Annotated in this window: 48 protein-coding genes and 1 pseudogene; 27 read left to right on the forward strand and 22 right to left on the reverse strand. The window is 73.0% G+C overall.

Annotated elements, in window-relative coordinates:
* Positions 1–20: 20 nt before the first annotated feature.
* From ABTY15_RS32780 to ABTY15_RS32790, 3 genes are all read left to right on the forward strand, one after another.
* Positions 21–833, forward strand: a complete 813-nt coding sequence (locus tag ABTY15_RS32780; RefSeq protein ID WP_350603754.1) for a Rossmann-fold NAD(P)-binding domain-containing protein — start codon at positions 21–23, stop codon at positions 831–833.
* A 200-nt stretch (positions 834–1,033) separates the two neighbouring features.
* Positions 1,034–1,627: an anthrone oxygenase family protein gene (locus ABTY15_RS32785; RefSeq protein WP_350603610.1), complete on the forward strand. Its 594-nt coding sequence runs from the start codon at positions 1,034–1,036 to the stop codon at positions 1,625–1,627.
* 257 nt (positions 1,628–1,884) lie between these two features.
* A complete protein-coding gene (locus ABTY15_RS32790) occupies positions 1,885–2,520 on the forward strand; it encodes a polysaccharide deacetylase family protein (protein WP_350603613.1) in 636 nt (211 codons plus the stop codon).
* Positions 2,521–2,595: 75 nt separating this feature from the next.
* Here ABTY15_RS32790 and ABTY15_RS32795 read toward each other — a convergent pair whose 3' ends face one another.
* Together ABTY15_RS32795 and ABTY15_RS32800 are read right to left on the reverse strand one after the other, a co-directional pair.
* Entirely contained in the window at positions 2,596–3,060 is a 465-nt protein-coding gene (locus ABTY15_RS32795; RefSeq protein ID WP_350603617.1) for a pyridoxamine 5'-phosphate oxidase family protein, read from the reverse strand.
* Positions 3,061–3,112: 52 nt separating this feature from the next.
* A complete protein-coding gene (locus tag ABTY15_RS32800) occupies positions 3,113–3,844 on the reverse strand; it encodes a sigma 54 modulation/S30EA ribosomal C-terminal domain-containing protein (protein ID WP_350603621.1) in 732 nt (243 codons plus the stop codon).
* Positions 3,845–4,153: 309 nt separating this feature from the next.
* Between ABTY15_RS32800 and ABTY15_RS32805 the strand changes: the two genes are divergently transcribed.
* A complete protein-coding gene (locus ABTY15_RS32805; RefSeq protein ID WP_350603625.1) occupies positions 4,154–5,140 on the forward strand; it encodes an Acg family FMN-binding oxidoreductase in 987 nt (328 codons plus the stop codon).
* Positions 5,141–5,271: 131 nt separating this feature from the next.
* On the opposite strand, the gene ABTY15_RS32810 is transcribed toward ABTY15_RS32805, so the two are convergent.
* The 3 genes from ABTY15_RS32810 to ABTY15_RS32820 all read right to left on the reverse strand — a co-directional run bounded on the left by ABTY15_RS32810 (position 5,272) and on the right by ABTY15_RS32820 (position 8,226).
* Complete coding sequence (locus ABTY15_RS32810; protein ID WP_350603630.1) at positions 5,272–6,549, reverse strand: NAD(P)/FAD-dependent oxidoreductase; 1,278 nt, start codon at positions 6,547–6,549, stop codon at positions 5,272–5,274.
* An 82-nt stretch (positions 6,550–6,631) separates the two neighbouring features.
* A complete protein-coding gene (locus ABTY15_RS32815) occupies positions 6,632–7,348 on the reverse strand; it encodes a helix-turn-helix domain-containing protein (RefSeq protein WP_350603632.1) in 717 nt (238 codons plus the stop codon).
* 14 nt (positions 7,349–7,362) lie between these two features.
* On the reverse strand, positions 7,363–8,226 hold the full coding sequence (locus ABTY15_RS32820; RefSeq protein ID WP_350603635.1) for a universal stress protein: 864 nt from the start codon (positions 8,224–8,226) through the stop codon (positions 7,363–7,365).
* Between the two features lie 380 nt (positions 8,227–8,606).
* On the opposite strand from ABTY15_RS32820, the gene ABTY15_RS32825 reads away from it, so the two are divergent.
* Positions 8,607–9,062, forward strand: coding sequence for a hypothetical protein (locus tag ABTY15_RS32825; RefSeq protein WP_350603637.1), 456 nt, complete (start codon positions 8,607–8,609; stop codon positions 9,060–9,062).
* Positions 9,059–10,156: pseudogene (locus ABTY15_RS32830) on the forward strand (cytochrome b N-terminal domain-containing protein). Before ABTY15_RS32825 ends, ABTY15_RS32830 begins: the two are co-directional and overlap by 4 nt.
* Before the next feature lie 43 nt (positions 10,157–10,199).
* Here the strand turns inward: ABTY15_RS32830 and ABTY15_RS32835 are convergent.
* Both ABTY15_RS32835 and ABTY15_RS32840 read right to left on the reverse strand, forming a co-directional pair.
* Positions 10,200–10,733 (reverse strand): flavodoxin family protein, encoded by a 534-nt coding sequence (locus ABTY15_RS32835; RefSeq protein ID WP_350603640.1) that lies wholly within the window; start codon positions 10,731–10,733, stop codon positions 10,200–10,202.
* Positions 10,734–10,857: 124 nt separating this feature from the next.
* A complete protein-coding gene (locus ABTY15_RS32840) occupies positions 10,858–11,703 on the reverse strand; it encodes a universal stress protein (RefSeq protein WP_350603641.1) in 846 nt (281 codons plus the stop codon).
* Between the two features lie 205 nt (positions 11,704–11,908).
* Between ABTY15_RS32840 and ABTY15_RS32845 the strand changes: the two genes are divergently transcribed.
* Positions 11,909–12,526, forward strand: a complete 618-nt coding sequence (locus ABTY15_RS32845) for an Rv1733c family protein (RefSeq protein WP_350603644.1) — start codon at positions 11,909–11,911, stop codon at positions 12,524–12,526.
* Between the two features lie 70 nt (positions 12,527–12,596).
* On the opposite strand, the gene ABTY15_RS32850 is transcribed toward ABTY15_RS32845, so the two are convergent.
* On the reverse strand, positions 12,597–13,493 hold the full coding sequence (locus tag ABTY15_RS32850) for a universal stress protein (RefSeq protein ID WP_350603648.1): 897 nt from the start codon (positions 13,491–13,493) through the stop codon (positions 12,597–12,599).
* Positions 13,494–13,752: 259 nt separating this feature from the next.
* Here ABTY15_RS32850 and ABTY15_RS32855 point away from each other — a divergent pair, with 259 nt between their 5' ends.
* Positions 13,753–15,438, forward strand: coding sequence for a GAF domain-containing sensor histidine kinase (locus ABTY15_RS32855; RefSeq protein ID WP_350603757.1), 1,686 nt, complete (start codon positions 13,753–13,755; stop codon positions 15,436–15,438).
* Positions 15,439–15,463: 25 nt separating this feature from the next.
* Here ABTY15_RS32855 and ABTY15_RS32860 read toward each other — a convergent pair whose 3' ends face one another.
* The 3 genes from ABTY15_RS32860 to ABTY15_RS32870 form a co-directional block, all read right to left on the reverse strand.
* A complete protein-coding gene (locus ABTY15_RS32860) occupies positions 15,464–15,880 on the reverse strand; it encodes a pyridoxamine 5'-phosphate oxidase family protein (protein WP_350603650.1) in 417 nt (138 codons plus the stop codon).
* A 148-nt stretch (positions 15,881–16,028) separates the two neighbouring features.
* Entirely contained in the window at positions 16,029–17,045 is a 1,017-nt protein-coding gene (locus tag ABTY15_RS32865; protein ID WP_350603652.1) for an Acg family FMN-binding oxidoreductase, read from the reverse strand.
* A gap of 95 nt (positions 17,046–17,140) precedes the next feature.
* The gene (locus tag ABTY15_RS32870; RefSeq protein ID WP_350603654.1) at positions 17,141–17,767 is read right to left on the reverse strand and encodes an Rv1733c family protein; all 627 of its coding nucleotides are present in this window, start codon (positions 17,765–17,767) and stop codon (positions 17,141–17,143) included.
* A gap of 476 nt (positions 17,768–18,243) precedes the next feature.
* Here ABTY15_RS32870 and ABTY15_RS32875 point away from each other — a divergent pair, with 476 nt between their 5' ends.
* The 3 genes from ABTY15_RS32875 (at position 18,244) to ABTY15_RS32885 (ending at position 22,675) form a co-directional block, all read left to right on the forward strand.
* On the forward strand, positions 18,244–19,059 hold the full coding sequence (locus tag ABTY15_RS32875) for a universal stress protein (RefSeq protein ID WP_350603657.1): 816 nt from the start codon (positions 18,244–18,246) through the stop codon (positions 19,057–19,059).
* 146 nt (positions 19,060–19,205) lie between these two features.
* The gene (locus tag ABTY15_RS32880) at positions 19,206–21,929 is read left to right on the forward strand and encodes a bifunctional acetate--CoA ligase family protein/GNAT family N-acetyltransferase (RefSeq protein ID WP_350603659.1); all 2,724 of its coding nucleotides are present in this window, start codon (positions 19,206–19,208) and stop codon (positions 21,927–21,929) included.
* Complete coding sequence (locus ABTY15_RS32885) at positions 21,926–22,675, forward strand: CBS domain-containing protein (protein ID WP_350603663.1); 750 nt, start codon at positions 21,926–21,928, stop codon at positions 22,673–22,675. Before ABTY15_RS32880 ends, ABTY15_RS32885 begins: the two co-directional genes overlap by 4 nt.
* Positions 22,676–22,691: 16 nt before the next feature.
* Here the strand turns inward: ABTY15_RS32885 and ABTY15_RS32890 are convergent, their stop codons facing one another.
* Positions 22,692–23,516 carry a universal stress protein gene (locus ABTY15_RS32890; protein WP_350603667.1) on the reverse strand — a complete coding sequence of 275 codons (825 nt, stop codon included), beginning with the start codon at positions 23,514–23,516 and terminating at the stop codon, positions 22,692–22,694.
* 238 nt (positions 23,517–23,754) lie between these two features.
* On the opposite strand from ABTY15_RS32890, the gene ABTY15_RS32895 reads away from it, so the two are divergent.
* The 5 genes from ABTY15_RS32895 to ABTY15_RS32915 all read left to right on the forward strand — a co-directional run bounded on the left by ABTY15_RS32895 (position 23,755) and on the right by ABTY15_RS32915 (position 27,391).
* Positions 23,755–24,450 (forward strand): CBS domain-containing protein, encoded by a 696-nt coding sequence (locus tag ABTY15_RS32895; RefSeq protein WP_350603671.1) that lies wholly within the window; start codon positions 23,755–23,757, stop codon positions 24,448–24,450.
* 9 nt (positions 24,451–24,459) lie between these two features.
* A complete protein-coding gene (locus ABTY15_RS32900; protein WP_350603673.1) occupies positions 24,460–25,062 on the forward strand; it encodes a CBS domain-containing protein in 603 nt (200 codons plus the stop codon).
* A 183-nt stretch (positions 25,063–25,245) separates the two neighbouring features.
* Positions 25,246–25,929, forward strand: a complete 684-nt coding sequence (locus tag ABTY15_RS32905; RefSeq protein WP_350603676.1) for a response regulator — start codon at positions 25,246–25,248, stop codon at positions 25,927–25,929.
* A 159-nt stretch (positions 25,930–26,088) separates the two neighbouring features.
* On the forward strand, positions 26,089–26,382 hold the full coding sequence (locus ABTY15_RS32910) for an SHOCT domain-containing protein (RefSeq protein WP_350603678.1): 294 nt from the start codon (positions 26,089–26,091) through the stop codon (positions 26,380–26,382).
* Positions 26,383–26,404: 22 nt separating this feature from the next.
* A complete protein-coding gene (locus ABTY15_RS32915) occupies positions 26,405–27,391 on the forward strand; it encodes an Acg family FMN-binding oxidoreductase (RefSeq protein WP_350603683.1) in 987 nt (328 codons plus the stop codon).
* Positions 27,392–27,450: 59 nt separating this feature from the next.
* On the opposite strand, the gene ABTY15_RS32920 is transcribed toward ABTY15_RS32915, so the two are convergent.
* Both ABTY15_RS32920 and ABTY15_RS32925 read right to left on the reverse strand, forming a co-directional pair.
* A complete protein-coding gene (locus ABTY15_RS32920) occupies positions 27,451–29,181 on the reverse strand; it encodes a GAF domain-containing sensor histidine kinase (protein ID WP_350603687.1) in 1,731 nt (576 codons plus the stop codon).
* A gap of 208 nt (positions 29,182–29,389) precedes the next feature.
* Positions 29,390–29,884 carry an anthrone oxygenase family protein gene (locus tag ABTY15_RS32925; protein WP_350603693.1) on the reverse strand — a complete coding sequence of 165 codons (495 nt, stop codon included), beginning with the start codon at positions 29,882–29,884 and terminating at the stop codon, positions 29,390–29,392.
* A gap of 248 nt (positions 29,885–30,132) precedes the next feature.
* Between ABTY15_RS32925 and ABTY15_RS32930 the strand changes: the two genes are divergently transcribed.
* Positions 30,133–31,140, forward strand: a complete 1,008-nt coding sequence (locus ABTY15_RS32930) for an AraC family transcriptional regulator (protein ID WP_350603696.1) — start codon at positions 30,133–30,135, stop codon at positions 31,138–31,140.
* 81 nt (positions 31,141–31,221) lie between these two features.
* On the opposite strand, the gene ABTY15_RS32935 is transcribed toward ABTY15_RS32930, so the two are convergent.
* Positions 31,222–31,812: a dihydrofolate reductase family protein gene (locus ABTY15_RS32935; RefSeq protein WP_350603698.1), complete on the reverse strand. Its 591-nt coding sequence runs from the start codon at positions 31,810–31,812 to the stop codon at positions 31,222–31,224.
* 169 nt (positions 31,813–31,981) lie between these two features.
* On the opposite strand from ABTY15_RS32935, the gene ABTY15_RS32940 reads away from it, so the two are divergent.
* From ABTY15_RS32940 to ABTY15_RS32950, 3 genes are all read left to right on the forward strand, one after another.
* Positions 31,982–32,647: a hypothetical protein gene (locus ABTY15_RS32940; RefSeq protein ID WP_350603701.1), complete on the forward strand. Its 666-nt coding sequence runs from the start codon at positions 31,982–31,984 to the stop codon at positions 32,645–32,647.
* A gap of 60 nt (positions 32,648–32,707) precedes the next feature.
* A complete protein-coding gene (locus ABTY15_RS32945) occupies positions 32,708–33,142 on the forward strand; it encodes a DUF6228 family protein (RefSeq protein ID WP_350603706.1) in 435 nt (144 codons plus the stop codon).
* A gap of 375 nt (positions 33,143–33,517) precedes the next feature.
* Positions 33,518–33,673: a hypothetical protein gene (locus tag ABTY15_RS32950; protein WP_350603710.1), complete on the forward strand. Its 156-nt coding sequence runs from the start codon at positions 33,518–33,520 to the stop codon at positions 33,671–33,673.
* A gap of 228 nt (positions 33,674–33,901) precedes the next feature.
* Here ABTY15_RS32950 and ABTY15_RS32960 read toward each other — a convergent pair whose 3' ends face one another.
* Complete coding sequence (locus ABTY15_RS32960) at positions 33,902–34,666, reverse strand: DUF1062 domain-containing protein (RefSeq protein WP_350603714.1); 765 nt, start codon at positions 34,664–34,666, stop codon at positions 33,902–33,904.
* Positions 34,667–35,497: 831 nt separating this feature from the next.
* Between ABTY15_RS32960 and ABTY15_RS32965 the strand changes: the two genes are divergently transcribed.
* The gene (locus tag ABTY15_RS32965; protein WP_350603717.1) at positions 35,498–37,432 is read left to right on the forward strand and encodes a hypothetical protein; all 1,935 of its coding nucleotides are present in this window, start codon (positions 35,498–35,500) and stop codon (positions 37,430–37,432) included.
* 80 nt (positions 37,433–37,512) lie between these two features.
* On the opposite strand, the gene ABTY15_RS32970 is transcribed toward ABTY15_RS32965, so the two are convergent.
* Both ABTY15_RS32970 and ABTY15_RS32975 read right to left on the reverse strand, forming a co-directional pair.
* Entirely contained in the window at positions 37,513–37,755 is a 243-nt protein-coding gene (locus tag ABTY15_RS32970; RefSeq protein WP_350603720.1) for a hypothetical protein, read from the reverse strand.
* Between the two features lie 274 nt (positions 37,756–38,029).
* Complete coding sequence (locus tag ABTY15_RS32975; RefSeq protein WP_350603722.1) at positions 38,030–39,139, reverse strand: FAD-dependent oxidoreductase; 1,110 nt, start codon at positions 39,137–39,139, stop codon at positions 38,030–38,032.
* 124 nt (positions 39,140–39,263) lie between these two features.
* Here ABTY15_RS32975 and ABTY15_RS32980 point away from each other — a divergent pair, with 124 nt between their 5' ends.
* The gene (locus tag ABTY15_RS32980; RefSeq protein ID WP_350603725.1) at positions 39,264–39,857 is read left to right on the forward strand and encodes a TetR/AcrR family transcriptional regulator; all 594 of its coding nucleotides are present in this window, start codon (positions 39,264–39,266) and stop codon (positions 39,855–39,857) included.
* 397 nt (positions 39,858–40,254) lie between these two features.
* Here the strand turns inward: ABTY15_RS32980 and ABTY15_RS32985 are convergent, their stop codons facing one another.
* Both ABTY15_RS32985 and ABTY15_RS32990 read right to left on the reverse strand, forming a co-directional pair.
* Entirely contained in the window at positions 40,255–41,958 is a 1,704-nt protein-coding gene (locus tag ABTY15_RS32985) for a flavin-containing monooxygenase (RefSeq protein ID WP_350603728.1), read from the reverse strand.
* Between the two features lie 17 nt (positions 41,959–41,975).
* Positions 41,976–42,863, reverse strand: a complete 888-nt coding sequence (locus tag ABTY15_RS32990) for a class I SAM-dependent methyltransferase (protein WP_350603730.1) — start codon at positions 42,861–42,863, stop codon at positions 41,976–41,978.
* Positions 42,864–43,729: 866 nt separating this feature from the next.
* Between ABTY15_RS32990 and ABTY15_RS32995 the strand changes: the two genes are divergently transcribed.
* Genes ABTY15_RS32995 through ABTY15_RS33005 form a run of 3 tightly spaced genes read left to right on the forward strand, consistent with a single transcriptional unit; the run spans position 43,730 to position 45,748 of the window.
* The gene (locus ABTY15_RS32995; RefSeq protein ID WP_350603736.1) at positions 43,730–43,996 is read left to right on the forward strand and encodes a hypothetical protein; all 267 of its coding nucleotides are present in this window, start codon (positions 43,730–43,732) and stop codon (positions 43,994–43,996) included.
* A 16-nt stretch (positions 43,997–44,012) separates the two neighbouring features.
* A complete protein-coding gene (locus ABTY15_RS33000; protein WP_350603738.1) occupies positions 44,013–44,996 on the forward strand; it encodes a 3-oxoacyl-ACP synthase III family protein in 984 nt (327 codons plus the stop codon).
* Entirely contained in the window at positions 44,993–45,748 is a 756-nt protein-coding gene (locus ABTY15_RS33005) for an SDR family NAD(P)-dependent oxidoreductase (protein ID WP_350603740.1), read from the forward strand. Before ABTY15_RS33000 ends, ABTY15_RS33005 begins: the two co-directional genes overlap by 4 nt.
* A gap of 669 nt (positions 45,749–46,417) precedes the next feature.
* Here the strand turns inward: ABTY15_RS33005 and ABTY15_RS33010 are convergent.
* Positions 46,418–46,582: a hypothetical protein gene (locus tag ABTY15_RS33010; RefSeq protein WP_350603743.1), complete on the reverse strand. Its 165-nt coding sequence runs from the start codon at positions 46,580–46,582 to the stop codon at positions 46,418–46,420.
* 267 nt (positions 46,583–46,849) lie between these two features.
* Here ABTY15_RS33010 and ABTY15_RS33015 point away from each other — a divergent pair, with 267 nt between their 5' ends.
* Complete coding sequence (locus tag ABTY15_RS33015) at positions 46,850–47,182, forward strand: hypothetical protein (RefSeq protein ID WP_350603746.1); 333 nt, start codon at positions 46,850–46,852, stop codon at positions 47,180–47,182.
* Between the two features lie 274 nt (positions 47,183–47,456).
* Entirely contained in the window at positions 47,457–47,855 is a 399-nt protein-coding gene (locus tag ABTY15_RS33020) for a hypothetical protein (RefSeq protein WP_350603748.1), read from the forward strand.
* Positions 47,856–48,183: 328 nt separating this feature from the next.
* Here the strand turns inward: ABTY15_RS33020 and tpx are convergent, their stop codons facing one another.
* A complete protein-coding gene (gene tpx, locus ABTY15_RS33025; protein ID WP_350603751.1) occupies positions 48,184–48,684 on the reverse strand; it encodes a thiol peroxidase in 501 nt (166 codons plus the stop codon).
* Positions 48,685–48,949 lie beyond the last annotated feature (265 nt).

Raw genomic sequence — 48,949 nt, forward strand, 5'->3', positions numbered from 1 at the left:
CGGGTGCTGGGGTTCTGCCGGTGGATGCGGGTGTGGTGCTGGTGGTCGGGGGGACGGGGAAGACGGGGCGGCGGGTGGCGGAGCGGTTGTCGGCGTTGGGGTACGGGGTGCGGGTGGGGTCGCGGTCGGGTGCGGTGGGGTTCGACTGGCAGGACGAGGGGACGTGGGAGGGGGCGTTGGAGGGGGTGAGTGCGGCGTATCTGACGTATTACCCGGATCTGGCGTTTCCGGGGGCGGTGGAGGCGGTGGGGGCGTTCGCGCGGTTGGCGGTGGAGCGTGGGGTGCGACGGTTGGTGTTGTTGTCGGGGCGTGGTGAGGAGGCTGCGGAGGCGGGGGAGAAGGCGGTGATGGAGGCGGGGGCCGCGTGGACGGTGGTGCGGTGTGCGTGGTTCAACCAGAACTTCAGTGAGAGTTTCTTCCTGGATCCGGTGCGGGCAGGGGTGTTGGCGTTGCCGGTGGGGGGTGCGGTGGAGCCGTTCGTGGATGCGGATGACATCGCGGATGTGGCGGTGGCGGCGTTGATCGGTCCGGGGCATGCGGGTCGGGTGTACGAGTTGACGGGGCCGCGGTTGTTGTCGTTCGCGGAGGTGGCGGTGGAGTTGTCGCGGGCGACGGGTCGTGAGGTGCGGTTCGAGGCGGTGTCGGCGGGGGAGTACCGGCGGGTGTTGGACGAGGCGGGGTTGCCGGGGGAGTTTGCGGAGTTGTTCTCGGTGATCCTGGACGGTCGTAACGCGTCGTTGGGGGACGGGGTGTGGCAGGCGTTGGGTCGTGCGCCGAAGGACTTCGCGGAGTACGCCCGCGAGGCCGCGGCCACCGGCGTCTGGCAGGTGTGAACCGCGGCGGCCGGGCCGACCGGCCCCCCTCCCGCCCCTCCGTCCGTCCACTGGTCCACACCACTGATCGTCGGCACCGGGCGTCGCCCGCTTCCTGAACTCCCGCCCGGGCCGGCTCCGGGAGGGGGCGGGAGGCGGCATCCGGTGCCGTGAGGGTCCCCGCGCAGGGCGGGGACCGGGGAGAAACCGAAGGAATGCCGATGAGCTCGCACCAGACCCCGACTCCAGCCTCCTACACCACCCCGCCGGCCTACGGCGCCCTCGGCGGCCCGGCACCGGCCGCCCCCGCCACCCGGAGCAAGGCCGCCGGGCCCGTCCTGGTGGGCGCCACCATCGCCATGGGCCTGATGGCCGGCCTGTTCTTCGCCTTCGACGTCTCGGTGATGCCGGGCCTGGCCGCCGGTGACGACCGGACCTACGTGACGGCCATGCAGAACATCAACAAGTCGATCGAGAACGGGCTGTTCGGGCTGGTCTTCGTCGGTGCCTTCGTCGCCACCGGCGTGGCGGCCTGGCTCCAGCACAAGGCCGGCCGGCGGCAGGCCGCGCTGTGGGCGGCCGCGGCGACCGTGCTCTACGTGGCCGCGCTGATGGTCACCATGGGCGTCAACATCCCGCTCAACAACGAGCTGGCGCAGGCCGGTGACCCGTCCCAGATCCACGACTTCGCCGCCGTGCGCACCAAGTTCGAGGGCACCTGGGTGGCCACCAACATGCTGCGCACGCTGCTCTGCACGGCCGGTCTGGTGTCACTCACCCGGGCGCTGGTCCTGCACGGCCGCGGCTCGCGCTGAACACCCCGGCCCCGCACCGGGGTCACCGCCCCCGGCGAACCCCGCCGGGGGCGCTCGGCGTCAACCCCCCGAGAGGCTGGCCGAATTCACCTCCGGCGGGTCGCGACCCCGCCCCGGGTCGGCGCAGACTGTCCGGTACCGGGGAGCTCCGAGACCAGGGGGTGGCCATGTCCGCACGAACCGGCAGGCGCACGGGAGTTGGACGGACGGGAGTTGGACGGACGGGAGTTGGACGGACGGGACGGTTCAGGACCGCGATGGGTGCGCTGGCCGTCGCCCTGACGGCCGCGGCGGCGGTCGCGATCCCGGCCGCACCCGCCGAGGCGGCCTCCGGCAAGGTCGTCTACCTCACCTTCGACGACGGGCCCAGCCCCACCTACACGCCCAGGATCCTCGGGATCCTCTCCCGGTACGGGGTGCGGGCGACCTTCTTCGAGATCGGGGAGAACGTCGCCGCGCACCCGGCGATCACCGCCCAGGTCGCCCGGCAGGGCCACAGCGTGCAGAACCACTCCTGGTCGCACCCCGACCTGCGCCGGCTCTCCGGCTCCGCCGTCTCCTCCCAGATCGCCGGCACCGACCGGGTGATCCGCGCCCAGACCGGGCGGACCCCCACCTGCCTGCGGCCGCCGTACGGGGCGGTGAACTCCACCGTCCGCTCCCGGGCGGCCGCGCTCGGCAAGCAGGTCGTGCTCTGGTCGGTGGACCCGACCGACTGGTCGCGGCCGGGTACGGCGGCCATCCAGTCGCGGGTGCTGAACAACGTCCGACCGGGCTCCGTCATCCTGCTGCACGACGGCGGCGGCGACCGCAGCCAGACCGCCGCCGCGCTGCCGACGATCCTGTCCACCCTGAAGGCCCGCGGCTACACCTTCGCCACCCTCTGCGGCTGAACCGGCCGGACCGGCTGGACCCGCTGAACCGGCCGGACCGGCCGGACCAGTCGGACCGGGCGAACCGGCCGGACCCTAGTCGCGGGGGACGAGCCGGAAACCGGTGACCATCTCCGGGCTGATCCGCACGATGTGGTCCATGGCCCCCTCCACCCACGGGCTCAGCAGCGCCCGGTGCCGGGCCACGGCCACGGGGTCGGTCACCATGCGGGCGTAGCCGGTGACCACCACGCTCCACCCCAGACGGGTGTGCGGGTCGATCGCGTCCACCTGGTAGGCGGTGACCGCCCCGGGCGCGTCGGTGACCGTCGACGCGATCGCCGCGCCCTCCGGCGTGCAGAAGACCACGCAGCCGTCCAGGACGGCATGGTTGACCGGGCGGACGGCCGGCAGGGCGTGATGGGTGAAGACCACGCGCCCGAACGGCACGCTGCCGACCAGTCGCAGCGCCTCCTCCTCCGCCAGCGGGACCATCCGTCTCGGCACCTGTTCCCGGTGGCCGCGGGTCATCACCTGGCGGCGCACCGACTCGTCACTCATGTCCTCACCTCGCTGGTCCCGGCGGTCGCTTCGCGAAGCGCGTACCGCCTGCTCACGCCTTCCCTGCAATCAGGCCCAGGTGGCCGTCGAAGCGCCGGTACAGCACCCTTCCGCGCCCGCTGACCGGGTGCGCGAAGAACAGGAACGGCAGTTCGGCGTCCACCAGGCGTCCGACGGCCTGGGCCTCACTCAGACGCGGCGCGGCACACGGGCTGAGCGTGAGCGGCACGGAGCCGCGCCGGGGCGGGGCCGCCGCAGTGGTGCGGGCCAGCCGGTAGCCGGTCGGCCCCACCCGGTAGACCACGGCGTCGGTCTCCGTCGCCGGGTCGGTGAACAGGTGGATGTCGTAGTCCATCGCGTCCATCGTCCGGGTCGCGGCCTCCGGGGAGCACCACACCAGTGACGGCTCCTTGACCCGTACCACCTTCGGGCCGCCGCCCGCAGGGACGGCGACGACGGCCGCACCGCGACGCGGGGCGAGCGGCCACGGGCGCGGCGCCCAGCTCCCCGTGACGGCCCCGATCCGCTCGCGCAGCGCCTCCGTCACCCGGTCCAGTGCCTCGCCGAACCCGGCCGCCTCCTGGATGCGGATGCGGCGGCCGTCGACCTCGGCGTTCACCTGCGCCAACACCCCGCCGGCGACGCCCTCCAGCCGGATGCGCAACGCCTCCACGAGAGTGCTCACGCCGGCGGCGGCGGCCACGGCCGCGATGCGGGCACGAGCCTCGGCCAGGATCTCGTGCGGAAGGCCCTCGAACGCCTTCACCGTGATCGCCTCGCCCATGGGTCCAGGCCTTTCTGCTGACTGCCGGCCGATCTGTCTGCGTCCGTGCGGCCACAAGGATCACCCCAGGCCAGCCCGGTCACAAGGGCCCAACGACCCCGATGGTCCCGGGACCTCCTGGCCCTGGCACCTCCTCGCCCCGGCGCCTGCTCGCCCCGGCACCGCCTCGCGCACCGGGGACCACCGGCACGCGGCATTCGGTGCCGCTCGGCCGTGGGCGAAGGGCCGTTGGACCCTCGCCCGGCACCACCGGCCCGGCGGATGCTCGTATCACCGGCGCTCCCCGCCGGGAGCTGGGAGTGAATGACCATGACCACCGAAACCGCCCTCACCGCCACGGACCTGCGCCTGCTGGCCGAGGCCGGTGGCGCGGCGCCGTCGCTGCACAACAGCCAGCCCTGGCGCTTCCGCCCCACCCCGGACCTGCTCGGCCTGGAGGTCCATGCGGACCCGCGCCGGGCCGTCCCGGTCGCCGACCCGGACGGCCGGGCGCTGCACATCTCGATCGGCGCCGCCCTGTTCAACCTGCGCGTGGCCGCCGCCCACCTCGGCCGCGAGGCCGGCGTCCGGCTGCTGCCGGCCGGCGCGGGCGTGCAGCCGTGCGCCGTCGTCGACCTCTCCGCGCCGGCCCGCGCACCGGAGCCGTTCGGCAAGGACCTCTACCGGGCGATCGCCGCGCGGCACTCCAGCCGACAGCCGTTCACCAACCGGGACGTCCCCGAGGCGCTGGTCGCCGACCTCATCTCGGCCGCCCAGGCGGAGGGCGTCACGCTCACCATGCTGGAGGAACACGGCGTACGGCGGGTCCTCGCGCTCACCTCCGAGGCCGAGGGGCGGATCGCCGCCGACCTCACCCGCGAGAGCGAGACCCGCCGCTGGCTGCGCCTGGAGCCGTCCTACGACGGCATCCCGCTCGCCGCCCTCGGCTCGCACGACCACGACGCCCGCGTCCCGATGCGCAGCTTCACCGGCCACCCGCCGCACCACACCACCCCGGCGGGACGCTTCGAGGCACTGCCGCAACTCGCGATCCTCACCACCCACTTCGACCACCCGGCCGACTGGCTGCGCACCGGTCAGGCGATGGAGCGGGTCTGGCTGCTGGCCACCGTCCACGGTCTGCGCGCCTCCGTGCTGCACCAGGCCGTCGAGATCCCCGACACCCGCTGGCGTCTGCGCGACCCCGCCGACGGCCCCGCCCACGCCCAGCTGGTCCTGCGCCTCGGCTATGGCCCGCCCGGCGCCGCCAGCCCGCGCCGCCCGGTCGAGGACATCCTCGACACCCCACAGGCGTAGCGGGACCGACTGAACTCCGTGCCGGGAGCTCCAGGCCCCCGGCACGGAGTTCAGTCGTAGCTCCGGCGAGTTCAGTCGTAGCCACTGACCGGTCGGTCAGTGGCTACGTCAGTCGGGCCCGGTGGCGCCGGTCAGTCGGGCCCGGTGGCGAGGGTGCGTGCCATGCCGTCCAGCGCGAGCTCCATCGCCTGCCAGGGGCGTCCGCTGTGGAACGGCCGGCCGGCGCGGAACTGGACGGGAAGGTACAGGCCGAGGGTCTTCTTGCCGAGGCGCCAGAGCGGGGAGGTGCCGACCCGGTAGCGGTCTCCGGCGTCGGCCGCGACGCGCACCGGGTGGGCGGGATCGCCGGTCTCCTCCAGCGGCACCTGGGCGAAGGTGGCCCGGTCGAACATCTCCATCACGCACATGCTGATCGGTTCGAACGGCCGCGGCCGGGCGAGCAGTGCGGGATCGACCATCGTGGTGATGTGCTCGGCCACGGCGTGGGCCTGGAGGAAGGCCAGGAAGGCCTGCTTCACGGGGAAGTCGCCGGCGTCGCCCGGGGCGTAGATCTGCGGGTGACCGTGGACCTGGCGGGTGACGGAGAGGGTGGTCAGGAAGCCGCGGTCGTCGCCGGGCAGGCCGGGGTGGTCCACGGCGGCGACGTAGGGCGGGAAGGCGACGAGCAGGTCGTACGGACGGGTGGTCCCGTCGGTGTAGCGGACCTCGTCGGGGCCGACCTTGTCGACCACGGCCGAGGTGTGGCCCTCGATGCCCCGGACCGCGAACTCGTGCTCCACCACCCGGTGCAGGCGTGGCCCGAAGGCCTGGATGTAGCCGGACTCGTAGGTGGTCCAGGTGAGGTGGACGTGCGAGCGGAGCTCGGCCCGGCGCAGCCAGGTGTCCAGCATCAGCGCGATCTCGTACAGCGGCCCGGCGCACTTGTTGTTCGGCGGTACGAGGAAGAGCACCTGCCGGTGCTGCCCGGCCTGCGCCGCGTCCTTGAGCTCCTGGAACCGTCGGCCCAGCGAGCGCATCTGCCGGGGCGTCCAGACGGACTGGGCGTGCTCGGCGAGGCCCGGCACCTCCTGCGGGTGCATCGCGGCACCGGTGGCGAGGACGAGGAAGTCGCCGCGCAGCCGGGTGCCGTCGGTGAGCTCCACGGCCAGGGCGTCGGGGTCCACTCCGGACACCGAGCCCTGGTGGAAGGCGATGTGGCGGCGGAACAACGGGTCGGGGAGGCGGATGTGCAGCGGGGCCTCGTCGGCGCCGAACGGGAGGTAGATGGTGTTGGGCTTGAAGAGGAAGTCCTCCCGGTCGGCGGCGAGCGAGATGCGGACGCGGTCGCCGAGCAGGTGGCGGAGGCCGAAGGCCGTCTCCAGGCCGGCGAAACCCCCGCCCACCACGAGAACACGTGGCTTCGCGGTCATCGTCGAAGCTCCTTCCGGTCGCGAACGGACGTTGGCACACAAGGGACGTTGGAACACCAAGGGACGGTGGGAACGCGAGCCGCTAGTCGAACGTCGTGTATCCGGAGTCGACGACGGGCGGGCCGTCGGGGCGGATGCTCCGGCCCGTGATGCCCGTGGGCCGGATGCGCATCCAGGTGTCCCGGATGCCGCCCGCCCAGGGGTGGGGGTTGGCGTGCTTCCTGAACCAGCGCACGGCCTCCTCGTCGGAGACGATCGAGACGGTGCCGTTCAGGAGCACGCTCCAGCCGGTGGCGAACACCTCGTCCAACTGGTCGGCCTCGAAGGCGACGTCCTGGTCGGCGGCCCTGGCGAGCTCGCCGTCCGCCCTGGTGCGGTAGACGACGGTGGCGTCGACCACGCGGTAGTTGACGGGCAGCGCCGCCAGGCCGTGCGGTGTCGACAGCACCACCCGGCCGACGCCGCCGGGGGCGAGCCTGGCCCAGCAGGCCGCCGGGTCCAGGTCCTCCAGCCGCACGCGGGCGTTGCCGCGGGACCGTCCGGACGGGGCGTCGACGCCGCTGCCGAGCAGACAGCCGACCGTCGTGTCCAGCGCGTCGGCCAGCCGGATCAGCGTGTCGACGCCGACCGGGACGGGGTTGGTCTCCAGGTACTCCAGGAACCCCGGGTCCAGGCCGCTGCGCGCCGCCACCAGCTCACGGCTCAGCCCGAGTTGGGTGCGGCGGTGGGAGACCCGGCGCCCGAGGTCGCCGGGATCGGCCGGGCGGGAGTGCGCCCGGTCCTGGTTCGTGGTCTTCATGGCAACCTCCCTGTTCAGGCCGGGGCGCCGTTCGGGACGATCACCAGCGGGACGGTGCACCGGTGCACCAGGGCGCGGCCGGTGGAACCGAACAGCAGGCCGCGGAAGCCACCGAGACCCCGGCTGCCGATCACCAGGCAGCGGGCCCGGGTCGCGACGGCCGCCAGCATCGGGGCCGGGGAGCCGGTGAGCACCTCGTGCCGCACCCGGATGTCCGGGTACTTCTCCTGCCAGCCGGCCAGGGATTCGGACAGGTCCACCAGGCTCTCCTCGACCAGGTCCGGCTGGACGGCCTCGGCGGTGCGCCGGACCACCACGGCCTGGACGTCGGCCCCGGCGAGCGAGGCCTCCTCGAAGGCGAAGCCGATCGCCGCCCGGGACGCCTCGGAGCCGTCCACCCCGACCACGACGGGACCGGGGCCGGACACGTCCTCCGGCGGTTCGGGGACGAGGGCGATCGGGCAGGGCAGGTGGCCGACCAGGGACGCTCCCTTGGAGCCGATCGGCAGCGCGGAGTGCGCCTCGGTCAGCCGGCGGACGCCGAGGACGAGCTGCGCGGCCTCCTCGGCCGCCTCGCGCAGCACCCGCACCGGCCTGCCCTCGACCAGCCTGGGCGTGATCTCCAGCCCGGGGTGCCGTTCGGCGGCCAGTAGCCGGGCGGTGTCCAGCAGCGTGTCGCCGGCGGCCCGGAGGCCGATCGCCCAGTGGTGGCCGGCCTCTCCCTCGGGTCGGCCGGTGGGCCATTCCTGGGCGTGCAGCAGGTGCAGCGGCAGACCGCGCCCGGCGGCCTCGTCCGCGGCCCAGCGCACGGCCCAGCGGCTCGCCTCGGAGCGGTCGACGCCCACGATCACCGGGCGGCGGGTTTCGAAGCCGTTCATCGTGGTCTCCTTTCGGCCCCGGCCGGCGCCGTCACCGGCTCTGTGCGAAGCCTTGACCACCCTCATCGTGGGCCGCCGCGACGCGGGGACGGGAGGGCCGGTCGGGCCCGGGCAAGGGGCCAGTGGTCCCCGACGTCCCACGAGGCGGTCCCCGGGCCGCCGACTCCACCGACCGGACGGGTGACGCGAAGGCGCGTCGGTCCCGCTCGGTGCCGGGCGGTGGGGAAGGCTGCGCGGCAGGGACGGTTGTGACGTGTCGGAGGTGGGACGTGGGGCAGGGTGGCTCGGGTGCGCTGGTGCGGCGGGTTCTGACGGCTGCGGCAATCCTGTTGCTGACGGTGGTGCCGATCGGACCGGCCAGGGCACACGAGGGGGAGAGCATGCAGGCGGCGGTGCTGGTCGAGCAGGCGCTCGCGCTGATCGCGAACGACGCCCCCGTCGACCACGTCGCCGAGCGGATCCACGACGCCACGGAGGCACCGGACCAGACGGGTGTGGACGGGGCCAAGGTCCGGGACGCGTTGGAGCTCGTGGAGCGTCCCGACGCGGGGGAGCAGGAGATCGCGCAGGCACGCGGGCTGCTGCTCGCGGCGGTCGGCGGCCGGCTGGCCAGTGCACCGACCGCCGGGCCGGCCGTCGGCACCGAGACCGGCACGAGCGTGGTTCTGGACGAGTTCCGGCCCGCACGGGGGATCAGGAACGGTGGCGACATCGCCCTGCTCGTCCTGGGCGTTGCCGCGATGGGCAGCGGACTGTTCCTGGCACGGCGGTGGAGGCCGCCACACACCATCCGCGAGCTGGAGCACCGGGCCGTCGGGAAGGGGGACCCGCGATGACCGCCGGACCCGGGGCCGGGAACGCCGCCGCTCCCCAGCCCCCGCGGGCCTCGCAACCCGCGAGGCCCGGGTGGTGGCGGCGCGCCGTCGACGCGGTCGACGAGCGGTTGGGGATCAAGGCGCTCGCCTACCCCGTTCCCGAGCACGCCAACAACCTCACCTGGAGCCTGGGCGGCCTCACCGCGGTCGCGTTCCTGACACTGCTGGTCACCGGCGTCTACATCACGCAGTTCTACACACCCGTCCCGGAGACGGCCAACCAGTCGGTGCGGGACCTGGCGGTCGACGTGTGGATCGGCTCCTTCGTGCGGGCGCTGCACTTCTGGGCCGCGCAGGCGATGTTCGTCCTGGCCCTGCTGCACCTGCTGAGGGTGTTCCTGCACGCCTAGTACAAGAGGCCCCGCGAGGGCAACTGGGTCGTCGGCGCCCTGATGTTCCTGCTGGCCTACCTGGCCGTGTTCACCGGCAGCGTCCTGAAGTGGGACCAGGAGGGCTACGAGGCGCTCACCCACAACATCGACGTGGCCAAGCTCCTCGGCGGGCTGGGAATCTGGTTCACACCGAAGCTGACCAGCCGGGTGCCGATCCTCCTGCGGCTCTTCTCCGGCCACGTGGTGATCATCCCCGGGCTGATCCTCATGCTGGTCGTCCTGCACGCGCTGCTGGTCAAGCGGCTCCGGATCTCCTCCCACCCGGACATCCCCGCGCCCGAGCTGGAGGTCTCGGAACCGTTCACCGCGCACCTCAAGAGGGTTGCGGCATTCGGGCTGGTCCTGGTCGGCGGGCTCTCGGTGCTGGCGGTCCTGGTGCCGCCGGTGGTCGGGCCGACGCCGGTGGACGGTATCGAGATCACCAGGCCGCTCTGGATGTTCTGGTGGTTCTTCCCGTTCGAGCAGTGGTGGGGGATCGGCTCGGTCGGCGTCGCGATCGCGGTCCTGTTCGTGCTGATCCTCCTGGTGCCCTTCCTCGACCGCGGCCCTCGCCGTCGTTGGCGGGAGCGGAAGGTCACCGTGGCGATCGCGCTGCTGGTCCTGCTCTTCCTGGTCGCGATCACCGTCGAGGTGTGGATCAACAACCCGAAGGGCCACGCCTGACCGCCCCCGGCACGCGCCGGGGGCGGCACGGCTCCGGCGGTGGTCAGACCAGGCCCGCCCCCCAGGCACGGGCGCGGTCGAGTTCGCCGGCGCGCAGCGGGCCGTCGCTGTCCTCGACGATGAAGCCCTCGGGCTCGACGACCAGGTCGTACGAGTGACCGGACAGGCGGTTCGCGATGCCCTTGGCGGCGCCTCCGGCGTGGGGCGAGGCGACCCGGGTGTCGAAGGCGGCGGCGTAGGTGCCGGGCTCGGTCTTCGGGAGGTCCTGGAACCAGTGCCGAAGGCCCGGGCCCTCGGCGGTCTCCCGGGCTTCGGCGGCGGCCTCCTCGTGGCCTGCCTTGTGCCCCTCGGCGGAGGCGGCCATCCGGCGGCTGAGCCCGGAGGACATGCCGCGCATGTGGGTCGGGCCGCCGACCACCAGCAGGTCCGCCGTGCGGGTCACGTCGTTGCCGGCCTCGGTCAGCGGGAGGCAGTCGACGGCGGCGCCGGGATCGGCCTGGTGGACGCCTTCGGCGATGGCCTCGGCGATCTCGCGTGTGTTGCCGTACATGCTTTCGTACACGATCACGGTGTGCATGGCTTCCACCTTTCACTCATCACCACCAGGCTCGCGCGCTGGTTGCTCTCCGGTCGTGGGCCGTTCGGCCCGGTCGGCCCGCCGGGCGGTCCCCGCAGGGCGGGGGCTTCACGAAGCGGGGCCTTCAGCTGTGGGGGACGACCGCGACCGGGCAGCGGACGTGGTGGATCGCGGCGTGCGCCACCGGCCCGAGGTGGGCGCCGAGCGGTTTCCGCCGGAGGCGGCGGCCGAGGACGACCAGCCGGGCCGTCGACGCGGCCTCCACGAGGACGACGGCGGCCTTGCCCCGGACGAGATCGGCCGCCACCTCCACCCGCGGGTAGCGGGACCGCCAGGGCTCCAGGACCTCGGACAGGCGGCTCCGTTCGACGGAGGACAGCTCGCCCTCCCAGCCGCCGACCGCGTCGGACGCCAGGTACTCGCTGCCGGCCGGCGGGGACCAGACGTGGACGATCCGCAGCGGCGCAGAGCGGCGGGCGGCGGCCTCGAAGGCGAAGGCGAGCACCTTGTCCGCGGGGCGCGCCAGATCGAGTCCCACGAGCACCGGGCCGTCCGGCCCGCCCTCGCCGGCCCGGACGAGTACCACCGGGCAGGCCGCCCGGCCGAGCACCTCCTGGCTCACCGAGCCGATCAGGAAGCCGTGCACAGGCCCCAGGCCGCGGGAGCCGAGTGCCAGCAGGGTGGCGCTCTCCGCAGCGTGCCCCAGGGCCTCCGCGGGCTCGCCCCTCAAGTGCGCGGACGTGACCGGCAGGCCGGGCCGCGCAGCGCGCAACTCCGCTTCACGGGCGGCCAGTTGTTCACGACTGTGGCGGTACACCTCGTCACTGCCGACGACGTCCCGGGTCGGCCAGGGCCAGGCCTGGAGGAGTTCGAGGGGAAGCCCACGGCGCCCGGCCTCGCGGGTGGCCCACTCGGTGGCGGCGAGGCTCTCGGGCGAGCCGTCGAAGCCGACGACGATCGGTCCGTTCACGATGTCCTCCGAAGCGGTCGGGCCGCAGCGAGTCGAGGGCGGCGCCCGGCCCTCCATACCCCCATGGCACCACCGCAGGCCGGGTGCGGCAGGGGGCCGGACGGTCCCCGACGGCGGGGCCGACCGGCCCTCGGGCGGCGGGCGCGGGCTCGGCAGACTGGGACGACGGGACCACCCGCCGTCCCCGGCACGGAGGAGGCGCGTCATGTCCGCCGCAGCCACCACACCCGGGCAACCGGCCTCGCGCACCTCGCTGCGCCGGCACGTCCGCCGGGCCGTCGGCCGGGACGACAATCCGCTCTGCCGCCCGCTCGACCGGGCGTACAGCCGCCTGGTGACGGCATTCGCCCTGACCGTGCTCGCCACGTTCGCCCTGGCGGTGGTCGCGGCGCTGCTGCTGTACCGGGTGGAGGCGCGGACCGCGCAGGGGATCGCGGGGCACCGGCACCTGGTCACCGCGGTGACCACGGGCCCGGCGCCGGCGGACGATCTGCGGGCGGGCGGCTCACGGGCCTACGCCCCGGCCCGCTGGACGTACCCGGCCGGGCCCGGCGCCGGGAGCATCCCGGTCCAGAGCGGCACGCCCACCGGGACGGCCGTCCGGATCGGGGTCGACGACGCCGGGAACCCGATCGGCGCGCCCAAGGCGACCGAGCGGATCCTGTCGGACGCCGTCCTGGCGGGCCTGGGCACCGTCTCCGTGCTCGGGCTGGGCGCGGAGGGCGCCTTCGCGCTGCGCCGCCGTGCGCTGGACCGGCGGGCCGAGGCGGACTGGGAGTCCGCCTGGCAGCAGGTGGAGCCGGGCTGGTCCGGGCGCCGGTGACGAGCCGTAGGACCGCCGGTCCGGGGGAGCGCGCCGGCGGCCGTGGCCGGGTCAGTGGTGCGGGACGACGTCAGTGGTGCGGGACGACGGCGACGGGGCCGTGGGCGTGGTGGAGCACCGACTGCGCCACCGAGCCCAGCCGCGGGCCGGCCGTCGGGTGCTTGGGGGCGCGTCGGCCGAGCACGACCAGGGACGCGCTGCGGGAGGCCTCGACGAGCATCCTGGCCGGACTCCAGGGGCAGACCTCCACCTCCGTCCGGACCGTCGGGTACTTGTCCTGCCAGCGCGCCAACGCGTCCTGGAGCCGCAGCTGTTCGGCCAGGGCGAGGGACTCCCGGATCTCCCACTGCTCCACCGGCGCCTCCGTGGTGTACGCCGGGTGCGAGGTGTCACGGCTCTCCAGCACCCGCAGCCTCGCGCCGGTGTCGGCCGCGTGCTGGAAGGCGAAGGCGAGCACGGCGTCGCACGGCCGGTCGCCCTGCACGCCCACGACGACGTCCCGGGGCACCGCGTCCGCCACGACCGCCCCGTCCGTCCCGGGGGACGTGTGCGGTGCGTCGGAGCCGGCGCGGACCAGTACCACGGGGCAGTCGGCGCGGGCGGCGGCACGCAGCCCGACCGAGCCGATCAGCAGGTCGGCGAAGCCGCCCAGGCCGCGCGAACCCAGCACCAGCAGCGCGGCCCGCCGGGAGGCGGCGGCGAGCGCGTAGGCCGGGTTCCCGGGCACGGTCTCGCAGGAGACCTCCAGGCCGGGCAGCCCGGCGGCGATGCGGTCGCGGATCGCGGTGACCGGCGCCGGGATCCCGCCCACGCCGTCGAGTTCGCGGGCGAGGGCGTCGGCCTCGGTGCCCCCGACGTGGACCATCCGGAGGGTGCGTCCGGTCCGGCGGGCTTCCCGGGCGGCCCACTCGGCCGCCGCCGCGCTCTCCACCGAACCGTCGATCCCCACCACCACGCTGTGCGACATCTCTGTGACCTCCTTGGTCGTCCTTCGGCCGCCGCACCGGTGTGCGGTGTCGTCCGGTGACCAGACTCGTGGCCGGTACGTGGTCGCGGACAGGGGTCGTGCAGCCCCTGCCGGGTACCGAAGGTCCCGGGACCGGCCGGGTCCGGGCAGGGCCGGAAGTCGGGTGGGGCCGCCCCGCTGTCCTGCCTTCTCTGCGAGAATCGGGCGCGCTGGCGTGGATGAGGAGGAGTCTGTGGGCAGGGAGACGGTGCGGTCGCGGATGCCGCAGCTCCGGCTGGACGAGTTGCTGGAGGAGCTCCAGGCACGGATCGATGCGGCCCGGGGCACCCGGGACCGGGTGCACAGCCTCCTGGAGGTGGTGCTGTCGGTCGGTCGTGAGCTGGATCTGACGCAGGTGTTGCGGCGGATCGTCGAGGCCGCGGCCGTCCTGGTGGACGCCCGGTACGCGGCGCTCGGAGTGATCGGGCCGGACGGGGAGACGCTGTCGCAGTTCCTGACGGTGGGGCTGACGGAGGAGGAGATCGCCAGGATCGGCCCGTACCCGACCGGCCGGGGCCTGCTGGGGGAGCTGATCCGTCACCCGGCGCCGCTGCGGCTGGAGGACCTGTCGGCGCACTCGTCGTCGGTGGGGTGTCCGATGCACCACCCGGTGATGCGGTCCTTCCTCGGGGTGCCGGTGCGGGTGCGTGACGAGGTCTTCGGCAACCTCTACCTGACCGACAAGCAGGGCGGCGAGGAGTTCGACGCCGACGACGAGGCGGTGATCGCCACGCTGGCCGTCGCGGCCGGGGTGGCGATCGACAACGCCCGGCTGTACGAGGAGGCGCGGCGTCAGCAGCGCTGGCTGAGTGCGAGCGCGGAGATCACCCGCGCGCTGCTGTCCGGCGGCTCCCGCTCGGAGGTGCTGCACCTGATCGCGCAGCGGGCGCGGGAGATCACGGGTGCGGACCTGGCCGACGTGTGCGTGCCGGTGGCCGGGACCGGCACGGTGCGGGTCGAACTGGCGCTGGGCGGCGACACGGCCGGCCGGGCGGGACTGGCGGTGCCGCTGGAGGGGTCGCTGCCGGGTGCGGCCTGTTCCACCGGGGTGCCGGCGACCACGGCGGACCTGGCCGGCGATGCGCGGGAGTCCGCCGGGGCGCACTGCTTCGACGGGCTGGGGGCGGCGGTCGCGGTGCCGCTGGGTCGGGCCGCGGGGCAGATCGACGGGGTGCTGCTGCTGGCCAGGGAGAGCGGCGGGCCGGAGTTCACGGATCGGGAGATCGGCCCGCTGCTGGGCTTCGCCGACCAGGCGGCGCTGGCCCTGGAGGTGGCGGAACGCCGCCGGGACGCCGAGCAGTTGGCGATGCTGGAGGACCGCGACCGGATCGCCCGTGACCTGCACGACCTGGCCATCCAGCGGTTGTTCGCCACCGGGATGACGCTGCAGAGTGCCGCTCGTTTCATCGAGCACCCGGGTGCGTCGGACCGGGTGCTGCGCGCGGTGGGGGACCTGGACGAGACCATCAAGATCATCAGGTCGACGATCTTCGGGCTCCGGGCCCGCGAGGAGGCCGCCGGCCAGGGGCTGCGGGCCCGGGCGGTGCGGGCGGTGGAGCAGGCGCAGGCCGTGCTCGGTTTCGCGCCGCGGCTGAGCATGGAGGGCCTGCTGGACACCGACGTCCCGTCCGAGGTGGCCGAGCACGTCCTCGCGGTGCTGGCCGAGGCGTTGAGCAACGCGGCGCGCCACGCCAAGGCGGGTCGGGTCGAGGTCGTGCTCCAGGCCACCGGCGGGCGGGTGGCGTTGTCCGTGCAGGACGACGGCGTCGGCATCCCGGAGCAGGGGCGGCGCAGCGGTCTGCGGAACCTGGCGGAGCGGGCCGAGCAACTGGGCGGGTCGTTCGCGGTCGAATGCCCCGCGGAGGGTGGTGCCCGGCTGGTCTGGTCGGTCCCGCTGCCGGTCTGACCCCCGGGCCCCGGGTCGCCGGTGCTCAGGCCGGAACGTCCGGGAAGAGCACGCCGGCGACCAGTTCGGGCCGGATCCGGATCGACACCTGGCCGGGCGGCCGGTCCGTCGGCGCTTCCGCGGCGGCCGGCGCCCCGGCGGGATCCGCCGAGACGTCCGCCCGCCCGAGCACCGTCACGCTCCAGCCGGTGCCGTCCGCCTCGTCGACCTCACCGGCCTCGAAGGCCACCACCGCGCCGGAGACCGCTCGCACCAGCTCGGAGTGGGCGGCGGCTCGCAGCAGCACGCTACCGTCGACGCCGAGCCGGTAACGGATGGGCAGGACGGCCGGCAGGGCGCCGACCGTGTAGACCACGCGGCCGACCGAGGCACCGGCCAGGAGGCGGAGGCAGCGCCGCTCGTCCAGGGCTGCCGGGGCGGTGGGGATGTGGTCGGGTTCCATGGTCTCGATTGTTCGTGTCGAGTGCGGGGCTGACGAGGGTCGTTCGGTCCCTGCCCGGTCCCCGAGTGGTCCCGGACCGGGAGGCCCATCGGCGGGCCGGGAGTTCCACCGTCCCGGCCGCGCCGACCGGCGGACGGATCGCGGCCGGTCACCGTACGGCCACCGGGGTGCGTACGGCCGACGGGGCCGCGGTCCGTTCGAGCAGGGCGGTCGTGGGGTGCCGGGGGGTCGGGAAGCCGGCCGGTCCGTAGCCGATCCGCAGCAGCATCTGCGGGGTGACCTGCTCGTGCTCGGCGCCGGCCATCCGGCTGCGGAGGTCCGGCCACTCCAGCGCCTGGTGCATCATCGAGGCGCGCAGGCCGTGGAGGGTGAGCAGCAGCAGCGCGTGCTGGAGGGCCTGGCCCGCCCGCAGCCAGTCCACCGGCCGGTCGAGACGGGTGGTGAGCAGGAACAACTGGGGGTCGGGTTCGAACTCGGCGCGCCCCCGGGGCAGGGCGTCCGGAGGGCCGGCGAACCCGCGCATCGGCAGGTGGCCGGCGGAGTCCCGCAGGCCCAGGGCGTAGGCCGGCAGGCCGGTGGCCCCGCCGGGGGTGGCCAGCCAGCGGAGGCTCTCCGCCCTGCGTGCCGGGCAGGCGGTGGCGCGCTCCTCGGCCTCGGAGGTCAGGCCGAGGAGCCGGGTGCGCTCGGCACGGCCCGGCCGGTGCAGTTCCGCGCCGTCGAACCGGACGGCCTCGGCGAGCTCGGCGAGGACGGCTTCGGGCACCGGGGTCGGGGAGAACGGCAGGCGGCTGCTGCGACGGCGCCAGATGGCCCGGTAGAGGTCGGACCGCCGTAGCCGGGCGGCGCGCGGAGCCCCTGCCAGCCGGACCGTGGCCAGCAGACCGGGGACGTCGGGCCTGGGGAGGAGACGGACCACGGGTTCCCAGCCCAGGTGGGCGGCTGCCGCCGCGAGGTTGCACAGGGCGGCGCCGACCGAGAGGTGGACCGCCCGGGCGTCCAGGTCCGGGTCGGGCAGGGTGTGCGGCTCCGCCGCGAACACCTCGAAGACACGCTGCCGCGCGTCCAGACGGAACCGCCAGGGCTGCGAGTTGTGGATGGACGGGGCGGCGGATGCCGCAGCGACGATCGCGTGCGCGATGCCGTCGTCGAGAGGTTGTCCCGGCATTTCCGGATCCTTCCTGCGGCCTGCTGCCGCCGGCGTCGAGATCGAGATCGAGAGCCGTGCGAGGGGCGGACGGGGTGGAGGCGAGGTCGGTGCGGTCAGCGAGTGCCGCGGCCGGTCCAGACCGGTTCGAACCGGGTCCAGGAACGCTGCCAGAGGCGGTCGGCCCGGCGGTCCAGCACGCTCAGCCGCGCGCTGAGGACCATCCCGATCAGGACGCCGAGGGCGGCCAGCACGGCCAGGCCGAGCGCGACGGCCTGGGCGGTGAGGTCCGACGGGCTGGGCGGCGCGGGGGCGGCCCGGTCCTCGTCGTCCACCCAGACGCGGGTGACGGTGCCGGTCTGGGCGGGCCAGCTGACGTCGACCGGACCCGTGGCGTGCTGCCCGGACGCCGTCGTCCACCTGACGGTCGCCCGGTAGTGCGTCGCGGAGGCGCCGCCGATCACCAGCCGTGCGGGGGAGAGGACGACGGCGTCCAGCTGGTGCCGGTGTGCCGTGGTCAGTTCGGCGCTCCGTCGGCCGTGGGCGAGGTCGACCAGCGAGACGCCGGTGCTCGCCGCCGCGGCCAGGGCGAAGGCCAGCGCCGCCAGGACCAGGGCGATGCTGCGGGACCGGTCCACCGGCCGGCCGAGCGGGTTGCGTTCGACGCCGAGGGCCCGGCGCAGGTGACGCCGCCCCGGACGCACGGGTGCGGTGGGCCGGGTGGGTCGCGAAGCGCTGCGCATGTCCATGAACTCCTTCATCAGGGGCGCGACGGCCGCGCGGAGGGGCGGCGCCTGGTGGCGGCCCTGGACACTCTCGCGGGCGGAGCTGACGGCGACACAGGGCCCGATGGACCCGGACGCGGGCCACTGGTCCCTGCTGGTTGTGCGGTGTCAGCGCGCGCCGGCGCGACGCGCCCTGCGCCGGACGCGCCCCGCCCGGAAGGCTCCGGACCCGGAAGCCGCACGTCGGCGCGGGACCCGCAGGCCTCCCGCGCCCGGGACGGGGGGCGGCCGGACCAGGGACCGACGGCCCTGCTGCGTGGTGAACCCCGCCCCGGAGGATCACGGCCGAGGACGAACGGTCCCCGGCCGTGGGGTCGGTGGTCCCGGCCCGAAGGCACCGGTCGGTCCTGTCGCCGGACGGGTGCGGAGCGTGACGATGGAGGCGCCCATCGTGAGCGGCCCGTCCGTTCACGCGTCGAGAGGAGATGGTGGTCATGGACCTCCCCGTCACCGTCGGGGTCGACGGTTCGTCGGAGAGCCTGCGGGCGGCGGCTCTGGCCGCCGACGAGGCGCTGCTGAGGGGGCGCGCGTTGCGCGTCCTGCACGCCCTGCCGTTCATGCCGCACCTGCTGGCGGGGCGCGACACGCGGCCCCGGGGCGGCCAGTGGGGCGTGCTGGAGGAGGTGCGGCACGTGCTGGCCGTCCGCCATCCGGAGCTGCGGGTCTGGGCGGAAGAGGTGCACGACGTCGCCACCGCGGCGCTGGTGGCGGCGGCGGACGACGCCGAGCTGCTCGTCCTGGCCGCACGCGGGGACGGCGGCTTCTCCGGGCTGCGGGTGGGGGCCACCGCCCTCCACGTCGCGGCCAGAGCGGGCTGTCCGGTCGTCGTGGTGCCCAGAGCGGATGGTCCGGCCCCGCAGGACGCCGTCCTGGTCGGGGTGGACGCCCGGCGGCCGGCCGAGGCCGCACTCGAGTTCGCCTTCGACCTGGCCCACCGTCACGGCCTGCCGCTGCGCGCGCTGCACGCCTGGCCGCCGGGGGATCCGGCCCGACGGGAACGCCTGCGACGCTCGGAGGGCGAACTGCTCGCCGCCTCGCTCGCACGCTGGCAGGACGCGCACCCGGACGTGCCGGTGATCCAGGACAGCGAGCCGGGCGGCGCGGGGCAGGTGCTCGTCGAGGCCTCGGCGAAGGCCCGGTTCGTGGTGCTGGGCCGCCGGAGCTGCCTGCCGGTGGGTCGGCTCGGGCCGGTGGCCCACGCCGTCCTGCACCACGCCGAATGCCCCGTCGCCGTGGTGCCGGACGCGTAGGGCCCATCCGGTGGACCCTGCCGGGCCCGACACCGCTTCGATGCCCTTCGGCGGCACCAGCGGGGCCGGACGGCCCTCCCCGGGGCCGGACCAGGTGTGGACGCTGGAAGCGCAGCACGGGGCCCACGACCGAGGAGATGCCCACCATGTCCACAGTCCACCCGCCGCAGACCGCCGTCGAGGCGCTGCTGGCCGACGGCACCACGGTCGAGATCCGGCCGCTCGGCCCGCAGGACCACCGGGCCGTCCTCGACCTGCACACCGACGGGATGTCCGAGGAGAGCCGCCGGATGCGGTTCTTCGGGGCCAGCCGCAACGCGCCGACACAGGCGGCCGACCGCCTCTGCGGGCCGGAGCGCCCCGGCCTGCTGGCCCTCGGCGCCTGGGCGGGCGGGGAACTGATCGGCGAGGCGGACTGCGAGCTGCTGGACGACCCGCCGGCGACGGCCGAGCTGGCGCTCGCCGTGGCCGACCGCTGGCACCACCGGGGCGTCGCCACCCTGCTGCTGGAACACCTCCTGCACGCCGCACGGGCCGCCGACATCCGCTTCTTCGAGGCCGACACCCTGTTCGGCAACCGGGCCGTCCACCAGGTCTTCGCCGGCCTCGGCCTGCCCGTTCAGCACCACGTCGAGCAGGGCGAGGTCAGGGTCCGGGTGCCGCTGGACGAGTCGGACGAGCGCTACCGTACGGCGGTGGACGAGCGCGGCCGCCGCGCCGACGTGGCGAGCCTGGCGGCGCTGCTGCGCCCGGCCTCGGTGGCGGTGATCGGGGTGTCCCGCCGGGAGGGCACGGTCGGGCGGACCGTTCTCGGGAAGATCCGGCAGGGCGGCTTCACCGGAGCGGTCTGGGCGGTGAACCCGCACGGCGGGGAGATCGACGGCGAGCCCGCGTACCCGTCCGTCGGCGCGCTGCCGGCCGTGCCGGACCTCGCCGTGCTGGCCGTCCCGAGCGCGGCGGTGGGGGAGGTGGCGGAGGAGTGCGGCCGGGCGGGCGTCCGGGCGTTGGCGGTGCTCACCTCCGGACTCGGCCGCGAGGACGCCCGGCGGCTGATGCGTGCCTGCCGCCGGTACAGCATGCGGGTGGTCGGCCCGAACAGCCTCGGCCTCGCCCAGACCGACCCCGCCGTCCGGCTGGACGCCGAGTTCGGCGGGGCGTTCGCGAGGCCCGGAACCGCCGGGGTCGCCGTGCAGAGCGGCGGGGTCGGGATAGCGCTGCTGGAGCGGCTGGCCTGGCTGGGCGTCGGAGTGTCGAGCTTCGTCTCGCTCGGCGACAAGTACGACGTGAGCGGCAACGACCTGCTCCAGTGGTGGGAGGCCGACGGCCGCACCGACCTGGCGCTGCTCCACCTGGAGTCCTTCGGCAGCCCGCGCGCCTTCGCCCGTACCGCCCGCCGGGTCACCCGCACGATCCCGGTGCTCACGGTCGACGCCGGGCGCTCCACCGCCGGCCGCCGGGGCGCCGCCTCGCACACCGCGGCCGCCGCCACCCCCACCGTCGCCCGGGAGGCGCTGTTCCGGCAGGCCGGCATCACGGCGGCCCGCAGCATCGACGAACTCGTCGAGGCTGCCGCCCTGTTGCACGCCCAGCCGCTGCCCGCCCCACGTGGCGCGGTCGCCGTGGTGTCCAACGCGGGCGGCATCGGCGTCCTGGCCGCGGACGCCTGCGCCGAGGCCGGCCTGATGGTGCCCGAACTCCCGGAGCACCTCGCCGAGTTGCTGCCCGCCGGCGCCTCCGTCCGGAACCCGGTGGACACCACGGCGGCCGTGCATCCGATCGAACTCGCCCACTTCCTCCGAGCGTTGGAGCGCGAGCCGGACATCGACGCGATCCTGGTCTGCCTGGCGCCGACGGCGCTCCGCACCGGTCGCGACCAGGACCCGTTGCACGCGCTGCTGGAGGGACCGGCCAGGCGCCGCGTCCCGGTCGCCGCCGTCCTGCTCGACCAGCAGGTCCCCGTCCGCTACTTGGGCTGCGCCGACGGCGGCGTGCTGCCGGTCTACTCGGACACCGCGGCTGCCGCCCGCGCCCTCGGCCACGCCCGGGACCGCGCCCGCTGGCTCGCCGAACCGTTCTCCGAGCCCGCCGCCGCCCCGGACTGTGACCGGCGGACCGCCCGCGCCCTGGTGGAGCGCTTCCTCACCGCCCACCCCGAGGGCGGCTGGCTCGACCCGGTGTCGACCACCGAGCTGCTGGAGTCCTACGGGCTGCCGCTGACCACCACGGTGTGGGCCCGCGACGAGCACACGGCGGTCGCCGCCGCGGCCGGGCTGCGCCGGCTCGGGTACGAGGGAAAGGTGGCGCTGAAGGCGTACTGGCCCGGGCAGGTGCACAAGAGCGTCGCGGGCGCCGTCCGCACCGGCCTCGCCACCGACGCCGACGTGCGCACCGCCTACCGCGAGTTCACCCGCCGCTTCGGCCCGGAGCTGGCCGGCGCGGTGGTCCAGCCGATGGCCACGCCCGGGGTGGAACTGCTCGCGGGCGTGGTCCAGGACCGGGTCTTCGGCCCGCTGGTCGTCCTCGGACTGGGCGGCACCGCCACCGAGGTGCTGGCCGACCGGGTGGCCCGGCTCGCCCCGCTGAGCGAGCGCGACCTGACCACGATGGTCGCCGAACTGCGCAGCGCGCCACTGCTGTTCGGACAGTACGGTGGGCCGGCCGTCGACCTCGCCGCGGTGCGGTCCGTCCTCGCCCGGCTGTCCCGGCTCGCCGAGGACTTCCCGGAACTCGTCGAGGCCGACCTCAACCCCGTCATCCTCCGCGCAGACGGCGCGGCCTGCGTGGACGCCCGGGTCCGGCTCGAACCCCGGCCGTCCTTCGACCCCTACCTGCGACGACTCCGCCGCCCGTCGGCGGCCGAGGGGACGTGAGCACCGTGAAGCACAGCATCCTCGACGGCTCGCCGGCCGACACCTTCCCGGCCTCCGGACCCGTACGGCCCCCGGGCCGGACCACGGTCGGCGCCTGCATCAGCCGCCCCCGGCCGTCGGGCACGGGGCTCCCCGTCGGCGTCGCCGTCACCCCGGACACCGACTTCGCCACCGTCGCCGCCGTGCTGAGCGCCTCCCGACGCGGCATCGTGCCCGTGGTCTCCGCCGACGGCACGGTCACCGGCGTGGTCGCCGCCTCCGACCTCCTCGCCGCCTACGCACAGCAGGATCCGCAGCGGGACCTGCGCGCCCGCGACCTCATGACCACGCCGGCGATCACCGTCACCGAGGAGACCGGCGTCGCCGCGGCGGTCACCCTGCTGAGCCGGAACTCGTTGCACCACCTGCCCGTCGTGGACGGCGGCGGCCGGCTGATCGGCCTGCTCTCCGCGCACGACCTGCTGGACGCCCTGCGCCGCGACGACGAGGCGATCCGCGCCGAGGCGCTCGCCCTCGCCCTCACCCCCGGCACCGGCCTCGTGCCCGGCTCGCTGCACATCCGCTGCGAACGCGGCCGGGTCTCCGTCACCGGTCGCACCCGCACCCGCGGCGACGCCGCCGCCCTCTGCCTGCGGATCGCCCGCATCGACGGCCTCACCGCGCTGACCGGCCGGCTCAGCTGGGACTTCGACGACGGCGACTTCGGAGACGGCGACTTCGACGACCCCGGGCCGCCGCCCCGCTGACGGCCGTCCGGCCGGATCACACCGGTACGACCACGACCGGGCACTCGGCGTGCTGCACCACGGCCTGGCTGGTGGAGCCGAGCCGGCCGAGCGGCCCGCTCGGCTTGCCACGCCGACCCACCACGACGAGCCGGTGCCCGGAGGCCGCCGCCACCAGCTCCTTCGCCGCGCCGGAGCGCACGACCGACGTGGTGACGGCGACACCCGGGAACCGCCCGCGCCAGCCCGCCAGCACCTCGGTGAGCAGGCGCTGGTGCTCGGCCTCGACGTGTTCCTTCTCGTACACCGGCGGGACCTCGTGCCCGGGGCCCATCACCAGCGGATTGCTCCAGGCGTGGAGCACCACCAGCGGCAGCGACTGCCGCTGCGCCGTCTCGAAGGCGTACGCGAGCACCGGGCTCTCCTCGTCCCTGCCCTCGACCCCGACCACCACGCCGCCCTCGGCCCCGCCCACGGCGCCCGGTGCGTGGTGCACCACGACGACCGGGCAGGGCGCATGGGCGGCGGCATGGAGGCTGGTCGAGCCCACGAGGAGCCTGGCGAAGCCCCCGGACCCCCGGGCACCGACGACGAGGAGCGCCGCGCCCGCCGCCGACCCGGTCAGCGCCTCGCGCGGCGGTCCGTCCACCAGCTCGGCCGTGACGGTGACCTCCGGGTACTGGGCGGCGACCCGCACCCACTCGCGGTCGAGCGTCTGGGCCTCGTCCGGGTCGGCGCCGCCGTCCCGGGCGTGCACGAGCCGCAGGTCGGCCCGGCGCCGGGAGGCCTCCTCGGCCGCCCAGTCGACCGCGGCCCGGTTCGGCTCCGACGGGTCCACGCCCACCACGACGAAGGGGTTCATCACCGGCACCTCCGTACCGCGTCGTCGGGCCCCGCCCTGTCGTCGGGCCCGTCCTCAGGCTATGCCGCTCATCGGACGAGCACCCGCTCGCCCGAGCGCGGTGCCGCCCGGACGCGTGGTCCTGGGACGCGTGGTCCTGGGTCGAACCGCCCCTGGCGGCAGGGACCGTACGGCCCTGTCCGGCGGCCGCCGGTGGGTGGACAGTGAAGGCGGGACCACCGGAGGAGGAGTGAGGACGATGCAGCACCGCAGCGTCAACGACGTGATGACCCGTGAGGTCGTCACCGCCACGCCCGACACGCCGTTCAAGGAGGTCGCGGCGCTGTTCCACCGCAATGACATCACGGCGATCCCCGTCGTCGACGACCAGCACCGGCCGCTCGGCATGGTGTCCGAGGCCGACCTGATCCGCAAGGAGGCCGTGCTGCCGGACCCGGAGGGCCGGTACCCGGGCCGCTGGCTGGACGCGAAGGACCGCGCCCGCGCCGAGGCCGAGACCGCCGGCGGGCTGATGACCAGCCCCGCCGTCACCGCCCGCCCCGGCTGGTCGGTGCCCGAGGCGGCCCGCGCCATGGACAAGCACAGGGTCAAGCGGCTGCCCGTGGTCGATGAGATCGGCCGCCTGGTCGGCATCGTCAGCCGTCGGGACCTGCTCCAGGTCTTCCTGCGCCACGACGCGGCCATCCGGGACGAGATCAACCACGACGTGCTCGGCCAGACCCTCTGGCTCGCCCCCGAGGACGTCGAGGTGGCGGTGCACGACGGCGTCGTCACGCTGAAGGGGCGGCTGCCGCGCCGCAGCATGATCCCGATCACCGAACAGCTCTGCCGTGCCGTGGACGGCGTGGTCGCCGTCCACACCACCCTCGACTGGTCCGAGGACGACACCGACCCCGCCCTGGAGCACCCCCGCGCCTACCGCGCGGCGTCCTAGGAGGCCACCGTGACCAGCACACCGAGCACCGTCGCCGACGTCATGACCCACGCGGTGGTGGCCGTCGGCCGCGACGCGGACTTCCGTGAGGTCGCCGAGACCCTGCAACGCTGGCAGGTCAGCGCCGTCCCCGTACTGACCGGCGACGGCCGGGTGGTCGGGGTGGTCTCCGAGGCCGACCTGCTCACCGCCAAGGACCGCGACGGGGTGCGCGCCGACGCCCTGACGGCCGGACGGATGATGTCCGTCCCCGCGGTCACCGTGCACCCCGGCAGCCCGCTCAACGAGGCCGCCCGGGCGATGGCCCGCGGCCACTACAAGCGGCTCCCGGTGGTCGACGAGGAGGACTACCTGGTCGGCATCGTCAGCCGGGGCGACCTGCTGAAGGTCTACCTCGGCGACGACCGGGACCTCGCCGACCGGGTCCGCTTCGAACTGGTCGCCACCCTCGGGCCGACTGCCGCGGTGGACACCGACGTCCGGTCCGAGAACGGCCGGATCACCCTGTCCGGCGGCCTGCCCGACGCCGTCGCGGCGCCCGTGCTGGAACGCCTCGTGCGCTCCGTGCCCGGCGTGGTCGGCGTCGAGCTCCGGCTGGCCGCACCGGCCTGACCGAGATTGCCCGCGTTGACGGGGCCGGTGTCGGTGTCGTGTCCGGTGCCGTGGTTGCGGGTGTCGCGGGTGTCGCGGGTGTCGCGGGGCCGGCCTGACGGCACCGCGGCCCGCACGGTGCGCCCGGCGGCACGGCGGCGCAGAATCGGTGGTGTCACCGCCCGCGCACCCAGGGACCACGCCATGGACACGCCCCAGCCCGTACGCGTCTTCCTGCTGGACGACCACGAGGTGGTCCGGCGCGGCGTGCGCGACCTCCTGGAGGCGGAGCCGGACATCGAGGTCGTCGGCGAGGCGGGCAGCTGCGCGCAGGCGCTCGCCCGGGTGCCGGCGCTGCGCCCGGACGTCGCCGTGCTCGACGTGCGCCTGCCGGACGGCGACGGCGTGAGCGTCTGCCGGGAGCTGCGCGACCGGATGCCCGGCCTGGTCTGCCTGATGCTGACCTCCTTCGACGACGACGACGCCCTGCTCGACGCGATCATGGCCGGAGCCGCCGGCTACGTGCTGAAACAGGTCAAGGGCGCGGACCTGGTCAGCGCGGTCCGGACGGTGGCCTCCGGCCAATCGATGCTCGACCCGGCGACCACCCACCAGCTGATGGAGAGCCTGCGCCACCGTGAGGAGAGCGAGACCGACGCCGCCCTCGCCGGGCTCACCCCGCGCGAACGGGAGATCCTCGTCCTGGTCGGAGAGGGCAAGACGAACCGGCAGATCGGTCAGGAGCTCTACCTGGCCGAGAAGACCGTGAAGAACCACGTCTCGCGGTTGCTCGCCAAGCTGGGCGTGGAGCGCCGCCTCCAGGCCGCCGTCCTCGCCGCCCATGCCGAGAGACCCGAGCAGCCGCACCACACCGGCCGCCCGCACTGAACGACGTGCCCGGGTGGACCCGGAGACAGAGCCGATCGGCCCAAGCGCCGCCCCGGACCACGGCCGCACGGTGGAGGTGACCCACCTCCCGTCACGGCCGAGGAGACGGCGATGATGTACTGGAACGATCACGGTATGAACGGCTGGGGGATCGGCCTGATGACCGTGAGCATGTTGCTCTTCTGGGCGCTCGTGATCTTCGGCGGGGTGGCCCTGTTCCGCTACCTGAGCCGGACGACGCAGCACGGCCGGGCCGCACCCACGTCCACCGCACCCACGTCCACCGCGGCCTCGCCCGATCGGCCCGTGCCCGACTGGACCACGCCCGCACGGCCCGCACCGGAGCAGCTGCTGGCCGAGCGCCTCGCCCGCGGCGAGATCGACCCCGACGAGTACCGCAGCCGCCTGGAAGCCCTGCGCAGCGGTGCCGCCCCGCCGCCCGCCTCCGGCTGACCCCGCGCCCCTGGAGGCGGTCATGCCCACCCTCGCCCTCGACGCCGCCACCCTGGAGAAGCTCGTCTCCGCGGCGGTCGCCGCACCCTCGATCCACAACAGCCAGCCGTGGCGCTTCCGGTTCCAGCCGGACACCTCGACCCTGGAAGTCCGCGCGGACCGGAACCGAGCCGTCCCGGCCGCCGATCCGCAGGGCCGGGCGCTGCACATCTCCGTCGGTGCGGCCGTCCTGAACCTGCGGGTCGCCGCCCGCCACCTCGGCTGGGCGCCCGACGTACGCCTGCTCCCCGACCCGGCCGAACCGGACCTGCTCGCCACCGTCCGGCTCGACACCCCGGCCACCGTGTCGGTCCCGGGCATCGAGAAGCTGTACGAGGCGATCTGGCGCCGGCACTCCATCCGCACGCCCTTCACCGGGGAACCCGTCCCGGCGGCCGTCCTCGACGAACTCGCGACCGGGGCCCGGTTCGAGGACGCCGTGCTCCACCTGCCCGACCACGAGCAGACGGCCCGGCTGCTGCACCTCACCGCCGAGGCCGAGCGCCGCAACGCCACCGACCCGGCCCAGCGCACCGAGAGCCGCAGCTGGATCCGGACCGGAGCGGTACCGCCCTACGGCATCCCGGCCGAGGCCCTCGGTCCGCAGGACGCGGCCGGCCGCCTCCCGATGCGCGACTTCGCCGCCATCCGTTCCACCGAGCACCACGCGCCCGCCCTCTTCGAACGCGAGCCGCGCATCGCCGTGCTCACCACCGAGCACGACACCCCCGAGGACTGGCTGCGCGCCGGGCTCGCCCTGGAACACGTCCTGCTCGCCGCCACCGTCCACGGTGTCCGCGCCTCCCTGCTGCACCAGGCGATGGAGTGGCCCTACCTGCGCCGGGAGGCCCGCGACCCGCACCGGCACCCCGGTTACGTCCAGATGCTGATCCGCCTCGGCTACGGCCCCGAGGGCGCCCCCACACCCCGCCTCGCGGCCGGCGACGTGCTGGAAGCGGGATCCGCCTGATCGCTGCGGCGCGTCCGACGCCTATTGCGTCCGATGCCTACTGCGTCCGACGCCTACGCCTACGCCTGCGGCAGCGGGACGCGCCAGTGCAGTTCGGTGCCGCCCTCGGGGCGGGCGCGGGCGGTGAAGGTACCGCCCAGGGCGGTCGCGCGGTCGGCGAGGTTGACGAGTCCGCTGCGGCGGCCGCCCTCGGGGAGGCCGACCCCGTCGTCGGTCACGGTGAGTTCGAGGTTGCTGCCGGCGGTGACGGAGGCCTCGACGGAGCGGGCCTTCGCATGGCGGGCGGCGTTGGAGAGGGCCTCCTCCAGAACGGCGACGGCGGCGTCCGCGATGTCGGCGGGCACGGTGACGTCGAGCAGGCCGCTCATCCGCAGAGCGGGGCTGAAGCCGAGGGCACGGGAGGCCCGTTCGACCACCTCGACCAACCGGGTGCGCAGACCGGCCGCCGCCGGGCCGGTGTCGCGCAGACGGAGCCCGAAGATGGTGGCGCGGATGGTCCTGGCCGTCTCGTCCAGATCGTCGATGGCCCGCAGCACGCGGTCGGTGGCCTCGGGGTGCTCGATGAAGCGGGTGGCGCCCTGAAGGGTCATCCCGGTCGCGAAGAGCCGTTGGATGGCGAGGTCGTGCAGGTCGCGGGCGATCCGGTCCCGCTCGCGCAGCAGTGCCACCTGCTCGGAGTCGCGGCGGCGCTCGGCGAGCTCCATCGCCACCGCCGCCTGCCCCGCGAATCCCAGCAGCGGCCCGGACTCGCCCTCGTCGAACAGCGGCGCGCCGGCCGCCCGGGCCAGCATCAGCACGCCGCGGATACCGCGCTCGGTGGTGCCGATGGGGACGGCGACGGCCGTGCCCAGGCCCTCCCAGCGCGGTGGGCCGACGGCGGTCCTCGGGTCCCGCTGGACGTCGGGGCTCACCACGAGCCCGCCGGTGCGTACGGCCGCGCCGACGAAGGAGCCCTCGACCGGGAGCACCAGGCCGCGGTGCTCCTCCGCGCCGAGGCCGACGGCGATCCGCACCTCCAGCTCCGCGGTGTCGGGCAGCGGCAGGGCGACGACGGCGAGGTCCGCGTGGGCGATCTCGGCGGCGCGGGCGAGTAGGAGGTCCAGCACGTCCTGCTCCGCGCTCCCGGAGAGCAGGCTGCTGGTGACTTCGGCGCTCGCCTCCAGCCAGCGCTGACGCTGCCGGGCCCGGTCGTAGAGCCGGGCGTTGTCGATCGCGACCCCGGCGGCGACGGCCAGGGTGGCCAGCACCGACTCGTCCTCGGCGTCGAACTCGCCCCCGCCGCGCTTCTCGGTCAGGTAGAGGTTGCCGAACACCCTGTCCCGGATCCGGATCGGCACACCCAGGAAGGTCCGCATGGGCGGGTGGTTCGCGGGGAAGCCGTAGGCGGCCGGATGGTCGGAGATCCGGGGGATGCGCAGTGGCTCCGGACGGCGGATCAGCTCGCCGAGGAGGCCGTGCCCGGCCGGCAGCGAGCCGATCATCCTGACCTGCTCGTCCGTGACCCCGACCGGGATGAACCGGGACAGCCACTGGTCCTCGCCGATCACGCCGAGCGCTCCGTACTCGGCGTCCACCAGCGTGACCGCCGCCTCCACGATGTGCTTCAGCGCCTGGTCCAGCTCCAGGTCCCGCCCGACCGCCAGCACCGCCTCCAGCAGGCTGTGGACGCGATCGCGGGTGCCCCGGGCCGCGTCCAGCCGCGCCTGGAGCTCGTCCAGCAGCTCGTCCAACCGCAGCCTCGGCACGGGGCCGCCGGTCTCCGATGCACTGGCCTCCGATGCGCTGCCCAAGGAACCCTCCGTGGCTCGCCCGACGCCACTGGCGCCACTGCCGCCGCTGACGCCGCTGACGCCATTGACCAGCCTAGGCGCCCACGACCGGCCGTGCCCGCCTGCCCGCCGTACCAGGTCATGCCTCGGGCGGAGGCGTCCGTGCGGTCCCCCGGCCCGGGTGCTGCTCAGGCCTGTCCGCTCGGGCCTGTCCGCCCGGCCCTGTCCGTCAGGCCTGACCGTGCAGGATCAGCGCCCAGGCGAGGCAGGCCAGCGCGCCGGTGCACAGCAGCGCCCGCACCACGTTGAACCGCACCCAGCGCGCCTCGAACCGGCCCCGCACCGCCGCCGGGTCGCCGATCCGCTCGGGCGCCCCGGCGGCCGCCAGCTCGTCGTTCAGCGGGATGTTGACGGACCGGGTGACGCCGATCGCCGCCACGTACAGCACCAGGGCGGCGACGGTCGGTGCCAGCGCGTGGTGTCCGTCCGAGGGCAGGTGGACGGCGACGGCCGCGCCCGTGGTCAGCAGCGCGCCGACGAAGCCGAGGACGAACCAGCCGTTGAGGATGGCCACGTTGACGCGCTGCATGACCTCGATGAACGTCCGGTCCTCCACCCTGGCGAGCGCCGGCATCACCGAGCACGCGTAGGCGTAGAACAGGCCGGCGGTCAGCCCGCAGGTGACGGTGGCCGCCACCAGGGTGAGTGTGCGTGCCAGTTCCATCTTCGTAGCCCCTCACTTCATCCACTGTCGTCTGTCATCGGCCCTGGCCTGCCGGCCCCGCATCCCGGCCCCCGCATCCGGGTCGTCGCCTGTCGGCCGTCGCCTGCCGGTCAGTGCGGGCCGGTCAACCCCCGTGCGCCCCGTGTACCGATCATCCGGCATCCGCGCCGCCCGAGCCACCTCGATCGCTCAAGACCCTCTCAAATGACGAGCCGTCAAATAATGTCCCGGCGTCTACACTTGGCGTCATGGACACTCTGACGGGACTCCTCGACGGCCCCAAGGCCCGTGGTGCGTTCCTGCTGCGCTCGATCCTCACCCCGCCGTGGTCGCTGCGGATCGAGGACCGGGCCCCGCTGTCGGTGGTGACGATGGTCCGCGGCGACGCCTGGATCCTGCCCGAGCGCGGCACCCCGCTGCTGCTGCACCCCGGCGACGTGGCGATCGTGCGCGGCCCGGAGCCCTACACCGTGGCCGACGACCCGGACACCCCGGTGGACGTCATCGTCGGCCCGGGCCAGGTCTGCACCCGGGGCGGCGTGGACGTCTCCGAGGTGATGTCGCTGGGCGTGCGCACCTGGGGACAGGGGAGGGAGGGTGACCAGGCCTCCTCGGTCGTCCTCTCCGGCACCTACCAGGCCGAGCACGAGATCGGCCAGCGCCTGCTGGCCTGCCTGCCCGCCCTGCTGGTCCGCCCGGCCGGCACCGGCGCCGACGACACCCTCGTCCACCTCCTCGCCGCCGAGATAGGGCGCAACGAACCCGGCCAGGAACTCGTCCTGGACCGCATCCTGGACCTCCTCGTCGTCTCCGTGCTGCGCGCCTGGCTCGCCGCCCCCGACTCCGGCGCCCCCGCCTGGTACCGCGCCCAGCACGACCCCGTCGTCGGGCCCGTCCTGCGCCTCATGCACGACGACCCGGCCACCCCCTGGACGGTCGCCGACCTCGCCCAGAAGGTCGGCGTGTCCAGGGCGGGCCTGGCCCGCCGCTTCACCGCCCTGGTCGGCGAACCGCCGATGGCGTACCTGGCGGGCTGGCGCCTGGCCATGGCCGCCGACCTGCTCCGCGAACCGGAGTGCACGGTCGCGTTCGCCGCCCGCAAGGTCGGCTACAGCAACGCCTTCGCCCTCTCCGCCGCCTTCAAGCGGGTCCGCGGCATCAGCCCGCAGGAACACCGCCGCCTGGCCGCCACCGGCAGCACCCCCCAGCTGGCCGGCTTCTCCGGCCCCGCCGAAACCGTCGTCCTGGCCGGCTGAGGACCGCGCTCCCGCCGCGCCCGCCCGGCGGGAGCCCGGCCCGTACCCCCTGCACCGCACCCTCCGCACGCTCCGCTCCCCTCACCGCACCCAGCGCGTCTCCACGACGCCGCACTCGAAGGCCGTCGAACGGGCCGCCCGGTACCGCCGATCGGTGAGCTGAGGACCGAAGACCGTCGCCCCCGCGCCCGCGAATCCGGGGTTGACGAACAGCCGGAGCTCGTCGACGAGATCCTCCCGCAGCAGGGCGGACACCAGCCCGGCGCCGCCGAAGCAGACCAGATCCCCCTCGGCCTGCTTCTTCGCCTGCGCCACCGTGTCGGCCAACTCGCCGTTGAGCACCGTCGTCCGCGGCCACTCCCGCTCCGGGCGGCCCGTCCGACTCACCACGAACACCGGCAGCCGCGAGATCGCCCGGCTGAACTCCCAGTCCGGATCATCCGGATGCGCCTGCGCCATCCGCCCCCAGTGCCCGAGGTACCCCTCATCCGCCATCGGCCGACTCAGCACCAGCCCCGATGCCTCCGCCAGCAACCCGTTGAACGCCGCCCGCAGATCCCCGCTCCACGGCCACTCCGGCCCCCAGTTCCACAACTGCCAGGCGCTGCCCGGCACCTCGCTGTCCACGAACCCGTCGATGGACACCTGCATCGACACGATCAGACGGCTCATCCGCTACTCCTTCCTCTCCCCACGTCTGCTTCCTCTTCTTCCTCCCGCATTCTGCACGCCCCCACTGACAACGGACCCCCAGAAGCCCGTCCACCCCCGGTATATGACAATCATTCAGACCCTGTGCACCACCCGCGCGGGCGCGACAACGACCAAAAGGGGGAACACGATGAGGCGCGCAGCAACCGGTACGACGCTGACCGCGGCGGCCCTGATCGCCATGGCGGCCCTGACCGGCTGCGGCTCGGTGCACGCGGACGCCCCGACGCGGGCCGGCTCCGCCGTCACGACGGCCAGCCCACTGGCCACCCCGGCGACCACCACGCCCGAGCAGGCCGAGGCGATCGCCCGCCACAACCGGCTCTTCCCCCAGGTCGCGGCCAAGTGCGCAGGGGTGGCCGCCCTGCCGCTCTCCGCCCCGACCGACCCCGGTGCCACGCCCGCTGCCACGCCCGGCGGGGGAGGGGGCGGCGAGCAGTGGGCGGACAAGTACGCGGAGAACCACGCCTACAAGCAGACCGTCCCCCTCCTCGCCGACGCCCAGTGCCGGGGCAAGGCCCACGCGGGCCGGATCGCGGACGCCCTGGCGAAGGCCGGCCGGCCCGACACCCTCACCGAGACCTACCTGCGCACCACCCTCGAACAGCTCGGCTACCCCACCAAGGACGCGGCCGTCCAGATCGTGACCAAGGACACCGGCACCCCCGCCACCTTCTCCCTCTGGATCCCCGGAGCCGGCCCCTGCATCACCGGCCTCCTCTCCGCAGAGGCCGACATCAGCCCGCACGGCCCCTACCTCGACGGCGGCTGCGCCGAACCCAAGGGCGGCCACTGACCGCACAGCGCCCGAAATCCCGGTGACCTGCGCCGATCCCGTCCCCTACGATCCGGCAGCATGAACCACCCCGACGCCGGCCCCGAACTGTCCATCCGCAGCACGGACTCGCCGACCAGCCGGATCCGCCTCACCGACTGGTCCCGTCGCGATGCGTACGAGTCCGTGTTCGCGGTGGAGGCGGTCTCCGACGGCCTCACGGCCCGGGTCGACGCCGTCCGCGTCTCCGTCCTCGACCTCGACGGTGATTTGGCCGACTTCCTGGACCGCCTCGCCGCCGACTTCCGCGGCTGGCAAGGCGAGCGCACCTGGCACACCAGCCGCCTCACCCTCACCGCCACCCACACCACCGGCGGCCACGTCCACCTCCGCTGGACCCTCCGCACCAGCATCCACACCAACGACCCCTGGGAGTGCACCGTGACGACCACCCTCGAAGCCGGCGAACAACTGCGCACCCTCGCCACCGACACCCGGGCCTTCCTCCACCCCTGACCCGCGCCGGTCTCGCGCCGAGCCGGGCCCACTGCACGGCTCTGCTCTACCGTCCGGACATCCGAACACCCGAGAACCGGCACGCAGGAAGACGGTGGCCCGCCGTCAACGTGCACGAGCTGACGTCGCTGCCGTCCCACCCCGAGGTGCCGATCCACCTGTACGGCGTCGCCCGGCTCAGGGACGAACCGACCAGGCGCTTCGACCTGCACGAACGCTTTCCTTCGGGACCCACCACGGTCGGCCGCCCGCGCTGTCCTGCACGCCGCCCTGGACGCGGATCAACTCACGGCCCCGGCCCGCGCAGCCGCCCTGAGCCCGCCCGCCGCCGACCTCCCGGAACCCGCCTTCCACCCCGGCCAACACGTCCACGTCGTGGTCAACACCCGCAACCACACACCGCACCACGGCACCGTCCGCGACAAGGTCCGGCACTACAAGGACCAGCAGTGGTACTTCCTCCTGCGCACCGCCTCCGGCCGCAAACTCACCAAGCGCTACCCCGCCGCCGACCTCCGAGCCGACAACTAGGGAGGTGAGGGCCTTGGCCGCTCGCGGGGGGCGCCAAGGTCCACCTGAGTGCGGACTGCCGGAGAAGTCCGACAGGCTGGCCGCCCGCCTGCGCGAGGGATCGCGCGGAGGGCGGCCACCGGCATTCGACCTGGAGCGGTACGAGAACCGGAACACCGTCGAACGGGCCATCAACAAGCTCAAGCACGCCCGAGCAGTCGCAACCCGATACGGCGAACGCGGATACGTCTAGCTCGGAACCGTCACCGCGGCCGCCCTCGTCATCCGGCTCCGCACATGACCGACCGGACTGGTCCCAGCCGTGCGGGCCGTCCGGCGTGGGAGCTCCCGGTCGGGTGCGGGCGGCAGCCCGATCCGAGCCAGGTCGGTGCGTTCGGCGTCGGGCGCGTCGAGGGACTTCGCGTGCTTGGCCGCATCGACGGAACCGGGTCCGTGGATGCTGAGTTCGAAGTCCCGGTGCGCCTTGGCGTCCGGTGCGAACGGCAGGCGGATCCGCCCGTCCGCGACCAGACGGCGCACCTCGGCCCGGCTCAGGCCGAGGCCGAGCTGGAGCAGCCGCTCCACCCGGACCGGCGCGGGCAGCTCGAAGCGCACCTGCACCGAGAGCGGGTTCGGGTCGTCGAGCGCGTACAGCGGCATGCGGGTCTCCAGCTCCCACGTCCCGGTCCAGTCGAGCCGGTACCGGTTCTGCGCCGCGAGCGACGCACTCATCACCAACTCCCGCACCGCTGCTGGGTCGTTGATCTCGTACGCCACCAGCCGGGCCGGCTCCAGCGTCGAGACGTGGACGCGCTCGTGGACGGGCACCTTCGAGGTCCGGTCGCACGTCGCGCAGCTCAGCAGCAGCCAGACGTCGAGCAGTTTGCCGCTCGCGTTGACGCGGATCTTCCCCGAGGCGCGGTGCCGCATGCCGGGGCAGTCCGGGCAGGACCGGACGACGGTGGGCAGGGCGGACTGACGCACGGCCCACAGGGCCTTGCGGTCGGTATTCATGTGTGTTGGGTGCTTTCAGGACTCAGCGGGAGGGCATGCCGAACTCACTCGGCGGCTCCCGCTCTCTGACGGATGCTCACGAGGGGCGCGACCCATCGCCTCGGGGCCGGGTCGTCAGGCTCCGAGGTCGATCGCGCGACAGGTACGTACTACGTGGCAGTCATCAAAAGTCCATGCGGGAGATCGTGATCGAGACGGCGGCCCGCGGCAACCGAATTTCCCCGTGCCCTCGGCCGGCGGTCGCGCGCAGCCCCACCCACCTCCCGCACCTCCGCCACCAGGCGGGCGACGAGGCCCTGCCACGGTGTCTCGTCCTGGTGTTTCCCCGCCCAGCCCCTTCGGGCGCAAGGGCTGGTGGCGGATCGGCACGGGCGCCGGCCGCAAGCTGGTGGGCGCGGATGATGGCGGAGTCGTTATGTGGGTCCACCAGTTCTGTCCGTTGTCCGCTGTTCGTCATGATGAAAGACGGGTTCAGTGAGGGCCGGTCACTCCGCCCAGCGCCTGGTTCCTGGCCTCTGAATGGCCTCCGTGCTGGGCTGAGCCCAAACCACCGCGTACTGGTCGTCCCGCTCCGCGAACCGGGCGCTACCACCTGCGCGACTCGGGTTTGGTTTCGTTCAGCATCCGGCTGACGCGGCCCGGCCCCGGCGGGCGCCAGAATCTCGATCGTTCCTTCGACGGCGGTTCCAGCCAGAGGGAGAGCCTGTTCGGGCCAGCTCCACAGAATCGCGACTCCCGGTCGGCAAAGCGATGCCTACGGTTGACGGGCCAGTAGCACCTGTCCTGTCGTCTGCCCGCATCGCGGGAGCACCGAGGTAGGGAGTCCGCGCTGTGCCGTCCTTGCTGCACTACGAGATCGTCACGGATCCGACGTCATTGCAGGCGTCGGCCGACGGGGCACCGTCCGTGGGGACGGTGTACATCGTCGTCTCCAACACCCACCAGGAGGAGGTGGACTGGAGGTACATCGATGTGGCGGTCCCGCTCGGCCCCGAACGTGACCGCCTGACGGACGACCGTCCGGCGATCAAGCCGGACGTCGACATCACGTGGAGCACGCCCCTGAACTTGGAGAATCCGACGTTCGAGTGGGACGAGACCGAGCAGGCGTTCCGGGTCCACGTCCCCCAGGCGCCGACAGCGAAGCAGAGATTTCCCAGCCAGGCCTCGATGACGCTGACGCTGGACAACATCCCCATCACCCGGGACGGCGGGCTGGTTCTCCTGACCATCCGTGAGGAGACCGGCCTCGGCGAGGGGCCAACGAAGACAGAACTGGGCACCTACACCACCACGCTCGCGGTGGTGAAGCAGACGCCGCGGGTCCCGCGCAACTTCCACCCGGCGTCCGCCCTGGTGGACGGGGATACGGGCGGGCAGCTCGAACTGAGGTGGAACGGTCCCGACAACCTCCACTACTGGATCCACCGGCCGGACGGCCCGGTGGACCACATCGAGCCGTTCCCCGGCTCCGTGGTGACGGACCGGCCCTACAGCCGGTCCGTCCCCGTCCCGAAGCGTGGCACCACCTACACCCTGATCGCCGGGACGAACGACGGAGGGCAGCAGCAGCACGGATATTTTCTCACCACCACCGTCCACGCGATCATCCCCGAGTTCGGGAGCGGGACGCGCTCCCTGTGGGTCGAGGGGACGGCAGACAAGGGCCGCATCGGCTTCACCGCGGACGGCGTGGACGTCCGGGACCCGCAGCATGACCTGGGCAGGGTGACGGCCGACAAGGCCGACGTGGACAGGGTGATCACCAGGCTCGTCCAGGGGCGGACCAACGACAACGGCTGGATCACCTTCCCGGACAGCGGCGTCAACGTGTACCACGGCCCGACCAACGTCCCGGGCGTTGTCACGGCCGCCCGGGCCGACGTGGACGGCGTCAACACCAAGTGGGCGGGCAGCCGCGACGCGGGCGCGGGCTGGGTCGAGTTCACCCCGTCCGGGGCGAGCCTCCACAAGGACGGCAACGGGGCCCCGGGCGACATCACCGCCGGCAAAGCCAACCTGCAGAGCGTCAACACCACGTGGGTCGGCGACCGCGACGGCGGCAAGGGCTGGATCGGGTTCCCCGAGAACGGTATCGACGTCCGCGGAACCGGCACCGACGCGTGGGGCACCGTCCACGCGGGCAAGGCCGACGTGGACGGCGTCAACACCAAGTGGGTCCAGGGCCGCAGCACCAGCGACGGCTGGATCGACTTCCCCACGAGCGGCATCCGCGTCTACCGCGACGGCGGCAACAACCGGGGCGACGTCATCGCTCACAAGGCCGACCTCAACAGCGTCAACACCACGTGGGTCGGCGACCGCGACGGCGGCAAGGGCTGGATCGAGTTCCCCGAGAGCGGTATCGACGTCCGCAAGGGCAGCGGCCAGGTGTGGGGCACCGTCTCGGCCGACACGGCGGATCTGAACAGTGTGACCGCGAAGTGGGTCGAGGGGCCCAACAGCACGAAGAGCCGTCTCGCCTTCACCGACACGGGAGTGAAGATCACCGACCCCGACGGCCACAGGGGCACCATCGTGGCGGGCGAGACCAACGTCCGCAGCGTCGTCACCCCCTGGGTGTCAGGGCCCATGCCCGGCGCGGGATGGATCGCCTTCCGGGTGGAGGGGGTGGACGTGATGCGGGACAGCGAGGTCTCCTTCGGCACGATCCGCGCCGCCACCTACGAGGACAAGCAAGGGGGGACCGGGCGCGCCCTGCACCGCAGGCTGCCCCCGTACGACTGGCCGCCGAAGTCGCAGTAGGCGCCTTCCACCTCCGGCAGCCTGCCCGATGGTCCGGACGAGGATGCCTGGATGAGACGAGCTGCTGGCACAGAGGTTTCTCAGGTCTCGTGTCGGCGCCGCGCGGTGAGGACGGTCACCCCGTTGAGCGCCTGCAGCTCGTCCTCCAGGGCGGCCTTGTCGATGGTCAGCCGGCGGATCGCCTCGGCGTAGATGCGGACCAGCTTGCGCAGGTCGCTGTTCTCCCGCCGGACGCGGGCGCTCGACTGCGGCAGGCCGAGCTCACGCCGGGTGAAGAACACCCGCCAGCCCAGCACGCCCGGATCTCTTGATCTGGATCGCACCGCTGGAACCTAGCAAGGACAGGTCCGAAACCGCACAAGTGTAGGCGGCGATGCTCCAGTAGCGGCTCAAGGGCCTCCTGCATCTCGGCGAACCCTGCCAGACCTCGACCGGATGTGTTCACGCGTCGCGCCCACGGCGACCCCGAACTGCTGGCATCACGTGATCAAACCGGACAGGCCCTCTGGCAAGGCCGCCCTGGGGCGGATGTGACTGCCGGGAGAGTACGCATGATCGACACGGGAACGGCCGCGCGGCGGGGGCGGGGGAGTCGAGTCAGGAAGTCGCTGCGGGAACGAGGTGGTCGAGTCCCTGCGCACTGCCCGTCGCGGCCTCGATCGAGCGCGGCAGCATGATGCTCTCGTAGGCGCGGACGGCGTCGTCGACGCCGGCTTCGGTGACGAGGGCGTGGGCGAGGTCGGAGCCGTCGAGCATGGCGAGATTGGCGCCCAGCCCGACCGGGGGCATCAGGTGCGCGGCATCGCCGAGCAGCGTGACGCCGGGAACGTGCTCCCAGGTGTGCGGGGCGGGCAGGACGAAGAGGGACCGGTTGATGAACCCGGTGTCGCTGTTGCGCAGGAGGTAGCGCAGGCTCTCGTCCCAGCCGTCGAACATCCTCAGCAGGTGCGTCCGCACGGCCCGCTGGTCGTCGAGGTCGATGCCGGCAGCCATGTGCCAGTCCTCCGGCGCGCGGAGCGCGATGTAGGCGCGGATGTGGCCGTTGCTGTTGCGCTGGGCGACCAGGGACCTGCCGGCGCCCTTCGCCAGCATCGATCCGTTGCCGACCAGCCGCGCGAGGTCGGGATGGCGGGTGTCGCAGTGGTCGAATCCGGTCTCGACGAAGGTGACACCGGTGTAGCCGGGCACGGCGCTGGACAGGGCCGGGCGGACCCGCGACCAGGCGCCGTCGGCACCCACCACCAGATCGAAGTCCTCGGCGGTGCCGTCCCCGAAGAGCAGCCGGCAGGTGCCGTCCGGTAGCGGGCGGACCCCGGTGACGGCGCGGTCCCACCGCACGGTGTCCTGGGTGAGCGAGTCCAGGAGCAATCCGCGCAGTTGGCCCCGGTCGATCTCCGGCCGACCGCCGGCGGCGGGCGGACCCTGATGCGCCAGGACGGCGGCGTTGGTGAAGTCGAGCACGCGCCACTCATCGGCTTCGGGGCGGGCGAGGGCGTGGAATCGGTCGAGGAGCCCGGCCGCGCGCAGGGCGGCCTGACCGGTGTCGACGTGCAGGTCGAGGGTGCCGCCCTGCGGGCGGGCGTCGGCGGAGGTCTCGCGTTCGAAGACGGTGACGGAGCGGCCGTGTTGCTGTAGGACCCGGGCACAGGTGAGGCCGCCGAGGCCGGCGCCGACAATCGCGATGCGGGGAGGATGAGCAGGGTGCATGGGAGTGTCCCTCGAGAGGTGGGTGAACCGCCGGGAGGTCCGGCCTCACCAAGAAAGCACACTCACTAAATAAGTGCAACGACTCAACTTTTGTCATCGATTCACCGTCGGGTACGGTATGCAGGTGACCGAACCGACCGGGCGCCGCGAGCGCAAGAAGGCCCAGACCCGCCAGTCCCTGGCCGACGCCGCACTCGAACTCTTCCTCGACCGCGGCTACGACCAGGTCGGCGTCAAGGACGTCGCCGACGCCGCGGACGTCTCGGTGACCACCTTGTTCAAGCACTTCTCCGGCAAGGAAGCCCTGGTCTTCGACCAGGACGACGACCTGGAGGCGGCGCTCGTCGCCGCCGTGCGCGACCGCACCCCCGGCACGTCGATCCCGCAGGCGCTCCGCGAGCACATCCTGCTGAAGCAGACCCAGTTCGCCGTCCATGCCACGGACCCGCGGTTCGCCGAGTTCACGCGCATGGTGCAGGAAACCCCTGCGCTGCGGGACTACGCTCACCGCATGTGGACGCGCCACGAGGCGGCCCTGGCGCGGGCCATCGCCGAGGCCGTCGGCGCCCCCGAGGACGACGTCAGCTGCGCCGCCCTGGCTCATTTCGCCATCGAGGCCCGCGGATTCATCCTGCGGCACGCCGAGCCGCGCCGCGCCGCCGACGAGGCCTTCGCATTGCTCGAACACGGCTGGGCGGCCTCCCGCCCGGGCAGCTGACGCGGCCCGCGCGGAGTCCTGATGTGAGTGGACGGTTGCGCGCCCTCACGGGTCAACCTGAGTAACTACGCTGCCACGCAAGCCGCCTGAAGCGGGGTCCAGCCGGACAGAACGTCGGAACGACATCGCCCTGGGGGTGGCGTTCCGGCGTGCCGAGCTGTCGTTGGCCGGCCGCAGAAGAATTCTGCCTTGCGGCGAGTCCCGATCGGGCGCCATCGGCGCCTTGGAGACGCCTCCGCGGACCCGGCCCGAAATGGCGCGAAGGCCTGTCGCTGACAGGCCTTCGGCGTCAAGTGGTTCGTGGGGGAGGCCCGGCGGGGGGAGGCCATCCCGTGGGGAGTGGAGCGGTTGAGCAGGTGCTTTTTTCGTACGACACATCCACCCTGCGGTGGCGCTGTTATTCGTTGGTGTTGTTGTGGGTGGTGTGGGTGGTGGTTTGGTAGTTGTGGGTGTCGTGGTGGTTGGTTTGTTTGTGGAATTTGTGGGTGGTGTGGGGCCAGATGGTGGTGTTGTTGCCGTTTTTGTCTGTGTACCAGCTGTTGCAGTTGTTGGTGGTCCAGACGGTGTGTTTGATTTTTTGTTGGAGGGTGTTGTTGTAGTGGGTTTGGGCGGTTTGGCGGGGTTCGATGGTGGTGTAGTTGTTTTTGTTGATGGTGTGGAGGGCGTGGATGAGGTAGTTGATTTGGGATTCGATGATGAGGGTTTGGCTGGAGTGGCCGAGGGTGGTGTTGGGGCCGAGGAGCATGAAGAGGTTGGGGTAGCCGTGGATGGTGGTGCCGCGGTGGGCTTGCATGCCGTTTTGCCAGGTGGTGGCGAGGGTGGTGCCGTTTCGGCCGTGGATGCGGTGGGTGATGGGGCGGTTGGTGGCTTGGAAGCCGGTGGCGAGGATGATGGTGTCGATGTGGCGGGTGGTGTTGTCGGTGGTGGTGATGTGGGTGGGGCCGATGTTTTTGATGGTGGTGGGGATGATGGTGACGTTGGGTTGTTGGATGGCGGGGTACCAGGTGTTGGAGAAGAGGAGGCGTTTGCAGCCGATGGTGTAGTCGGGGGTGAGTTGGGTGCGGAGGGTGGGGTCGGGGACGGATTTTTTGAGGTGTTTGGTGGCCATGTTGTGGATGCCGGTGGTGCGGGTGGGGCGGGAGAGGAAGAAGGCGAGGATTTCGCGGCCGTTTTTGTTGAAGTTGCGGCGGAGTTTTTGGTAGCCGGGGAGGTGGCGGAGGAGCCAGGTTTGGAGTTTGGTGTTGGGTTTGTCGGGTTTGGGGCCGATCCAGGGGGGTGTGCGTTGGTAGAGGTCGAGGTGGGCGACGTGGGGTTGGATGTGGGGGACGAATTGGATGGCGCTGGCGCCGGTGCCGATGACGGCGACGTTGCGGCCTTGGAGGTTGTGGTCGTGGTTCCACTGGCTGGAGTGGAAGATGGTGCCGGTGAAGGTGTCGAGGCCTTCGATGGGGGGGATGGCGGGTTCGTTGAGGTAGCCGGTGCCGGTGACGAGGATTTGGGCGGTGTAGGTGCCGCCGGTGGTGGTGAGGTGCCAGTGGTGGTGGGTGTCGTCCCAGTGGGCGGCGGTGAGGTCGTGGTTGTAGCGGATGTGGGGGTTGATGCCGAAGCGGTGGGCGCAGTCTTTGAGGTAGGTGTGGACTTCGGTTTGGGTGGCGAAGGTGGATTTCCAGTTGGGGTTGGGGGCGAAGGAGAAGGAGTAGAGGTGGGCCATGACGTCGCAGGCGCAGCCGGGGTAGGTGTTGTCGCGCCAGGTGCCGCCGAGGTCGTTGGCTCGTTCGAAGAGGAGGAAGTCGTCGGTGCCGGTTTGGAGGAGCCGGATGGCGGTGCCGAGGCCGGAGAAGCCGGTGCCGATGATGGCGACTTTGAGGTGGCGTAGGGGGGTGGTGTCGGTGGGGATGGCGGTGTTGGTGGGGGCGGGGGTGGTGTCGGCCGTGGGCGTGGTGGCCGTGGTGGCCGGCGCCGTGGTGTCGGTGGTGTAGGCCGGGGCGGGGGCCGTGGCGGGGGCCGTTGCGCTGGCGGGTGCGGTGGTGGCGCTGGCGGTGGTGGTGGCGCTGGCGGTGGTGGTGCCGGTGCCGGTGGGTTTGGGTGTGGTGGTGGTCATGGGGGTGTGGTTGCCTTTCAGGCCCGGCGGGTGAGGGTGACGCGGAAGTTGTTGAAGATGTGGTCTTCGAGGGTGTAGGCGAAGATGTCGAGGTAGCGTTCGAAGCGGGCGACGGTGGTTTCGTCGGCGAGGGTGAGGGCTTCGTCGCGGCGGGTGGCGATGTGTTGGAGCCAGGCGCGGCAGGCGCGGGCGAAGGATTCGGGTTCGTTGCGGATTTCGGTGACTTCGAAGAGTCCGTCGAGGCCGGCGGCGAGTTCGGGCAGGCGGGGGATGTGGCAGCCTTCGAATTCTTCGCGCTGGAGGAACTTGAGGTCGTCGAGGAGTTGGCGGCGCAGTGGGGGGTTTTCGACGGTCATGGTGTGGAGGACGAAGCGGGCGCCGGGCTTGAGGAGGGAGTGGACCTGCTTGAAGAAGGCGCGGTAGCGCTGGGTGCGTTCGCGGGGGGTGAGGGTGGAGAGGACGAAGTGTTCGAGGGCGTTGATGCAGAATGCGGCGTCGTAGGGGTCGCCGTCGGCCTTGTGGTCTTCCCAGCTTTCGACGCGGGCGTGGATGTTGGGGTTGCCGAGGTTGTGGACGAAGTCGGCTTGGGTGCGGGAGAGGGTGACGCCGACGGCCTGGTGGACGCCGTGGACGGTGGTGAGGCGGTTGAGCATGGTGCCCCAGCCGCAGCCGATGTCGAGGACCTTGGCCTTGCCGGCGGCTTGGGCGAGGTCGGTGAAGACGTCGAGCTTGCGTTCCTGGGCTTCGTCGAGGGTGGCGACGAGGTCTTCGCCGTCCTCCCAGTAGCCGCCGGAGTACATCATGGTGGGGCCGAGGATGAGGCGGTACAGGTCGTTGCCGACTTCGTAGTGGTGGCGGATGGCTTCGACGTCGGGGTTGATGGTGCGGGCTTCGACGGTGGTCATGGGTGGGGCCTTTCTGCGTGAGTGTCGGTTGGTCGGTTGGTCGGTTGGGCTGCACGTGTGGCGTGTTGAGTGGTGCTGTCGTGTCGGGGCGCCCCCCGGGGTGGGGGGCGGGCCGGCGCGGCGGCGGGTTGGCCGGTGTTGGGCGTTGACTGCCGTGTCCCGTACGGGTGTTGACGGTGTTGGCGTTGTCCGGCCGGTTGTTGCGGTGAACTGCGGTGTCCCGTGCCGGTGTTGGCGTTGCCTGGCCCGGTGTTCGGCGTGAACTTCCGTGGCCTGTGCCGGTGTTGACGGTTTTCGGTGTTGTCTGGCCGGTGTTCGGCGTGAACTACCGTGTCCGGTACGGGTGTTGGTGCATCCGGGGCCCGTCGCCCGGGGCCGGGCCGGGGCCGGCCGGGGGTTGGGGGGTTGGGTGGGTGTGGGTGTGGGTGTGTTGTGGGTCAGGTAAGCGTGTGGCTCGCAAGGGGGGCGCAAGCGGGGGTGGGGGTGGGGGGTTGCGGGGTTTTTGCGTGGGGGCGGGTTTGATGCGGTTGTGACACGGGATGCGGTGTGCCGGTCCCGGTGGTTTTCCGGTGTTTCCCGGGGTGGGTTTGTGCCTCTGGGGGGTCGGGTGTGTGTTCCGTGTCGCGGTGTTCTCCGTTCCGTCCGTCCGTTCGTTCCGCCCGTTCGTTCCGTTCGTTGGTTCCGTTTCGTTTCCGTCGTTCCGGGCGGCTCGTTTCGGTTCGTTCGGTTCGTTCGGTTCGGTTCGGTCTGTCTGTTCGGTTCGTTCGTTCTGTTCTGTTCGTTCGTTTGGGGTGCCCTTTTTGTGCGGGTTGCTTGTGTGGTGGCCCGGGGGTGCTTCGTGTCCTTCGAGAGGGAAGGGGTTCGGTATGTCTGAGGTTGTGGTTCCGTCGGTGGAGGAGCTGGCGGCGCAGTTGCAGGCGGTGTCGGGTGCGCGGGAGGTGGATGCGGACGCGGCGTTGCAGCACATCGCGGATGTGGATTCGCTGGATCTGATGGAGTGGTTGTACGGGTTCCAGAACCAGTACCCGCACATTCCGGCGGATGAGTCGTTGTTCGCGGACATCGATGACACGACGACGTTGCGGGTGGTGCACGAGCGGATTGTGGCGCTCGTGGCGGGCTCGGGCGTCTGAGCGGGGGCGTGCCGGTATGAGTGGCTTCGATGTCGCCGGGTGGGGGATGTTCGTCCCCGAGCGTGTGGTGACCAGTGCGCAGCTGGCCGAGCGGTTCGGTGTGGATGAGCACTGGATCGTGTCGCGGTGCGGGATCCGTGAGCGGCGGGTGGTGGGTGCGGGGCAGACGACCGCGTCGATGGCGGTGGAGGCGGGCCGGCGCGCGTTGGAGCGGGCGGGGATGTCGGGTGCGGATGTGGCGCATCTGATCGTGGCGACGGCGACGCCTGAGCAGCCGTCGCCGGCGACGTCCGCGTTCGTGCATGACGAGCTGGGTGTCGCGGGCAGTGCGCACGATGTGAATGCGGAGTGTGCGGGGTTCGTGTACGCGTTGGTGACGGCGGCGGGGTTGATGCGGATGGATCCGCGTCCGGTGCTGGTGATCGGCTCGGACACGCACACGCTGACCGCGAACCCGGCGGATCGGGATCTGTCGATTCTGGTGGGGGACGGTGCGGGTGCGCTGGTTCTGACGCCGGGTGAGGTGGACCGGGTGCTGGCGTGGAATCTGGGCGCGGACGGGTCGTGCAAGAACTCGCTGAAGGTGTTGGCGGGTGGTTCGCGGATGCCGACGACCGCGCAGACGGTGGCCGATGGTCTGCACTATGCGCAGATCAACGGGAACGAGATCTATCTGAACGCGGTGCGGTATTCGGTGCGCACGATCCGCGAGACGCTGGAGCAGGCGAAGCTGGCGCCGGAGGATGTGGATCATGTGGTGCCGCATCAGGCGAACATCCGGATCATCAATTCGGTGTTGTCGCACACGGGGATCCCGCAGGACCGGTTGGTGACGAATCTGGAGCGGTACGGGAACACGGCGTCGGGTTCGGTGCCGATCGCGTTGGCGGAGGCGCTGGATGCGGGTCGGATCCGGGCGGGCGACAAGGTGTTGCTGGCCGGGTTCGGTGCGGGGATGACGTGGGGTTCGCTGCTGGTGGAGTGGGGAGGGGCGCGGTGAGCGGGCGGGAGGTGTTCGGTGAGCGGCCGGTTTCCCCGGTGGCCCTGGTGACGGGGGCGTCGGGGGGGCTGGGGCGGGAGCTGGCGCTGGCGCTGGACGCGGCGGGCTGCCGGGTCGCGGTGCACTACAACAGTGCGCGTGCGGGGGCCGAGGAGGTCGCGGCCAAGCTGGTGAACGACCATGTGGTGGTCACCGGTGACGTGGGTGACTTCGCTGCGGTGTCGGCGATGTACGAGGAGATCGTCTCGCGGCTGGGTGCGGTGGATGTGCTGGTCAACAACGGGGCCGTGCGCAAGGACGCGTTGATGGCGATGCAGGATCCGGCGCAGTGGCGGCAGGTGATCGAGACGAACCTGATCGGGGCGTTCCACACGTCGCGGGTGTGTGTGCCGGCGATGCTGCGGGCGCGGTGGGGCCGGGTGGTGAACATCGTGTCGCCGTCGGCGTTGATCGCGACCGCCGGGCAGACCGCGTACGCGGCGTCGAAGGCGGGGCTGATCGGGTTGACGCGCACGCTCGCGGCGGAGTGCGGGCGTCGGGGGGTGACGGTGAACGCGTTGTCGCCGGGGTTCATGATCACGGGGATGACGGACACGTTGTCGGAGAAGGTGGTGGCGGGGATGCGGGAGAAGGTGCCGGTGCCGCGGTTCGTGACGCCGGCGGAGGTGGCGCGTTCGGTGACGCTGTTCCTGGACCAGGACTGTATGACCGGTCAGGTCCTGAGCATCGACTCGGGCGCCTCCATCACCTGACCCCCGCCCCCCGGGGTCCCGGCTCTTTGGGCCCTGCCCCTTCCAGGCCCTCTGGACGGGCCCTGCCCCTCCTGCGGGCCTTCTGGACGGGCCCTGCCCCTCCTGCGGGCCTTCTGGGTCCTGGCCCCGGCCCCCGGCGTACTCCCGGGTCTGCCGGGGTCGGGCCGTTTCCGGGCCCGGTCGGGCGGCCTGTGTGGTCAGGGCCTCGCAGTTCCTGGTCCGGGCCCGCTGCCCCTGTCTTCTGGGCCTTCTGGGTCCTGGCCCTGGCCCCCGGCGTATCCCCGGGTCTGCCGGGGTCGGGCCGTTTCCGGGCCCGGCCGGGCGCCGCGTGTGGTGCGGGCCTCGCAGTTCCTGGTCCGGGCTCCGGCTGCCCCTGCCCTGCCCCTGCCCTGCCCCTGCTGGGCCCTGGCGCCCGGTGCATTGCCGGGTCTGCCGGGGCCTGGCCGGTTCCGGGTCCTTCGGGGTTTTTCGCCCGGTGCGGCGCTGCGGTGTCGTGTGGCGTGGACGTCGCCTGCCTGTCCCGGCCCGGTGTTCGGCGGGCCGGGACAGGCGGGTGCGTGGGAAGTCGGGTGTGCCGACGTCCCACGCACGGTGCTGTCCTGTTCCTGGTGCCCGGGTGTGGTGTCCGGCCCGGGTGCCTGGTCCTGGTGTTCGGGCCGGGAGGGGGTGTTACCGGAGGGCGGCGAGGGCGGCGTCGTAGTTGGGCTCTTCGGCGATCTCGGTGACGAGTTCGGTGTGCTGGGCCGCGTGTGGTGCGGGCCCGGCAGTTCCTGGTCCGGGTGGCGTGGTCCGGGCCCGCGGGCTGCACCGCTGCGTGCGGTGGCGTGGTGTCATCGCCCGCGACCTGGTTGTCCTGGCTGCCCGGAGTAGGGAGCGGGCCTGTATCGGCAGCGCGGGAGGGGTTTGTCGGGGCGGTGGGCCAGCGTTCGTTGTGTGATCGGGGGACGTGGCGGGCCTCTCGGTTGCGGATCTGGGCTGGAGACAGGGGCCGCAGCCGGTGCGGTTTTCGCGTACGGGGGAGCGGCGGCAGTTGTGCGATGTGCAGGTCGTGTGGGGCAGGCTCGAGATCGATTCCCGTGGTCCGCTTTCGTGGACGGCCCGGTGTGGCTGACGCTGAGCGGCCGGGAGTTCCCGTTCCCGGAGTGGACGGACGCGGTCGTGTCGGTGCTCGGTTCGATGGGGGAGGGCCGGGTCAGGGCCGCGGTGGTGGACGACGGCTGGGCTGGGGCTGTCGACGGCGGGGGCATGCGGGAAGGCGAGGTGGTTGCCGGCGTCGTCGTGCCGCTGTGCGTGGTCGCCGGGCGTCAGGGTGCCGTGAAGGAGCTGATCCGCGTGTGGGCCCGGGCGCATGGCGGGGCCGAGGTCGCGGGGGTGCTGTCCCGGATGTGCCGGTACGACGTGTTGGACCCGCGTTTGCCCCGTGGATTCGGCTGACGGGCCAGGGCGGCTGCTGGCGGGCCGACCCGGCACCGTGTCTGGCGCCTTTGGCCGCAGGGCCGTTGACTCACCGCTGCCCCCTCGGTGAGTGTGTGCGGTCACCGCATCGGGGACCGGGGGGGCGGGGCCGGGCTGCACGGAAGCGGCTGTACGGGCGGACCGGCTGACCGGCTGACTGGCTGACTGGCTGTTCTCGGGTCGGGGGTTGCGCCATGATCGCGGGGCGGGGGTGGGAGCTGCCGCTTCTGCTCGTCGACGGTCAGGAGGCCGCGTGTCGGTCGAGTCCGATATTCCGGAGTTTCCCGGTGAGGAGCCTGTCGGCTGGATCACCTGCCGGCACAGGCCCTGGGACGGTGTCCTCGTCAGGGCAGGCCGGATTCCCTTCGCGGCCGGGGACGAGGTCGCTTTCGACGTGACGGTCTGCGGTGACGTCGACGGGCGGATCCCGGCCGCCATGGTGCGGGGCGTCGTGAGTGTGACCGCTGACACCACCGCGGTCGATTACACGATCCCGTGGGACGGTGTCCTGGATGCCGTTGTCGAGGGTTCCATCACGGTCTCGTACAGCCTCGCCCCGGCCGGCGGCGGCGGGCCGGCGGTCTCGGAGAGCGCTGTGGTCCGGTACTCCCGCCGAGGTCCCGGCGGTGCCGTCTGCGGCCCGGAGAGCTGAACGGCCGCCGGCGGGTTTGGCCCACCGGTGCGGTGCGGTGCGGTCCGCGAGAGCGTCGGCGGTTGCGGTCCGTGGCGGCGACGTGGGCAGGTGGCCGCCGAGCACCTGCTGTACGCGTCGACCCGAACGGCATCGCCGTCGATGTGGACTCGGTCGAGCGTGGACGTCGCCCGCTTGCCCCGGCCCGGTGTTCGGCGGGCCGGGGCAGGCGGGTGCGTGGGAAGTCGGGTGTGCCGACTTCCCACGCACGGTGCTGTCCTGTTCCTGGTGCCCGGGTGTGGTGTCCGGCCCGGGTGCCTGGTCCTGGTGTTCGGGCCGGGAGGGGGTGTTACCGGAGGGCGGCGAGGGCGGCGTCGTAGTTGGGCTCTTCGGCGATCTCGGTGACGAGTTCGGTGTGCAGGACGGTGTCGTTCTCGTCGAGGACGACGACGGCGCGGGCAGTGAGGCCGGCGAGGGGGCCGTCGGCGATCGCGACGCCGTAGTTCTCGTGGAAGTCACGGCCGCGCAGGGTGGACAGGCTCTTGACGTTGTCCAGGCCCTCGGCGCCGCAGAAGCGGGCCTGGGCGAAGGGCAGGTCGGCGGAGATGCACAGCACGACGGTGTTGGCCAGGGCGGCGGCCTTGGCGTTGAAGGTGCGCACGGAGGTGGCGCAGGTGGGGGTGTCGACGCTGGGGAAGATGTTGAGGACCTTGCGCTGGCCGCTGTAGTCCTTCAGGGACTTGTCGGCGAGTCCTTCGCCGACGAGGGTGAACGCGGGGGCCTGGGTACCGGGGGCGGGCAGTTCGCCGCCCACCTGGACCGGATTGCCCTTCAGCGTGACCTGAGCCATGGAATTGCCTCCTACCGGCGGTTTTATGACAACGCCGCCGATCCTACTGCGGGGGTGATCCCGCGCGGTGGGGGTGACCGCCTGCCGGACGCCCCCGGGACCTGCCCCCGGACCTGCTCCTCCGGACCCGGCCCCCGGACCTGCTCCTCCGGACCCGGCCCCCGGACCTGCTCCTCCGGACCCGTACCGGTCCACCCGGCCCCCGGCCTCGATGAACTCGGAGTAGGCCTCGTTCATCAGCGGGAAGTCGGCGCGCTTGGTGAGG

The organism is Kitasatospora sp. NPDC097643, from assembly GCF_040302625.1.
In the GTDB taxonomy this organism is placed as follows: Bacteria; Actinomycetota; Actinomycetes; order Streptomycetales; family Streptomycetaceae; genus Kitasatospora.

Coding starts and splice junctions, on each gene's coding strand:
- ABTY15_RS32895 (WP_350603671.1), top strand. CDS start 23,755: ATGCAGCACCGCAGCGTCAACGACGTGATGACCCGTGAGGTCGTCACC.
- ABTY15_RS32845 (WP_350603644.1), top strand. CDS start 11,909: ATGTCCGCCGCAGCCACCACACCCGGGCAACCGGCCTCGCGCACCTCG.
- ABTY15_RS32985 (WP_350603728.1), bottom strand. CDS start 41,958: ATGACCACCACCACACCCAAACCCACCGGCACCGGCACCACCACCGCC.
- ABTY15_RS32880 (WP_350603659.1), top strand. CDS start 19,206: ATGTCCACAGTCCACCCGCCGCAGACCGCCGTCGAGGCGCTGCTGGCC.
- ABTY15_RS32805 (WP_350603625.1), top strand. CDS start 4,154: ATGACCACCGAAACCGCCCTCACCGCCACGGACCTGCGCCTGCTGGCC.
- ABTY15_RS32975 (WP_350603722.1), bottom strand. CDS start 39,139: ATGCACCCTGCTCATCCTCCCCGCATCGCGATTGTCGGCGCCGGCCTC.
- ABTY15_RS32815 (WP_350603632.1), bottom strand. CDS start 7,348: ATGAAGACCACGAACCAGGACCGGGCGCACTCCCGCCCGGCCGATCCC.
- ABTY15_RS32865 (WP_350603652.1), bottom strand. CDS start 17,045: ATGCCGGGACAACCTCTCGACGACGGCATCGCGCACGCGATCGTCGCT.
- ABTY15_RS32960 (WP_350603714.1), bottom strand. CDS start 34,666: ATGAATACCGACCGCAAGGCCCTGTGGGCCGTGCGTCAGTCCGCCCTG.
- ABTY15_RS32800 (WP_350603621.1), bottom strand. CDS start 3,844: ATGGGCGAGGCGATCACGGTGAAGGCGTTCGAGGGCCTTCCGCACGAG.
- ABTY15_RS32855 (WP_350603757.1), top strand. CDS start 13,753: ATGCCGCAGCTCCGGCTGGACGAGTTGCTGGAGGAGCTCCAGGCACGG.
- ABTY15_RS33010 (WP_350603743.1), bottom strand. CDS start 46,582: ATGACACCACGCCACCGCACGCAGCGGTGCAGCCCGCGGGCCCGGACC.
- ABTY15_RS32890 (WP_350603667.1), bottom strand. CDS start 23,516: ATGAACCCCTTCGTCGTGGTGGGCGTGGACCCGTCGGAGCCGAACCGG.
- ABTY15_RS32870 (WP_350603654.1), bottom strand. CDS start 17,767: ATGCGCAGCGCTTCGCGACCCACCCGGCCCACCGCACCCGTGCGTCCG.
- ABTY15_RS32905 (WP_350603676.1), top strand. CDS start 25,246: ATGGACACGCCCCAGCCCGTACGCGTCTTCCTGCTGGACGACCACGAG.
- ABTY15_RS32860 (WP_350603650.1), bottom strand. CDS start 15,880: ATGGAACCCGACCACATCCCCACCGCCCCGGCAGCCCTGGACGAGCGG.
- ABTY15_RS32925 (WP_350603693.1), bottom strand. CDS start 29,884: ATGGAACTGGCACGCACACTCACCCTGGTGGCGGCCACCGTCACCTGC.
- ABTY15_RS32820 (WP_350603635.1), bottom strand. CDS start 8,226: ATGAACGGCTTCGAAACCCGCCGCCCGGTGATCGTGGGCGTCGACCGC.
- ABTY15_RS32825 (WP_350603637.1), top strand. CDS start 8,607: ATGCAGGCGGCGGTGCTGGTCGAGCAGGCGCTCGCGCTGATCGCGAAC.
- ABTY15_RS32785 (WP_350603610.1), top strand. CDS start 1,034: ATGAGCTCGCACCAGACCCCGACTCCAGCCTCCTACACCACCCCGCCG.
- tpx (WP_350603751.1), bottom strand. CDS start 48,684: ATGGCTCAGGTCACGCTGAAGGGCAATCCGGTCCAGGTGGGCGGCGAA.
- ABTY15_RS32995 (WP_350603736.1), top strand. CDS start 43,730: ATGTCTGAGGTTGTGGTTCCGTCGGTGGAGGAGCTGGCGGCGCAGTTG.
- ABTY15_RS32835 (WP_350603640.1), bottom strand. CDS start 10,733: ATGCACACCGTGATCGTGTACGAAAGCATGTACGGCAACACACGCGAG.
- ABTY15_RS32990 (WP_350603730.1), bottom strand. CDS start 42,863: ATGACCACCGTCGAAGCCCGCACCATCAACCCCGACGTCGAAGCCATC.
- ABTY15_RS32795 (WP_350603617.1), bottom strand. CDS start 3,060: ATGAGTGACGAGTCGGTGCGCCGCCAGGTGATGACCCGCGGCCACCGG.
- ABTY15_RS32850 (WP_350603648.1), bottom strand. CDS start 13,493: ATGTCGCACAGCGTGGTGGTGGGGATCGACGGTTCGGTGGAGAGCGCG.
- ABTY15_RS32910 (WP_350603678.1), top strand. CDS start 26,089: ATGACCGTGAGCATGTTGCTCTTCTGGGCGCTCGTGATCTTCGGCGGG.
- ABTY15_RS32810 (WP_350603630.1), bottom strand. CDS start 6,549: ATGACCGCGAAGCCACGTGTTCTCGTGGTGGGCGGGGGTTTCGCCGGC.
- ABTY15_RS32930 (WP_350603696.1), top strand. CDS start 30,133: ATGGACACTCTGACGGGACTCCTCGACGGCCCCAAGGCCCGTGGTGCG.
- ABTY15_RS32915 (WP_350603683.1), top strand. CDS start 26,405: ATGCCCACCCTCGCCCTCGACGCCGCCACCCTGGAGAAGCTCGTCTCC.
- ABTY15_RS33000 (WP_350603738.1), top strand. CDS start 44,013: ATGAGTGGCTTCGATGTCGCCGGGTGGGGGATGTTCGTCCCCGAGCGT.
- ABTY15_RS32940 (WP_350603701.1), top strand. CDS start 31,982: ATGAGGCGCGCAGCAACCGGTACGACGCTGACCGCGGCGGCCCTGATC.
- ABTY15_RS32875 (WP_350603657.1), top strand. CDS start 18,244: ATGGACCTCCCCGTCACCGTCGGGGTCGACGGTTCGTCGGAGAGCCTG.
- ABTY15_RS32935 (WP_350603698.1), bottom strand. CDS start 31,812: ATGAGCCGTCTGATCGTGTCGATGCAGGTGTCCATCGACGGGTTCGTG.
- ABTY15_RS32945 (WP_350603706.1), top strand. CDS start 32,708: ATGAACCACCCCGACGCCGGCCCCGAACTGTCCATCCGCAGCACGGAC.
- ABTY15_RS32790 (WP_350603613.1), top strand. CDS start 1,885: ATGGGTGCGCTGGCCGTCGCCCTGACGGCCGCGGCGGCGGTCGCGATC.